The sequence below is a fragment of the Methanococcus voltae genome (assembly GCF_024807655.1).
Lineage (GTDB): Archaea > AGJL01 > Methanococci > Methanococcales > Methanococcaceae > Methanococcus > Methanococcus voltae_D.
This window is the reverse complement of sequence record NZ_JANUCR010000008.1, coordinates 1-47,704: the sequence shown is the minus strand read 5'-3', so window position 1 is coordinate 47,704 and position 47,704 is coordinate 1. Positions and strand designations below refer to the sequence as shown.

Sequence of the window (47,704 nt, the reverse complement as noted above, 5' to 3'; positions counted from 1 at the left end):
TCTACTATAGTCTTATTTCTAGCGTTTATCATAAAAAAAGGATACATCTCTTACTTTTCTAAGTTTCAAATCTACTATAGTCTTATTTCTAGCTAGCCTCTGCAAGTCTGTATATGCTGTCTTTCAATCTGTTTCAAATCTACTATAGTCTTATTTCTAGCTGTCTGAAACTAATGAAACTGGAGTATCTGCTTCATGTTTCAAATCTACTATAGTCTTATTTCTAGCGTTTATCATAAAAAAAGGATACATCTCTTACTTTTCTAAGTTTCAAATCTACTATAGTCTTATTTCTAGCTAAATTCAACGTTTGGGAGCTCTTTACTCCGCTCTACTTGTTTCAAATCTACTATAGTCTTATTTCTAGCTGTGGAGGTTGCAGGTCAGTGTGTGTTTAAAGGAGTTATGTTTCAAATCTACTATAGTCTTATTTCTAGCCCTTTTTTAAAATCTAATAACGTCATTGATTATAGTTTCAAATCTACTATAGTCTTATTTCTAGCTTCAACTTCCGTATTACTTGGAAGACCTACCATATTGTTTCAAATCTACTATAGTCTTATTTCTAGCTATCAATTGATACGAATTCAATCACGTATAACTCATGCTCGTTTCAAATCTACTATAGTCTTATTTCTAGCTGAAACAATGAACGAAAATGAAAAATGGGATTATGCTGGTTTCAAATCTACTATAGTCTTATTTCTAGCTAACCCTGGGGCGGTACGTTTTCGGAATTCCTGGCTATGTTTCAAATCTACTATAGTCTTATTTCTAGCTTGTACATTACGCTGATAGCATTAGTGCTTCGCTAATTGAGTTTCAAATCTACTATAGTCTTATTTCTAGCTTACCGCCAATCCACAGAAATAATAAAATACAAAATGTTTCAAATCTACTATAGTCTTATTTCTAGCTTTTTAACGAGTGATAAAAGTAATTTACTCGCATTACTGTTTCAAATCTACTATAGTCTTATTTCTAGCTTTTCTTGACTATTGGAACTTTTAGAATTTTTATTATTTTGTTTCAAATCTACTATAGTCTTATTTCTAGCCTTATTCGATACCTCCTCAAGAGACTAAAAATGTATGTTTCAAATCTACTATAGTCTTATTTCTAGCTAAAATCACTTAAAGGTATTAACTTTATGTGGTTTGGTTTCAAATCTACTATAGTCTTATTTCTAGCTGAATGTGTAATTGAATAATATAATCTATTAAACATAATGTTTCAAATCTACTATAGTCTTATTTCTAGCGTTGTTATTATCGTTTTTAATTTCTTCTACTGGTTCGTTTCAAATCTACTATAGTCTTATTTCTAGCTGACATATTCATATTTGTCGAAGAAAGACAAGAAAAAAATGTTTCAAATCTACTATAGTCTTATTTCTAGCAAATATTGTGCAGAACATTGTAAGAAATTTATTTCCCGTTTCAAATCTACTATAGTCTTATTTCTAGCAGAGAAAAGAGAAATAAATAATTTATCCTAAATAAGAGTTTCAAATCTACTATAGTCTTATTTCTAGCAGAAGTAATAAATACAAAAAATAGTATATTATGCATAATGTTTCAAATCTACTATAGTCTTATTTCTAGCCCCTTGTTTTAAGCTCATTACTGCAACACCATCTTCGTTTCAAATCTACTATAGTCTTATTTCTAGCCTTATTTTATCCCCTGCTTTCGCTTTATATTCAAATTCGTTTCAAATCTACTATAGTCTTATTTCTAGCACAGGAGTGCTATGGTTTGACAACGTAATTAAATCAGCAGTTTCAAATCTACTATAGTCTTATTTCTAGCATATCAATACTATGTCGTCTTTTTCTAATTTCAAGTTTCAAATCTACTATAGTCTTATTTCTAGCCCATATACCTTATGTAAATACCGATATTGTACCCGAGTTTCAAATCTACTATAGTCTTATTTCTAGCATGAATGAAGATTATTATCATCCACTTTTGAATTACACGTTTCAAATCTACTATAGTCTTATTTCTAGCTAGAGTACATCTGTCAACGACTAACGACGGACTTATGAAAAGTTTCAAATCTACTATAGTCTTATTTCTAGCCATTCGTAATTTCAAATTATCAATTATATTATAGGAATAGTTTCAAATCTACTATAGTCTTATTTCTAGCGAATTACCATATCGTGAGTATATTTGTTTATGATGAGTTTCAAATCTACTATAGTCTTATTTCTAGCAAGCTTCACAATCCTTAATTTTAAGGTCTGTAATTTGTTTCAAATCTACTATAGTCTTATTTCTAGCTAATAACATCATAATACTTTCTAAATCGATATCCAGTTTCAAATCTACTATAGTCTTATTTCTAGCACATCGTGTCCAAATACATCCCAAGCACAAGCGTTTCAAATCTACTATAGTCTTATTTCTAGCATATATATATTTTTATTATTCATTTTGCACCTCTTCGTTTCAAATCTACTATAGTCTTATTTCTAGCTTTGGTGTTAATGTTATATAATGCTCCGTATTTGTATGTTTCAAATCTACTATAGTCTTATTTCTAGCTTGATTTGATTATGCAATGCACGTGCTTTATAATATTCGTTTCAAATCTACTATAGTCTTATTTCTAGCTGAAAATAATAGCAATTGCTTGTGCCGACAAATTTGAGTTTCAAATCTACTATAGTCTTATTTCTAGCACGAATACGATAATGTAGAAACAGAATCCAACCCTGGTTTCAAATCTACTATAGTCTTATTTCTAGCAATTGAATTTTATATCGAAATTCTCAATGTAGTAAGTTTCAAATCTACTATAGTCTTATTTCTAGCAAAGCGTCAGGTGTATGTTCTACGCTAAATGTCGTGAAGTTTCAAATCTACTATAGTCTTATTTCTAGCTAAATATCGTCCTACATCGTTATGTTTGTCATCAAGGTTTCAAATCTACTATAGTCTTATTTCTAGCATAGTGCATACAAAATATATACAAGTATAGACTGATATTTCAAATCTACTATAGTCTTATTTCTAGCATTCTTTTATATGATACTATACTCCATCCTATGTAGTTTCAAATCTACTATAGTCTTATTTCTAGCCAGAATATGTTGGTAAGAAGTTACAAATTAGACAAGCCGTAGGTTTCAAATCTACTATAGTCTTATTTCTAGCAACAATATAATGAATACATTGAAGAAATTAAAAACGCGTTTCAAATCTACTATAGTCTTATTTCTAGCTTTGGAGAAATTGCAGAAAATCTAAACGTCTCAGAGTTTCAAATCTACTATAGTCTTATTTCTAGCATAGATAACAAAGAGGTGCTAATCCCTACTACCAATGTTTCAAATCTACTATAGTCTTATTTCTAGCTTATTGAACTAATTCAGCTCGGAGATATCGAGCACGTTGTTTCAAATCTACTATAGTCTTATTTCTAGCTGCAATAACATTATATTATAAAGATAATGTATTATGGTTTCAAATCTACTATAGTCTTATTTCTAGCCATATATGACCTATTAAGGCATAAATACGATGCAGTTTCAAATCTACTATAGTCTTATTTCTAGCAATTTGAACGAAGATTAATTCAACAAAGAGTTAATAGGTTTCAAATCTACTATAGTCTTATTTCTAGCTTTGACACTTCAAAAGCTGTTCAGTTAGTATCAGTGTTTCAAATCTACTATAGTCTTATTTCTAGCAGGGGTACCCTATGGATAATGACGAGGTGTAAACTGTTTCAAATCTACTATAGTCTTATTTCTAGCTTATAAAAGAGGGGTTATAATGTGTAACAATAACGTTTCAAATCTACTATAGTCTTATTTCTAGCGAAGTTCAGGAAGTTCTGGTTCAAGTGGCTCTTCAGGGTTTCAAATCTACTATAGTCTTATTTCTAGCAAAGCAGGAGATAAATTAAGATTATATGCTAAAGCGTTTCAAATCTACTATAGTCTTATTTCTAGCTAACATACATCCAATTAAATTCTATTATTCCATATAGTTTCAAATCTACTATAGTCTTATTTCTAGCAGTTATTTGATAATTTAACCGCCCCTTTGAATCAATTGTTTCAAATCTACTATAGTCTTATTTCTAGCAAGACCCTTTTATTATGGGGCTTATGAATGGGTAAGGGTTTCAAATCTACTATAGTCTTATTTCTAGCTTGATTTACTGCCTAATAATGATACAATAACGTCATTTAGTTTCAAATCTACTATAGTCTTATTTCTAGCAAATTACCAAAAGCATATTATAAACTAACGTCAAAGTTTCAAATCTACTATAGTCTTATTTCTAGCAATTTGCCCTAATTCTATACATTTTAATACGTTCATTATGTTTCAAATCTACTATAGTCTTATTTCTAGCACGTGTTATATTTGCTCCTTTTGGTATAAATATGTTGTTAAATCGCTCCGTTTGAAAACAAAAATCTCGAATCTATAATAATGTGGTTTATTTATAATAGTTCGAGACGTTTTCAAAATCTGCAGATTTGTTATAATGTAATAACATATGGATATTTTAACTATTGGTCGTTAAATAAACTTTAATTTTTAACAATATCCGTATTTTTTACAGGATATTTAATTATGTGTATAAATTAATATATTTATATTTATAAATTATTTGCAAAATATGGGCAATACGAGACTTTTAATTATTTAATTAATTAAAAAATAAAAGATTTTTAAATGATATTTGATTTTATGATTTACAAAATATCTGTTAATTCATTTTTATCCACGCCTAATATCTTTCTATTAATATATTTTGAAGTATTGGAACTAAAAATTATAACACTGTCGTAATCTTCGTCTATTATATTTTTTAATCCAATTTTAACCGTTTCAAATTCTGATTTGGTTAATTCACCCTCAAATACACTATTTTGTACCCAGGTCATATATGTTCTAAGAAATTTTTTCACTTTATTGACACGTTCAACTGAAACGTCATATACTATTATTGCATACATTTTACATTACACCCTCCCTATTACCACCAAATTACAAATGGTTCATACTGTTCTATCCCCATAATATGCTTTTCAAGCTTATAGCATTCTAATCTTAAAAGTCTCTGGTAAGAAACATTTCGATTTAACTTCCTATGTTTAATAGTTTTTTGTAGTCTTTCATTATATTTACTCAAAAATATTGCCCTACCTTCGTCATTTAATAGACAGGAATTTAGGTCCTTTTCAAAATGATTTTCGTTAATTATTTTTTTATTTACCAGGTTAAATATGAGTCTGTCTACAAATATGGGTTTAAAAACATCTGCAATATCCAATGCTAACGAGTATCGTCTTTCATAAGGCTCGTGAAGATAAGAAACTGAAGGATTTAAATGCGTATTGAATATTTCCGAAATAACGGTCGAATATAGGAGTGAGTTTCCAAAGCTTATTAAAGCATTTATTTCATTTTCGGGAGGTCTTCTCGACCTTTTTTCATATTTAAAATTCTTGAAAATATTGTCAAAATTGTTGTAATAGTCATTTCTCATAAGTGCTTCTACATTCATAATGTCAGTAATCCTATTAACTTTTTGAAGTGCTGTTATGTACTTTTCTTTGTCATAATCAAGCTTATATCTACTTAAATTTTTTGATATGTTTAAAATGCTTCCTTTTACGAATTCTTTTGCTATATAATGTCTTTTGTCAGAATTTAAATAATTTTCACTTTGTTGTACAATCACTTTCCCAGAATAATTTTCACCTTTTGGGTAGAAAGTACCAACATAATTTCCATATCTACCGAAATAGTGGATAGGTATGTTGTATTTTGCTAAAAGAATAACTACACTTGAAGTAAAAGAAACTTCCTTATAGCAATATAACGCATAAATTTTTTCAACGGGAATGGGCGTTTTTTTACCTTTTGTATCCATAAAATAAACCGTATTTTCTTTTCTGTATAATTTACCCTCTGAATTTAAGTATTTATTGTATTTCATAAGTCCCCTCTTTTAGTTTATTATCCTTAATTTTATCTTAATTTATTATTGTTTAGTATTGATTAATATTTTAGTTAATTTAATTAATTTAATTAATTCAATAATTCAATAATTCAATTAACTTAAAATTGCAAACTACCATTTATGAAAAACAAAATTCATAATATGCACATTTCTTACAATATTTTTTCTTTTTTGGAGGTATTATTAAATTAGAATTACGTATTTTTTCAATTTCTTGGATTACGGGAATTAAATTTTTAATATTTTCATCATTAAGGGTTATTTCTTTCTTTTTATTTTGATTTGGGTAGTTAATAACTCCTTTTGATTCAATACCTAATTTTTTTAAATAATATATATAGTACAAAATTTGATAATAATCTGCAAGTTCCATTTTATCAGATTTTTTTACTTCGTGAATTTCAATAAAATCCTCTTTCTTATTCTTTTTGATAAAATCGATTGCAATCTTATTTATGATAACTTCTTTGTCTTTATTAGACCTATAACTGGTTTCGTGCAATAATTTTCCCAATTCTACGTTTTCGTGGTTTTTTTCAAGCCCCATATTGTTCATAAATAAAAATAACTTAGTTTTACAGATAAAATAGTAGTTAATTTCAATTCCCCGTACATTTAATTTATTAAGTTCTTTTTCAAAATCTATATTTGTTTTTTTCATTTTTTTTACCCAAGTTAATTTAAATGCAAAATTACACTAATAAACTAATAATATGTTAAACAAAAAATAAATTAATAAATTAATAAATTAGTAAATTAGTAAATTAGTAAAAATATAAAAATATAAAAATATAAAATAATAGGTAATTAAATGTATTATAAAATACAATTATTTGAATTAGATTCTTTAGTTAAATTAATACCAATTTTAGAGTTATATTCACAATCTACCACATATGCATTAGATTTTTTTAATTTTTCAATAACCTTGGAATTTGAAATCATATTGTATTTCATATCGACAAGTAAATCACGAGCGTGGATATAATCGTTGTTTTCAATCAACCTATCGAACTCAGAACGGTCTTCAAGTGGAAGAACTTGACATCTGCTTTGACTATTATCTATTAATTCGTCGACCCAGTCTTTACCGACGCCTGCGACCATAGTTTCTTTAAAATTGACCAAATATTTATAATTTAATCCTTCTGTAAAACTACGCTCTTCTTCTTCATTATACCCATTTTTATATATTGTATTTACAATTTCCAAAAGATTCATTTCAGATAATACATTTTTAGAACTTTTTGCAATTTTTTCTAATTCGTAAACGGTGTTTTGGACTCTTTCGGAATTATAAATATCAATTTTGGAGTTTTGATTTGAAAATATGAATATGTTTGCAGGTTCTCTTTCACCCTTACGGTTAACCCGCCCAAATCTTTGAGCAAGTGCGTCCATAGGTGCAGGTTCGGTAAACATTACATCATAATCTATGTCTAATGAAACCTCTATAACTTGCGTAGAAACTACTATATCAGGTAATAGTGTTCTATCCTCTATTATTAACCGTTTTTCTTTATCTTTACGGTCTTTTTTATTAAATCGACTATGTAATAACATTAAAATATCATTACCTTCATCGTAATTTTTATTATTATTTTTATTATTTTTACTATACTTGTTAGACTTATTAGACTTATTAGCCTTATTAGCCTTATTAGTTAATTCGTAATATTTTTGAGAATTTTCATATAGATATTTATCTAACATCTCATAAATTTTTTGAGCAGTTCGAACGGTATTTGCAATTATCAATATTTTTTTATTATCGTTTAATAATTCCAAAATATAACTCATATCTAAATTATCCAAAATATTGCCTGAAACAACGTTTATTTTATGCCTTTTCTTATCTAAAATTTTTCTATCTGCCGGGTCATCTTCATTCAAATTTATTTCTTCAATATCGGGAATATTTTCTTTTATTTTTTCTTTTAAAAATTCTGGAAATGTTGCTGACATAAAAGCTACTTTTGCACCCATTTGAGTAAGTAATTTAGCGGTAGATATTGTTAAACCTGCCAATTTTGGTTGAAATGCGTGAATTTCGTCATAAATAATAATACTGTTCTGAAATTCAGATAAAAAGAACTCCCAGCCCCTACCTCGTAAACTAAACCTTAATAACTGATGAGGGGTACAAACTCTAAATTGATAGTACATTTCTCTTGATAAACTGGATAATTCACTTGCCATTTTTGATAACTTCGAAATATCTTTTTCACTATCTTTGGTATATTTCTTATTGTCATTTTTATTATCTTCATCCATATCTTCTAAAAGTCCATAGTAATAAGATAGTGAATTAGAGTGTAATACTCCAATATTATGTACGTTAGTGATTTTACCGTCTGACGTACCTAATAGAGATAATCGTTGATGCATTGCATTTATTGACGCAGTATATGGCAATACATAAAAAACTCTTGAATAAGGTTTGAAATTATTTTTTAACCACAATAATACAGCTTCTGTTTTTCCAGAACCCGTCGGTGCAACAAGCATTAAATTATTGGTGCAATTTTCACATTTATTTTGAAAAGGTCTTTTTTGATGCCCTTCTTTTAAAATATGGTAATTTTCCATATTTTTAAGCATTTCTGGTATTTCAATATGTCCTGAAGCCAGATGGTCAGCAGACATAAGTATTCCCCGATATAAAGCCGCTAAATATCTGCTATCGTATGACATATTTTTTAGTTGATTATTCCATTTATTAACATCATTATTTGCATAAAACCATTTTTTAGACAATATCTCTTTTGCACTTAATTTATAATCTAAATTGTTGCTATTTTTGGGATAATTAATATAATTTAATAAATTATTTGATAAAATTGTTATTTCTTCAATATTTTGATTAAATTCATCTATCATTTTTAAATATGTTTCGTGATACCCTTCATCTTCTTCTTCATCATCATCAAAATCATCATACGGTAATATTATATCATATTTAAAATATCTCGAAGATAAATCTATTAAATTATTTTCCGGAATATATTTGTGATGCATAAGCACAGAAAATATTTGTTCATCGGACAAATCAAATTTTTTTAAAAATAATGCAGATAAAATTTCATGACGTTTACCCCATTTTTTATTCTTTGTCAATAAATCTTGAAAACCAGTAGCAGATTTGCCAATATCGTGAAATAAAAGAGGTAAAGTAAGATTATTTTTTAATTCTCTTTTTATTTCATCGTCAAAGGGTAAATTATTTATTATTTTTATACCAGTATTGTAAGTATTTATAGAATGGTCATATAATGTTTCAAAAGGTTTACTTTTTGCAAAAAGCATTAATATCCACCTAATTTATGTAAATAAATTACTTCATTATCACTAACTATTTCGATATTGGTAGTATTTCCATCGTCATTGTATGTAGTATTTATTTGATACAAATTGTCCATTTCTATATCTATACCTTTTTTTGAGTGGGGCGTAGCGATATATATCTGTGGAGTTTCAAATGTTCTATTATGCCCATAACCATATTTTTTAGAGTTTTCACAGTCGTAATTATAATAGTAGTCTGTGGCTTGTATTAGCCTACCAGGAACTGTTTTACCTTTTAAACTATCGATAGGTACTAAAGTAGCTTTTATTTTACCATTGGTTATATTTTCTGCGTCAATTTCCTCTATTTTAGTTATCCACGCTACATCTTGAGACCTACCTAATGAAGGTGTCCATACAGGATTTAAAAAATACTCTTTTAAATTCAAATTTGATAAATAAATATCTAATATAGGCTTTATATGAAATTCTCGAGCCGTGACACTGTTTTCTGAATTTTGTTTTAATAAACCACCATCGTATTTAAGTCGGTGCGTAGTTTCTAAATCTTTACCTTTATTTTCATAGGAATATTTAAAACCGATTTTTGTTTCATCTCTTTGTAATTCCCTGCCCATACAGGAGCTTATAATTCCTACAATTGTTGAATAAAGGGGCACGGGGATACTGACCATTGTCCCAGAGTTTATATTTGGCATTTTGAATGTAGCGGTGTAAGCTTGAAACTGTACGTGTAATAATTTCATATTTTCACCAAATAGTTTATTTTTAGTTATTTTAACATACGTTATGTAAAAATTAGAGTTTAAAAATAATAAATAAAAGTTGATATTTAAAATTTTTAAAATTCATTTTCATTAAATTTATTAACTACTTCAATAGGTGATGCAATTTCAAACTCTAAGCCTAAATCATTCTCAATTTCTTTGAGTGCTTTTATTTCTTCCTCATTTGAAACATAACCTTTTCTTATACCAATATATACTTTTCCAGTTATTCTATCCTTATAATCTGATAAAATTTCCTTTAAAACATCTATTTTTAATTTTAAGTTGTTTTTTTCATCACATTCAAACAAATTGTTAAATATTGGATTTGCAGATTGCATAGGTGCCATAATAATCACTTTTGGAGCTACATCAGTACCAAAAGCAGCCTGTTTTGCACCCCCTCTTAATACAGATAAAGCTTTTAAAATTCCCGCAATCCTCTCTTTTCTCTGTTCTTCTAAGTTAGTTAATTGATATCTTTTCCAACCTTTAGATTCATTTTCAACGTCAACGTCTAAAACTTCGATTAAACCTTCATTTAAATAATCGTAGGCTTTAGCGTCATCTAACTCTACTCTATCGCCCCTATTATCAAATATACCAATTCTATTGCATTCTATACAAAATAAACCTTCAAGGCAGGTATTATAAAATTCTGTCGTATAAGGTACTGGAGACCCATTTTTAATATGCACAAATGCGTCATCTTTTGTTAAAACCCCTGTTTTTTTAACTGATTTCAAAATCGTTGCTACAAAAGGTGATTTTCTAATTACTGCCCTAACTTTTGGTATTCCAATTCTTTTAGCCTCTTCTTTTTCATTCTTTTGAGCTTCCTTACTTTTTGCAGACATATAACCAAATATATCGTCTTCAGGGCATAATATAGGGTTTAAATCACCTGCTACTTTATTTGTGTTTCCCTTATCATTTACGTCTATTCCTTTTATTTCACTTTTCTTCCACTCATTTTCTTCCACTGCCGTATTTCTTAACCACCTTTTCCAGGACTGAGTTGATACATAAGGTATTGTATGTTTACCATCTTTCATTTTTTTAATCACTACTGTGGTCTTATCCTCCCCTGCACCTAATCCTGCACCGTTTAAAAAGCTCGCATTCGCATCAATTACAAAAGTTCCCGCAATATTGTTAAATTTCATATTATCACCAAATTATCTTTTTTGATTAAATTTAATAGATTAATACTCGATAATTAATTAGTAGTTAATATTTTTAATTAGGTCTAATTTTTAACTATTTTTTGATACATATTGATTGTAAAGCTCTGCAAAAGCTAATCGCAACTGATAAAGAAGTTCATATTTCGCATATATGCTATTATTACCTTCATAATTTGAGATAAATTCCAACCAGCCATCATAATTTAATTTTAAATTATTTTTATTTTTATTTTTATTTTTTATTTTATTTTTTATTTTATTTTCATCAGTAATTTGATAATTTTCTGCGAGTCTAAAAAATGAATCTTCCAACCATTTTAATCCATTATTTTTAATATCGCCCTCTAAAACATTCTTTTTAAAGTTATTAAATCCATTTCCACCTTTTGTTGCATTTTTATCTTCAACGTAATAGTAAAAATAAAGCTCTGCAAAACTTTTTATTTTAGAGTCCATTTTTTTAGAAGAAATTTTATATATATCATATTTTGAATCTTGCAAATCAAACTCTTTAGAAATATCGTTTTTAATCACATATTGATTGTAAAGCTCTGCAAAAGCTAATCTTAACTGATAAAGGAGTTCATAAGTTTTTAAATCGCCATTTTCATCATATATAAATGAAATCCAATTATCACTTTCATCATAGATTTTTTTAGCATCTTCCTCAAATAGTTTCATAAATTCAAAATTATTTATGCTTTCTAACGTACCATAAACTTCCATTAGCCTATTTAGTGAATTTTCTAACCAATACATTTTTTTAGAATAATTATTGGTCATTTCTTCGTTTAATATGAATTTTTTAAATTTTTTAATACCTTTTCCCGCACCATTTTCCATATCTTCAACATAATAGTAAAAATAAAGCTCTGCAAAACTTTTTATTATGGAATTCGTCTTTTTAGAAGAAATTTTATATGTTAAATTTTCCGGATTAATTATAAAATTTTCGGTATTTTTTAAATTATCTACATTATTCACATTACCCTCATTACCCTCATTATTCACTTATTTCACCTCCATTTAATCCTTCTTTGAATTTATTGATGTAAAATGTAATTGGCAAATAATCGTCATATTTATTAGTTTTTAAATAAAATCCTTTGTTATTGAAAAATTCCATATATTCGTCATAGGTTAATATACCATTTAATATCATTTCGTAAACTAATTTTTTCAAATCAACTACATTCTGTCGCTCTTTAAAAGCATCGCCTTTTGAAATTTTATCAATGAATTTTTTATCTTTATTATTTATAAACTCTTTAGCAATTTTTTTAGCAATTTCTAAATATAAATCACTTCTTTTAACGACTTCCCTCTGATAAAATTCATATAATTCAATACTAACGCCATTAAATTTTTTATAGGGGTAAAGATATAAATAATCTTGATTATTGACGATATTTTCAAAAAGTTGTCTTGATTTGTCATTAATTATTACAGTATAAAATTCATCTATGAAATCTCTTCGAGAAATCTTTTTTAGAAATAATAACGTTTCATTTGGAATTTCGTAAACTTCACAGTCTGGACTGGTTCCCCCATTACTATACATCCAAATGTATAATTCTATGTTTTTCAAGTCCAAATTTTTCCGATATTCCTTTAGCTCTCCAAAATATTGCATTAAAGTTTTGTAGAATAAATTTCCTTCTTTTTTACCAGGTATTTCTCGCTTATCATCTTCAAAATTCACGCCTTTGGTATTCTCATTATATAATTTATTGACCAAATCTCTTGCTAATTCTGTAGAATTAGATTCCAGACATATTAATTTGCCTTTCATTAACATCGTAGATAGGGGTAAAAAGTTAACTGCAAATAAACACTTTGGGCATATATGCGGAGCTTTTGATGATGCAGGCAATATTTGAGCGTCATTTCCATAACTGCCAATTAGTGGAAATAATTCTCTTCCAATAAATTTCTCAAATTTATCGTTTTTTTGAGGTTCTAAGCCTGATTTAATCTGAGTATTTATCCAAATATCGGTAATATCTTCAGAATATTCTTCTCCGCATACCATACATACAGATTTTTTATTGGTGTTATAATTACTATTACTATTACTATTACCATTACAATTACTATTATTTTCTTTGCAGGTATTTTTGGTAATATCTTTGTTAATAGATTCTATTAAACTAATCAAATAATTCTTATAAAATTTTCGTTTATCTCCCTTAAAACTCGGCTGTTTTAATGGCCCATTCATTCCAAATACCATTGTATAGGCTTTTATTGAATCACAACGGTATATGAATTCATCGTTAGCAACGTTGTATAAATCATCTATTGATATTTCATTTATTTCTTTATCAAGAATGCCAGATATACAATATATGCCGTGATTTACAAACGGATTACCAGTCATTTTAAAAATTGACACAATAATGCCCCCTAAATTTATATAAGTACATATTATAATTTTTTTTAATTATTAATTTATTAATTTATTAATATTATTATTAATTTTATTATTTCCATATTTAATTAGCACTTATATGAATATTTATCAATCATTCCGAAACCCATTGAGTTTAATTCTCCCAATCCGCACTCATATGCGAATTTAATTAAATCTTCATCACCGCTTATTTCAAATTTTAAGTTAGAACATCTTTGAAAGCTGTCTTTAATTTTAACTCGCTTGGATTTAGCTTCCGATATATTTATATCAAAATCCAAATCGCAGTTTTCATAATCTTTATCATAAAATAAAGAATATTTTCTCTTTAAATTATTTTTCAAATTTTCGTGAAATTTTTCACTATTTTCCTGAGGTAATATGTCATATATTTTTAGCCCTTCTGTATTATCAATCCCATTTCTTTCTTTCTTAGTACGTAATAATACCGGAGAAATAGTTTTCATCTTTTTGATGTTTGAATTATATCCTTTTTCATTTAGTACGCCCACTACATCAAGTTTGGTATTGTTAATTTGCATATACCCCACTTTAAATAAACCTTGCAATAAATGAGTCATTAATTCATCATTGGGCGAGGATACTTTAAAGAATGCGTTTCCATCTTTGCATATTATTCCATTTTTACCAACTTTTGAATTTGGCATAAATAACCAGGAGTGTGTAAAAAATTTAAAATCTTTAGATTTGTGCAGATTTTCTGCAAATTCTTTATTATTGTCGTACATACAGTTATATAACGCAGTAGACAACTGGTACTGGTAATTAAAAGGTATTGTCGTATTTTTTTCACATTTTAAGTTAATACTTATCCTCATAGGATTACCTCTTTAAAATCATTTAATAAGCTAATTATTCAATAATACAGTATATTTAAGTAATTATTTAAATAATGGTATTATTTGATATCCTACCTGCTAAAACTATCACTAAAAATGGAATTAAAAAACAATAAAAGAAAAATCTATAATATAAAAGAACTAATCAAAATAATTATTTCATAACATTATACATCATCAACTGAGTAATCAGTCAACTATATATATTATAATATCCATATATTAAATTGACTAATCAGTCATACATAAATAATGCTGAGAAAATAAATATTGAAAAAAATGAATAAATTAAATCAAAAAAGGGGAGCTAATATGACATCAAATGATTTAAGCGATAGTGCAATATTCCCAAAAGGAATGGAAATTCCGGAAATATTCAGCGAGTATTTTTCGGGAAAAGTATGGCTCAGTATGTTAGTGGATAGGGACAATGAATTTAACTGTCCAATCGGAAATGTAACATTTGAACCGGGCTGTAGAAATAACTGGCATAAACATCCAGGAGGACAAATTTTGCTTATTACTGGTGGGCGTGGTTATTATCGGGAAGAAGGAAAGCCTGCAAGGGAGCTTAAAGCTGGAGATGTTGTCGAAATTCCTAAAAATGTGAAACACTGGCACGGGGCAGCGGCCGATAGCTGGTTTGTACATTTATCTGTGGAGACAAATTCGCAGTTAGGTTCTGTAGAATGGTTAGAACCAGTTTCTGATGAAGAATATAATAAATTAAAATAAATAGATAACTAAAAATTAGAATATATAAAAATTAGAATATATAAAAATTAGAATAAATAAAAATTAGAATAAATAAAAAAAATTAAAATAACGTATACTAAATTACTTGTACTTAAAAGAAATAACCATTTTAAATTATTTGGGTGAAACTATGGAATTAAAAAACAATAACTCTACTAATGTAGATGTTAACGGTCTTACATTTGAATTAAGTGAAAATGTAAGCATTCAAAAAATTATGTTTAAAAACAAATTCGGAGTGGAAGTTGCTGGACACTTGTATTTATCAAAAGACCTTGATACGTCGAAAAAATACCCTGCAATCGTTATAGGAACACCTTATGGCGGTGTAAAAGAACAGGGTGCTGGCATATATGCTCAAAATATGGCACAGCGAGGTTTTGTTGCTTTAGCATTTGACGAATCATACAATGGTGAAAGCAAGGGAGAACCACGACATATTTCATCACCGGACTTATTTGTTGAAGATTTTAGTGCTGCAGTTGATTTTATAGGCACCAGAGATTTTGTAGATAGGGAAAAAATTGGAGCAATTGGCATTTGTGGAAGTGGGGGATTTTCAATTACTGCTACACAAGTTGACCCACGTATCAAAGCAGTAGCAACTGCAAGTATGTATGACATAAGTGGTATGTTTAGGGAAGGGTTTGGAAAAACACTAACTGACGAACAACGTGCTGAAATGATGGTTCAAATGGCAAAACAGCGATGGGTTGACTTTGAAAATGGAAGTCCATTAGTACCGGAAGGGTTCCCAAGAACACCTGCAGATTCAATTCCTGAAGGATTAGACCCAGTTAGTAGCGAATTCTTTGAATATTATGCAATGAAAAGAGGATTTCACATAAATGCAGGAGCTTCATTCACTGCTACGAGCGGAATGTCTTTTATGAACTTCCCTTTAATGAACTACATCGAAACCATATCTCCGAGACCAATTTTATTTATCATCGGTGAGAATGCTCACTCGAGATACTACAGTGAAGATGCGTATGAACGAGCTGCTGAACCAAAAGAGCTTTACATAGTCCCTAATGCAAGACATATTGACTTGTATGACGGAGGAGATAATAATTACATTCCATTTGATAAATTGGAAGAATTTTTTAAAAAATATTTGAAATAAGGACAGGTATTTATTATGGGTCAAAATATTAACGATAACTTAAATAATATGGGCAATTTGAATAATTTGAATAATTTGAATAAATTAGATAAGTTAGATAAATTAGATAAAATACATTGCAAGGGGACAATTCCCCTTAAAACCAAATATTATGAATGTAATGGGCAAAATGAGAATATAAAAACATATGATAACTTAAAATTAGATGAAGAGCGTGCACTATACAATATACACAATGCAAAAATTATAAATTGCATATTTGATGGCCCTCTTGATGGAGAATCTGCTTTAAAAGAAAGTAGTAATATATATGTTTCAAATTGTGATTTCAGGCTTCGTTATCCTTTTTGGCACGTTGAAAACGCCCAAATAGATAATAGTCGTATGACAGATACGTGTCGTGCTGCACTTTGGTATATTAAAAATTTGAAAATAAATAACTGCCATTTAGGAGGCATTAAAGCATTAAGGGAATGTGAAAATGTCCTTATTGATAATAGCACCATTAATTCAGCGGAATTTGGTTGGTTATCTCATAATATGGAACTAAAAAATACAGAACTTGAGTCTGAATATCCATTCTTACATAGTAAAGACCTTTTATTTGATAACTTCGTATTAAATGGGAAATACTCCTTTCAATATGTGGAAAATGTTGAAATTAAAAACTCTCGTCTGAATACAAAGGATGCTTTTTGGCATAGTAAAAATGTCATAGTCTCAGATAGTATTGTAAAAGGTGAATATCTGGGCTGGTATTCTGAAAATCTTAAATTAATCCGCTGCAAGATAATTGGAACTCAACCACTTTGTTATGCAAAAGGTTTGGTTTTAGAAGATTGTGAGATGACTGATTGTGATTATTCCTTTGAATATAGCGATGTTAATGCCGTAATCAATGGTTCAATAACAAGCGTGAAAAATCCAAGAAGTGGGCACATTGTTGCAGACTATATTGACGATATAATAATAGATGAAAATCAAAAACAAGATAATTCTAATTCTAATTATAATCCTCATTGTAAGGGGGATAATTTAAATAGTTCTTGTATAATTGAAGTTCGAAAAAACAAGATAATTAATAATTTAAGAAAATATGATTAATAAACATTAAAACAAAACTACTCATATATTTTTATAGGTTAAATTTTGGGGTAAAATATATGAAAATTAATTCTAAAAATAATACTATAAAAGAGATAACAATTTTTTTTATAGTATTTTTGCTAACAATTTTCATAACAGGATGTATCGAACAAAATAATAATTATGGTAAAGATATTACCAATTCAACTAATGATAAAGTATTGTGCAATACTCAAATTTTAGAGGACTCAAAAATGAAAATTAGCATCGAATCAAACGGGAAAAAAACATTTTTTGAGCTTAATGACAGTCAAGCTGCCAAGGAATTTTATGAACAATTACCATTAACGAGTGAAGTTAAAGATTACAGTAATAACGAAAAGATATTTTACCCCCCTAAAAAACTTAATACGACCAATACACCTTTAGCAAATGCAAAATTTGGTACACTCGCGTATTATGCACCCTGGGGAGATGTGGTAATCTTTTATGATAGTTTTGGGTCAGCACGTGGACTATATGAATTAGGGAACGTCATTTCAGGTGGCGAAAATATAGAAAATATGTCTGGCACAATAAAAATTGAAAAAGTTTAAAAATAGTAATATTCTTAGATTCACTCATTAATATTATATCTATAATATTCATATCTAAATTAAACTATCTTTTAAAGGAAAAAAGGATTAATTAGTTCATTATCATATTTATATATAATTTCTATATTTTAGTTATGGTTAGTTTTTTATTTATTTTTAAGAATTATATATTATAAAATTATACCTAATTACGGTATGCTTATCACATAATATTAACACTATCTTGTGGCAAAAAATAAATTTTCAAGTTTTAAGATTGATAAATCATAAATACTAGCTCAATTAATTAAATTATTAAACATTATTACAATTAAGTGGCTAATCAATTAGGACGAGATAAGTATGAAAGGAAATATTGAAGACAAAAGAAAAGCTGTAATGGGTGCTGCATTGAAACTTTTTACAGAACGTGGATTTCACGGAACTTCCACAGCTCAAATTTCAAAAGAGGCAGGCGTAGCTACAGGTACACTCTTCCATTACTTCCCAACGAAAGAAGACTTAATAAACAACTTGTATTTTGAAGTAAAGGGTGATTTAAGTCGAACAATGGTAAAAGACCTTGAATCACAACATAATTTTAAAGATAAAATGAAAAAAATATGGTATAATTTAACTAAATGGGGATTAAATAACCATAACGAATTTATTTTCGTTGGACAATTTTGCAATTCCCCTTACATATCAAATTTTACCCGGGAAGAAGTGATGAAAGAATATGTATTTTTACATACACTAATTGAAAGTGGGATAAAAAACGGATACGTTAAAGAATTACCTTCCGAATTAGTCATTGCAATGTTTTATCAAAATAGCAGAACTGTAGTAGAGGTAATTAATAATGTAGGTTCTTCAAAAAATGAATCTAAACTTATCGAAGACGGTTTTGAAATAATATGGAATGGTTTTTCTAATAATTAAATTTATTCGTTATTTATTACTATTATTATTGGAGTTTATTATTATTTTTTTCTTTTAAATATATTTAATTTTTAATTTTACAGGTAATAATTGTATTAAAAACTAACAAATAACTAATACTGTTTTTAATTTTTTTCATAAAATATATAAACATTTAATTAAAGATTTTTAATATCAAATTTGCATATTTATTATATTGTATTACTAATTTAATTATATAATTATATACAGGTGAAATTATCGAAGAATTGGAAAAGATATTAAAAGATTATACTCGCATTATGGATGAAGAAATTCATACTCATTCAGAAATAATCCGTGTTATAAAGCCTTTAATGTATTATGGAGAATATGAAAAGGTTAAAGCCTTAATTAATAGAGAATTGGCTTACAATGGTTCAAGTGGCTCTATGAATATGTATTATGCGTATATAGAATATATAAACGGAAATCAGGAAACTTCTAAAAAATATATTGAAAATATTTTAAATAATAGTAATCGTCTTTATGATAGTGATGAATATATTCAGTATATGATAGACAATTCTAAGGATAAAAAAACAGAATTTAAAAATTTTTACAATGAAATACTGTATTCTAATAGGTATAAGCAAGATGTTAAGGAAATAGAGGACGAAATAGATAATTATTATACGAAAAAGCAAAATGATAAAGTCGTCGAACTTATTGATATTTTGTTGAATAATAAAAATTATGCGAAATATATCGATGTAAACTATTATCGAGATTTTAGGAATAACTTGAAAGGATATTCAATAACTAAAAGAGATAATATTGATAAAATTAAAAATAGAACTGATAGACAATATCAAAAAATTAGTGAAAATAAAATTAATAAAATTAATAAAATTAATAAAAATAATACTAAAAATAAAAATAGTGGAAGTAAAAATATATTTTCAATTAAAAATATGGGAATACTTGCAATAATAGTTTTAGTTGCTATAGTCGCTGTAAACCAAAATACAATAATTTCAATGTTCCAAAATCAGGATTCGACGAGTTATACACATCCAAAGGAAGAAATTTATGGATATTATGATGATTACGATAATAACAATATAATTAATATGTACGACTATTCAAAAGCTTTATTGCAACCTAAATATTTAAATGAGATACCAAAATTAAGTTATTTGCAATCTGACAACGTTTTGGAAACTACCATTAATTTAGCAAACTTCCAAGCTAAAAACTTTGAATACAATGAAACAAGGGCAAATCAGGACGATTATGGTAGGCCGTATACACCTTTTGAAATGTATATGTTAAAAAGTGGTATTTGTGCGGATTATACATTATATACTGCTGCATACTTGTTAAATTCGGGATATACTCCCTATATAATAGAACTTGAAGAATATGGTAAAGAAGAAAAGGAAGGGCACAGTTTTACAGCGATAGAATATAACAATAATTATTATGCAATAGACCAAGTAAACACCGTTTTTAACTTAGGTAATCACTTAAACAACTATGATATTGAAAATTTAACAATATACAAAGTAGAATTAGAAAATAATGAAACAATAGTTTCAATAGTTCAAGATACAAAAGATATGACTAAAAAAAGGTATATAACGCCGTATATGTTAAATTTAGCAACCTCAAATTTAAATAATGATTTAGAAAATAAGGGTGTAAAAATTGATAATAATTTGACTAATGAATATTTGCCTTTAAATTATAAATCTGGCGAGCAAATAAATTATTACTTGGAAGATTTAGCGCCTGAATTAAAATATAATTATTATTTAATCGTTGAAAATGAATTGGAAAAACATAAGGGTTATAAAGGAGTTTACACAACGTTTAAAAACAATATTGAAGATAATTCAAAAGAATATCCTTATATTTTAGAAATTAATATTGGATATTAATTTTTCTTTTATTTATTTTAATATACTATCTATTAATATTATAACAAACATAAATGTAAAGATAATAAAAGAAATACTCTTAAATTAATAAATATAATCAAAATATCTTTATATTGAAAAATAAAATAGTTAATTAACTACTAACACATAATAACTAAATAATTAATAACTAAATAATTAATAACTAAATAATTAATAATTAACGATTATTATTATTATTATTATTATTATATTGAGAGGTTGAAACATATGGAATGGTTATTATTACCCATTGTTGGGCTAATTATATTATTTATAATTATTAAATCAGTAGTAATTGTAAATCAGTATGAATTAGGATTAATTTTTAGATTGGGAAAAGTGGTTGGAAGTTTAAGACCTGGTGTGAACTTAATAATTCCATTTATCGATAATGCGATAAAAGTGGATGTGAGGACAAAAGTAATTGACGTACCGCCTCAAGAAATGATTACAAGGGATAACGCAGGAGTTACCACTGATGCAGTTATTTATTACCGAGTAATGGACGTTAACAGGGCAGTTCTTGAAGTTCAAAACTACCAGTATGCCATAGTAAATTTAGCTCAAACGACACTTAGGGCGATTATTGGAAGTCTTGAGTTAGATGAGGTATTGAATAAAAGGGAATTCATAAACAACAAGCTTTTAGAATCCCTTGACAAAGATACAGACAGTTGGGGGGTAAAAGTTGAAAAAGTAGAACTTAGGGAAATCGACCCACCTACGGATATTAAGAACGCAATGACTCAACAGATGAAGGCAGAAAGGCTTAAAAGGGCAGCTATTTTGGAAGCTGAAGGTGAAAGACAAAGTAAAATCCTTAGGGCACAAGGTAATGCAGAAAGTATTAAAATTGAAGCTGAAGGTCAGGCTAAAGCAATCCAAACAGTTGCAGAAGCTGCACAAATGTACTTTAAAGAGGAAGCACAACTTTATAAATCTCTTGACGTTGCAAATAGCGTTTTAAAAGAAAATTCGAAGTATATCATTTCTGAAAATATAATGGACGTTGCTAAAAACTTTTTAAATTCAAAAAAGAATTAATGCTGTAAAAATAAAGTAAATAATTAAATAATTAATAATTACTTAATAGATAATTAATACTAAATTAGTACAAATACAGGGGATAATATCAAAATAATAATTAAAGAATACGAAAATAAGGATTTAAAGGAAATGATGGATATTTGGAATAATATAGTAGATGAAGGTATTGCATTTCCAAATGATAAAAGCCTAAATCTTGAAAGTGCTTCAGAATTTTTTTCAAGCCAAACTTACACGGGCGTAGCAATTGACAATAGCGAGGTAGTGGGGTTATATATTCTTCACCCAAACAACGTTGGAAGATGCGGTCATATCGCAAATTCGTCTTACGCCGTTAAGCAAGGTCAACGTGGTAAAAGTATTGGCAAAAAATTAGTAAAACATTCTTTAGAAATAGCAAAGCAAAAAGGATTTAGATTACTTCAATTTAATGCAGTAGTTGCTTCTAATGAAGTGGCACTCCATCTTTATAAAAAATTAGGATTTAAACAGCTTGGGATTATTCCAGGCGGTTTTTTATCGAAAGATAACGAATATTTAGACATTATCCCTCATTATATTGAATTATAATTTAATATAATAATCTTTTTTAAATTTCCTTTTTAAATTTCCTTTTTTTATTTTTATATTTTTTTAAAAGTTTAATCAATAGCTTAGTTAATCGCTTTTAATATATTTTGCATATCCTTTTTCAATTCCACCGTGCAATTCTTTGGCCAATTCCTTTAATTTGATAATTGTATCCTCAGAATCTCCGTATTCTTTGATAATGTTTACAAAAGCACTACCTACGATAATACCGTCAGCTCCTTGTGAAATCAAATTTTCAGCGTGTTTTTCGTTTGAAATTCCAAAACCAACATATAATTTACTATTATCACTACAGAGACTTTTTGCACGTTTTATAAAGTCAAAAGTCATTTTTTCAAATGAATCTCTTGTCCCAGTAATCCCAAATGTTGAAATCAAGTATAAAAACATCGTACTTGATTCATCTGAGTATATTATACGTTCATCAGGCGTATTTGGGGCTACAAGGAATATTGTTCCAAATTCGTGCTTTTTACAAATTTTTTGGTACTCTTCTGCTTCGTCAAGTGGCAAATCAACGATTATAAGCCCATTAGCCCCAGCTTTTTTTGCATCTATTACAAAGTCTTCAATTCCTCTGTTATATACAAGGTTGTAATAAGTCATTAAAACGACTGGAGTATCTGAATCTTTTCTAAATTCCTTTAAAAGGTCAAAAGATTGATTTATTTTAAATCCATTTGAAAGAGAGCGTACATTTGCTTCCTGAATTGTTGAACCATCTGCTACGGGGTCGCTGAATGGGATTCCAAGTTCAATAACTCCACAATATTCGTCGAGTGCTTTCATATATTTTAATGTAGCTTCAATATTTGGGTCCCCTGAAACTAAAAAACTAACTAAAATCGGTTTTTCGTTCAAATTGTTTAAATTTTTCATTCAAATTCCTCTTATAATTTTTATATTTTTATATTTTTATATTTTAATTTATTTTAATTTAGTTTACTTTAATTTATTTTTTACTTTTTAATTAGTTTTCCATTTTATTTACGGCGTTTATTACTGTGTTTAAATCTTTATCTCCACGTCCTGAAAGGTTTATAACCATAATATCGTCTTTAGCCATATTTCCTGCGTTTTCAATGGCGTAAGATATTGCGTGAGACGATTCTAAAGCAGGTATTATTCCTTCAGTTCGTGTAAGTTCCATAAATGCGTTCAAAGCTTGTTTATCTGTTGCAGAGTCGTATTCTACACGTCCGAGATTGTGTAAATAAGCGTGTTCTGGACCTATTCCTGGGTAGTCCAAACCTGCAGAAATACTGTAAGCTTCTTCTATTTGCCCATCTTCATCTTGTAAGAAGTAGGAGAGCATACCGTGAAGAATTCCCTTCCTTCCCTTTGATATCGAAGCACCGTGCTCTTGTGTATCTAAACCTTTACCTGCTGCTTCAATTCCAACCATATTAATTTTTGAACAGTCCTTTTCACCTAAAAACGGATAGAATAATCCCATAGCATTACTACCGCCACCGATACAAGCCACTAAATGGTCAGGGAATCTTCCCTCCTGTTCCATAATCTGTTTTTTGACTTCTTTACCGATTACTGATTGAAAATCTCTGACCATTGTAGGAAATGGGTGCGGTCCCATCACAGTACCGAGTAAGTAGTGCGTATTCTCAAAGGTAGCTGTCCAGTTTCTCATAGCTTCGTTTACTGCGTCTTTTAAAACTTTTGAACCAGTGTTTACCGGGTTAACCTTTGCACCAAGTAATTTCATACGTTCTACATTCGGTTGTTGTCTTGCTATATCTATGCTACCCATAAATATTTCTGTTTCTAAACCGAACAATGCTCCAGCCATTGAAGTACCTACACCGTGCTGTCCTGCACCTGTCTCGGCAATTATTCTTGTTTTACCCATTTTTTTAGCAAGTAATGCCTGACCAATAGTATTGTTTGTTTTGTGCGCCCCACCGTGTAGTAAATCTTCTCTTTTTAGGTAGATTTTAGCACCGCCAAGTTTTTCACTCAAATTTTTAGCATAATAAAGCGGAGTTTCACGCCCTGCATAATGTTTTAAATAGTACGAGAGTTCGTTTTGGAAATCTTCGTCATTTTTTAATTCACTGTATGCTTCTTTAATCTCGTCAATCGCTGGTTTTAAAACTTCGGGTATGTATTGACCCCCAAATTCTCCAAAATATCCGTTTTTATCACATTTCATAATTTCACCAATAGATTAATTTTATAAATTTTCAAATGATTATATGTTTATATGTTTATGAGTATATGTTTATGATTTTAATTTTAAGTTATTACAGACTTTTTTTATTAAATATTCGTCTTTTCTATTATTTTTCTCAACGCCACTCGACATATCAATACCATATGGATTTACGGAATTTACAATGTTATTTACGTTTTCAAAGTTCAAACCGCCCGCAAGTACTACATCAATTTTTTTAGAAATAATTTGACTAATTCTATGGTCGTGAATTTTTCCACAACCTTTACCCGTATCTAAAAGGATTTTATCAACTTCATAACCTTCTATTTCAGATAATAAATTCTCTGCATCTTTTTCAGGGTCTAAACTGTGCTTTGAAACTTCAAAAGATTTCATAATAACACAATCATACTCTGTTTTAAGAAATTCTATATTTTTTACGTCCATATCTGTATGAATCTGAATATGGGGCTTAATTTTTGAATTAGACGAATTATAACTATTGGAATTACTAAGTGTATTTTCAATTGATTCAACAATTTTTTTCCAAAGTTCCAAATCTTTAGTGGTAGAAACTGCAAAAACTGGGATTTTAGAATTTTTTATAATATTTAATCCAGTTTCTAACTCTATTCTACGTTTAGATTCGCATTCTACAATAATACCAGTTGCATTAGCGTATTTTTCAACGATTTTCAATTCATCCAAGGTTTTTATTCCACAAATTTTTAAAAACATTTTTTCACAAATTTTTATAAATTTTTATAAACTTTTACAATTTAATTTTTATAAATTAATTTTTATACGATTTAGAAAGGTCTACAAAGTTTTTAATAATTTTTAAACCTTCTTTTTCCTTAAATTCGGTTAATATACTTTCAGGGTGGAACTGAACTCCGTATATCTCTTTTGAATTATGTTTTATTCCCATAATTGCCCCATCATCGCTTGTAGCGGTAATGTGGAAATTTTTAGGAATTTCCAATACTGATAATGAATGATAACGCCCTGCTTCAAATGGCATTTTTATACCCTTAAAAATTCCATCGCCATTATGAGTTATAAAGCTTGATTTTCCGTGTACGGGGGAAATTCTATCTACTTTGCCGCCAAAAACGTGTGCAATTGTTTGATGACCCAAACAAACCCCCAATATTGGGACATTTAGTTCTTTAATTATATTGGGGCAGTTTTGCACGTCTTTACTATTTTTTGGACTTCCAGGTCCTGGGGATATGATAATACCGTCAGGATTTAGGTTTTTTACTTCTTCAATACTCATAGTGTTAGGAACAACCTTTATTTCATCATATATTGAAGCATAGTCCGCTAAATTCCATACAAATGAATCTTTATTGTCTATTATAACTATCATACTCTTCACCCCTATTCAAAATCATTGTTTTTGACGCCCAAGGCTTTCATCATAGCCATCATTTTGCGTTCTGTTTCGTAATACTCTTTTTCAGGGACTGAATCTGCCACAATTCCCGCCCCTGCTCTTACACTGCAAATTCCGTTTTTCTCGATTTCTGCCATTCTAATTCCTATGGCCAAATCCGCATTTCCACTATTTGAGAAATAACCTACAGCTCCACCGTAGACTTTTCGTCTTGATTTCTCTAATTTATCGATTATTTCCATCGCCCTAAATTTAGGGGCTCCGGTAAGAGTACCTGCGGGGAATGTAGCTTCTATTGCATCAAACATATTGTAGTCATATTTTTCATCCAAATCGCCTATAACTTCGCTCTCAAGGTGTTGAACGTGGCTGTATTTGACTACATCGAAAAATCTTTCGAGAACAACGCTTCCAGGCTTACAAACCTTTCTTACATCGTTTCTTGCAAGGTCTACAAGCATCATATGTTCTGCTCGCTCTTTCTCATCGTTTAACAATTCTTTCGCAAATTTTTCGGTTTCCGAGTCATTTTTTCCAACAGGTGCAGTTCCTGCAATTGGGTTTACTTTTAAAACGTTATTTTGAACTGATGCCATTGTTTCAGGCGATGCACCAACTATTTTTTTGTCGAATTCAAGCAAAAACATATATGGGCTTGGGTTAATTTTTCTTAAATTTTTATACAATTCAAACGCAGAATATTCACTTTTTAAATAATACTCTCGAGAAGGTACTATTTGGAAACAATCTCCTGCGTAAATATGTTCTTTTGCTTTTTCAACCATATTTGTATATTCTTCGAAATCAGCATCACAACCTAAGATTTCAATTTCTTTAGTATTCATTTCGTTATTAATTTTATTAATTTTATTATTATTATTATTTTTATCGCTAATTTGAATTTTTTTAGCTTTTTCGACAATTTTTTCAGCGTTTTTTAATTCATCAATAGAATTATTATTCTCAGAATAATAATAAAATTTCCTTAATAAATGGTCGTAAACATACATATGGTCATAATAGCCAAAAACAGAGGGTTCTTCTATTTTTCCACCAATGTAGTTATGAATACAGTCGTAAGCCATATATCCAAGATATCCGCCCGTAAATCTGTCATCTTTGTTATTTTTATCAAAATTTAACTTGTTATTATTTTTATTATCATTTGAAATTTCTTTTAAAGCTTTAAATGGATTACTTTCTTTTGAAACGGTTTCATTATCGATTTTTGTCTTATTTTTTACTCTTAACATATATTCCGGATTTGAAGAGATATACGTATAACGTGCATTAGTTTGACCTTTGGAGCGTGATTCGAGCATTACAGGATATTTTCCTTCTTCCTTCAGTAAACTGTATAAAACTAATGGATTTACATAATTTAATCTAATTTTCATATTTTTTTCCGTACTATTTTTCATACTGCTCACCCCCATCATACTTTTTCACTTTTTCCAATTCATCAAGTTTTTTCAATACTGCACCGGAGTCGAGTGCTTCTTTTGCGATTTCTACACCATCTATAAAGTCAGATGCAATTTTACAAGCATATAATCCAGCCGCTGCATTCATTAATATAAAATTCCTGTCTTCGTTTATTTTTCCAGAAAATACGTTGATTAAACGTTCTGCGCTTTCTTTAGGGCTATTACAAGGAATTATTTTCGAATTTTTAAGACCAAAATCTTTAGGATTTACGATATATTCTTTAAATTCAAATTCAGCGCCATTTTTATTGTATTCTACGATTTTTGAATTTCCATTCGGATTTAATTCGTCAAGGGTGTAATTTTCCCCATAGCCGTTTACGACCAAAGCTCTTTCAATATTTTGTAATCTTGGCAACGCTCTTGCAATTTTATCACACAAATCAGAGGAATTTACACCGATTATTTGATATTTTGGACTTGCAGGATTTGCTAAAGGTCCTAATATATTAAATATTGTCTTGAATTTTAATTCATTCCTTACAGGCATTATTTTTTTAAGTGCGGGGTGGTATTTTTGAGCGTGCAAGAATGTAAAATTTGTTTTTTCAAGTGAAAGCTTCGCAACTTCAATATTTTCTGGAATTTTACAACCCATAGTTTCATATACATTTACAGAGCCACTTTTTGAGGTAATTGAAACATTACCGTGTTTTGCAACTTTTGTAAAGCAAGAAAGTATCAAAGAAACCGCTGTGCTAACGTTAATGGTTTTAGAACCATCCCCTCCAGTCCCGCAAGTGTCTATCACATCACCTAATTCAATTTTTACAGCATTATCTCGCATAGCTTTTGCAAAACCTGCAATTTCATCGGAACTAATGCCTTTCATCTGTAAGGCAGTTAAATAAGCACCGATTTTAATTTCACTTTCATTTAATAATTTTCCAAAAAGTTCATATGCTTCTTCAAAAGATAAATCATTTTTTTCAAGAATTTTGTCCATTAAATTATTCTGGTTTAAATTATTCGTATTTACTTTTGATTTTAATTTTGCAACTGTTTCACTCATATTTTCCCCTTACAAAGCTTTTAACAAATTCTTTCTGTGTTTCAAAGTTAGTTTTCATAAATGATGTTCCAATTAGTGCTGCATCAGTGTATTTTAATACTGTGTTTAAATCGTTTAAATTAGCGATTCCACTTTCACTGATAATTATTCTATCTTTCGGGATTAAATTAGCTAATTTTTCAGTTAAAGAAACTGTTCCATCGTCAAGTTCCAATTTGCGTATGTCCCTGTTGTTTATACCAATCATAGACGTTTTTGTATCTTTTGCGACTTCAATTTCTTCTTTGTTATGAACTTCTACAAGCGTATCAAGTCCACAACTCATTGCAAAATCTACGAATTCGGCAGTTTCCTCTTTTAGCAACCTTGAAATTATTAAAACTGTACTCGCACCAGCTTCGGCAGTTTTTTCAATTTCATCTTTTGTAGTTATAAAATCTTTTCTAAGCACGGGTAATTCCGTATTTTTACAAATTTCTTCGAAAACTTTGAAATTTCCGTTAAAATGCTGTTTATCCGTAATATACGAGATTCCAACAGCTCCGGCTTCTTCATATATCTTTAAAATGTCTAATTCTTTCCTATTTTTTAATAAATCTCCATATTTTGGGGAATGGACTTTAATTTCCGCTATTATTGCATTTTTATTTATTTTATTTACAGGGTCGTTTTTATCGTGTTTATTTTCCTTAAAATTCTTTATGGCATTCGCCTGTCTTTTGAAATTTATCATAATAATCATCCTTAAAATTTTTTGAGTTTTTGAGTTTTTAAATTTATATACTCAATAGATATCAACATAAAGTTATATAAATTTATAAATCTAAATATAATAATTTTACAAAACAATACTTAATCAACTACTTATAAATTTGAATGGTTAAATATATGGATATAACCTTATTAAAATTTATAAATTTTTAATTAACTACTGCAAAATATCATACAATTTAAATACATTCACGAACTATGGCGTTCGCTAACAAAATTACACAGTGATTAGTGCCACCACTGGAATAAAACAACACTTTCAAATGAATTTAATTTACTTATTTCGTTATTTAATTTATCAGTATTCATATTTCGGAAATTATCCTTACTCGAGATTTTCTTTATATGATTCATTTTAAACACCATTTGATTTTTAAACAATTTTTAAACAATTTTGTATTATATTTTTATTTTAGGTTATTTAACATATAGATATCTTATAATATATATACATTATTGTGAATATATTAATATAGGTGTAAAAATGGTTAATCAATTTCCACATTTTCCAGTTGAAGCATTGTGTCAGAAACATCTCGGAAGTGCACACGTTGAAAGCCATATGCTTTTAGGTTCTTTAAAACGTAGGCGACAAATAACAAAACACGTTGAGTTTGACCAAGTTGAAGTTGAAAGTATCAAAAAACGACACGATGAGTTAGCTAAGGAGATGAGTGAGAGGGGATACAATCATAAATCAGACTTGGAAAATGTTGACAAATATATTACACATTTGCCTGAGGATATTCTAAAGAAAAAAGCAAATCGTGGAAATGTTGTACATTATCTACTTTATGTAAAGCGTTGTCCTGAATGTAGAAAGAGGTATGCTATTTATCTCAGGAGATCGATAGAATTAGGATATTAAAATCATATTTTAAATTTATGCCCTTATAATTTAAAAATAAAAAACTAAAAAAATAAAATTTAAATTAAGTAATATTGTCATATTAGTTGTTATATTTTTACATAATCCTTATATTGCATATCTATCTATTACACCACTAATTAGATAGTTATTAAAAAATTAAAAAGTTAATAATATAATACTTTTTTAAATTAATAGGAAGAATATTCAATAAATAGTTAATAAATAGTTAATAAATATTTAACTATTTATTTAAATTGAGTCTTTAAATGCTCCTTCGATTTGGTGGTAAATTTGCCCAGTTTTAAAGTGTGATTGCTCTAAAGCACCACTTGGACAACCTGCTGCACAAGTACCGCAACCTTTACAGAGTGCTGAAATTACTTCTACTGATAATTTGCCGTCTTTTTCAACAAATCTTGGTGCACCGTATGGACATTGTTGTACACAAATACCGCAAGCTCCACAGATATCTGAATCAATGTTTACAACGATAGGTTCAATTTGTACCTCACCTTGAGATAATGGAATTGAAGCTCTCGAAGCAGCAGCAGAACCTTGCGCAACTGAAGCAGGGATATCTTTAGGACCTTGACAAGCACCTGCTAAGTAAACACCGTCTGTTGCCGTATCAACAGGTCTTAATTTAGGGTGTGCTTCTAAGAAGAATCTGTCAGCACTTCTTGATATTCCGAGTAATTTTTGAATTTCGTCAGCACTTGATGATGGTACCATACCAACTGAAAGAACTACTAAATCGTACTCTTTTTCAGATATTTCACCCAAAAGGGTGTCTTCTGCCCTAATTATTGGGTTATCGCTATCAATCTCTTGGAATACTTGAGCAGGTCTTCCTCTAATAAATTGGATACCATACTGTTTAGCACTTCTTTCGTAGAATTCTTCGTATGCTTTACCAAATGCCCGTATATCCATATAGTATATGTCGATATCGGTTTCTGGTGATTTTTCTTTTATTAACTGTGAGTTTTTCATTGCATACATACAGCAAACGTTTGAACAGTATCTATTCCCTGTTTTGGCATCTCTTGAACCAACGCACTGAATAAATGCAATTCTTTTTGGTTTTTGGCTGTCGCTTGGTCTGATTACCTTACCCATTGTAGGACCGGATGCGTTAATCATTCTTTCCAATTCCATGGCAGTAATTACGTTAGGGTAAGTTCCATAACCATATTCTTCTTTTTCCGTTGGGTCGTATGGGTCATATCCTGTAGCGTTGATAATTGAACCGACGTCAGCTTCAATGATTTCTGGTTTTTGGTTGTAATCTATCGCTTGAGGGCCACATACTCTCGAACAAAGACCACAATCGATACAATGTTCCATATCAATTGTATATTTAGCTGGAACAGCTTGAGGGAATGGTTTGTAAATTGCTTTTCTCATACCAAGTCCCATATCAAATTCGTTTGGAACGCTGATAGGACATACTTCAGCACAAGAACCGCAACCCGTACATTTTTCTTCACTTAAGTATCTTGGTTTTTTCTCGATTTTCACCGTGAAATTACCAATGTATCCTTTTACTTCTTTTACTTCAGAGTAAGAGTACAATTTAATGTTAGGGTGTTTTGCAACGTCAACCATTTTAGGGGCAAGAATACAAATTGAGCAGTCGTTTGTAGGGAATGTCTTATCGAGTTGAGCCATTCTACCACCAACTGATGGAGTTTTTTCTACAACGATGGTTTCAAATCCTGCATCACCTAAATCGAGAGCTGCCTGTATACCTGCAACCCCTGCACCAATTACGAGTGCTCTTTTTGTAACTGGTACGTTAAGGTAATCTAAAGGTTCTAAACCTCTTGATTTTGCTACTGCCATTCTTACAAGGTCGTTTGCTTTTTCAGTAGCTTTTTCTTTGTCTTTCATATGCACCCAAGAACAATGTTCTCTGATGTTAGCAAATTCGAATAAAAATGGGTTTAAACCTGCTTCTGCAACACATCTCCTAAATGTAGGTTCGTGAAGTCTTGGAGAGCAAGCTGCAACAATAACCCTATTTAATCCAAGCTCCTTAATATCTTTTTTAATCATTTCTTGCCCAGGGTCTGCACACATATACTTGTAGTCTCTTGCAATTACTACGTTTTCGAGTCCTTCGGCAGTTTTAGCTACGTTTTCGCAGTCTACAACTCCGCCTATGTTAACACCACAATGGCAAACATAAACTCCGATTCTTGGTTCTTCCATAATATCACCGATATTTTGGCTATATTAATTGATTAATCTATTTATTTAATTATTTATTTTATTCAATTTTTGTAATTTAAAGTTAGAATGGTAATATCTTACTTTAATTTGGATTTATTCTATTTCGTATATTTCATATTTTTATTATTTTATTATTTTATTATATGCACATTATAAAATTTTATACCTATTATTATAATTGATAAATACATTAATTTTTTTAATATCTATATCTATCAAAAAAATTATTCCAAGGATAAAGCGTTCTTTTTAGCTTTTTCGCAAGCATCAATACATTTAAGACACATTACGCAAAAACCTTTAAGTTTATATTCTTCATCTACTTTTAACGTATTTTGAGGACAAACTTCAACGCAAGTACCGCAACTATTGCATAAACTTGGTGTAAATTCAATCCTATCATATTCTTTTTCGTTATGTATGATTTTTCCCATTTTCAAAGCTTCTGTAGGGCATACAGATACACAAGTACCGCATAAATCACACATTTTAAATTCATTAGCTTTATCAGTCTTATTCCTTGAAGGTAATTCAAGACCTTTGGGATTTACAACTGTAATAGCATCATTTGGGCATTTTATCGCACAAGGACCACAATATTCACACTTCTTCTCATCCCATTTAATACCATTTGTACTATTTTCTGAATCCATATTATTCATAAACATCCCCTAAATGTTTCTGTTTATTACAATATTATACTATATCAATATTACAATATTACAATGTATTATACGTCATATTTTTTATAACGTTTTAATTAATTTTCCGCCTTGGTATACGTCCATAGATAACATTTTAGGTTCTTCGCCTATATTGTGCGTTGCACAGGATAAACAAGGGTCGTATGCTCTGATAACCATTTCCATATAGTTTAATATATGAGGTTTTGCGTCTTCTGGCGTTTTAATGTATTTTTGAGCAACTTTTTGAACACCGATGTCCATAGCAGGGTTGTTTTGAACGGTAGCAACTACTAAGTTAGCATCGTTAATAATTCCTCTGTCGTCCGTTTTGAAGTGGTGTATTAAAGTACCTCTTGGAGCTTCAACACAGCCCACACCTTCGCCTACAATGTCGTTAGCTTCAGCTCTAACATCTGTATCAACGATTTTATCATCTTCTAAGAATTTTCTAATTAATTCAGAACTTGATAATAATTCGATTAATCTTGCGTAGTGGAATAACATAGGTTGATGTGCAGGTTTTCCGTAGGTTTGTACAAATTTTTCATAGTACTTTTGAGCAAGTGGCGTAGGCATTTTGTCGCATACGTTTAATCTTGAAAGTGTATTAACCCTATAAGCACCTTTTCCTTCCCCATCTCCTTTTTCAGTTAAGTAAGGGAATTTTAAATATGAATAAGGTCTTACGCCTTCTGAAATATAGTTCATATATTCTGAAGGGTCGAATTCGTACTCAGTTTTACCTTCTGAGTTTACAACTCTAATATTACCTTCATAGATGTCTTGAGCACCTTTATTTACTAAACCCATATGGTATGATTCAAAATAGCCGAGGTCCATTAAATCTTTTTCTTTTAAGTTTTCCATCATCTGTTTTCCAACGTTTAACGTTCTTTCAGCTGTTTCAACGAGGTTGTCAGATAAGGTTAAAAGTTCGTCTCTTTCTTCTTCGCTCAATGCTTTTGATTGACCGCCTACTATCGCAGTTACTGGGTGAATTGCTCTACCACCGACTTTTTGGATAACAGTTTGACCAACTTTTCTCATTGCAATTGAGTCTTTTACCATATCCATATTTTCTGCAGCAATGCCTAAAAGATTTCTTTTTAAAGCATCATCTGTAGTAGGGAACATTAAATCTGGTGCTGCAAGCATACCAAAGTGTAAAGCGTGGCTGTGCACGTTTGAAGCTTGTTGCATTAAATTTCTGAGCATATCTGCTGTTTTAGGTATTTTTACACCGAAAATATTATCAACGGCTTTAGCACTTGCTAAATTGTGGGAAACTTGGCAAATTCCGCAGATTCTTGGTGTAAATACAGGTGCATCTTCGATATATCTACCTTCTAAGAATTTCTCGAAACCTCTAACTTCCACAACGTGAAAATTGACTTTATCGAGTTTTCCGCTATCATCGAATGATAGTGTAACCTTACCGTGTCCTTCAACCCGAGTAACAGGTTCTATTGACAATTTTGTCATTATATCACCATATATGATAATCCATAGTAATTATATAGTATATTTTATATTAATTTGATATTTTATAGTCATTTTATAGTCAAATTGTGTAATTGTCTAATATAATAAATTTATTTATAGGTAATCCCCATATTAATGTTTAAAATTTAATTTTACTCATTAAAACTACTTATTTTTAGTATTATTTTATTATTTTTTATTTTATTTTATTATTATTTTATTATTATTTTATTTTATTATTTTTTGTTCCTATCGTTTTTTACAGGAATTAACGCACTTGGCAAGGTAAATTTATAGAAACTGCCTACTTTATCAATTATTTTATTAGGAAGTTCGTGAGGGTCCATTTCTTTGTCTTCATCGACTTTATAGTCTGATGCTAACGCAGATATCATTTTAGCACCTTGGTCTACCACTTTGTCGGTTGGACCATAGCATCCCGTGCAAGGAACGCCAGCACTTGGACATATTGCACCACAAGCTGCCCTTGTAGCAACACCCATACACATGTAGCCTTGTTCAAGTAAACATTTTTTAGGGTCGATTTCACCTTCGTAGTTTCTCTTAAGACTGCCTACAACAACCCCTTCACTACTTTTTTCTCTTGGACATACTTCGCACATGTTTTTGTTTGATATTTCAGGTTCTTTGCCTTCTAAAAGTGCAGTTAATACGCTTGCAATTAACTCTGGTTTAGGAGGACATCCTGGAAGTATGTAATCAACGTCAATAACTTGTGAAAGTGGCACTACTCTCGAAGTTAATGGGGGTACTTCTTCGTTTGGAATAATTCCCTCATCATTTTTCGTTGTGAGTGTAGTTTTGTACGCTTTTTCGAGTATTTCCTCATTTGAGTAAAGATTGCCCATACCAGGAATACCGCCGTATACGGCACAAGTTCCAAAAGCAACTACAATTTTTGCTTTTTTTCTCATTTCTTTTGCAGTATGAAGGTTTTCTTCATTTCTAATTCCACCTTCAATTAATGCAACGTCTATATCGTTAGGTATTTCTTTAACATCCATTAAAACAGGGCAATGGACTAATTCAACTTGTCCTAATATATCCAATAAATCTTCGTGTAAATCTAAAAGACTTATGTGGCAACCAGAACAACATCCAAGCCACGTAGTAGCTATTTTAACCATGAAACCACCATTATATTATTTAATTAGTCTGTAATCGAATTTAATCGATTTACACCATATTAAAAATTATTTGAGTTATCTTACTCTTTTAATTCTTCTGTTAATTCATCTACAAATTTGTCGATATTGCCCGTATTTTCTTTTAAAGTACAAGGACCCATCGTTTTTATTTTATCATAGATATCATTCATTGCAATTTGGAATTTTTCACCTTCTGATGCTGAAATCCATTCGTGCATAACTCTTTCTCTTTCGATACCGAGTTCGTCGAGCATATCATAGAGCATCATCACTCTTCTTTGCCATTTGTAGTTTCCTGCATCGTAGTGGCAGTCTCCAAGGTGGCAACCGCCAATGAATACACCATCAGCACCTTCTTTAAATGCTTTTAATATGAATGACGGTTCGATTCTACCGGAGCACATCACTCTTATAATTCTGATGCTTGGAGGGTACTGCATTCTCCCAACACCTGCTGTATCTGCACCACCATAGGTACACCAATTACAACAAAAACCGATAATTTTCGGTTCCCAGTTTTCAGCCACATTTTCACCTCATTAGGTAATCTAATATAGTCAATAGTTATTATAATTTCGCATATGGGTATATCGATAACTAATATATATAATACAATTTTTAAATCGAAATCAAAAACTTTATATAGAAAACTTTAAAAACATTATATTGAATTATTAATATGGTTAATAATTTTTCTAATATCTATTAATTACAAAAATAGCATATTAGAATTTTTAATATACATTAAAATGTTTAATAACTACGAATTTTAAAATAAATTATTAAAACCGATTAAATAAAATAAACCGATTAAATGACAAAAATACATAAAATATTTAAATGTGGCTAAATCGACGAATCGATAATTACCAATTTATTAAATTTAGATTGGGAATTTTGATTTATTGACTAAAATAAAAATTTTTAATAAACTAATCTAATCTATTTAAATAATTGTGGCTTAACAAATAGGTGATTTAATGGGAAAAACTGTAGAAATTAACCCAACAACCAGACACGAAGGTCATACAAAACTTGTTTTAAAAGTAGACGACGACGGAATCGTAGAAAAAGGTAATTATCTGAGTGTAACACCTGTAAGAGGTTTCGAGAAATTTTTAGTTGGTAAACCAGCTGAATTTGCACCGATTGCAGTTTCAAGATTTTGTGGTATTTGCCCAATTGCACACGCTACTTCGGCAGTAGAAGCTATTGAAGACGCTTGTGGTATTATACCTCCAAAAGACGGATTATTATTAAGAGAATTAACTGGGCTCGGAAATAAAATGCACTCTCACCCATTACACGAGTTTTTAGTTGCTCCTGATTTCGTACCTGAAAATGACCGAGTAGAATATATCAAAAGAATTCAACAAATGAGAAAAACAGGTCAGTACATTGTTGACACCATAGGCGGTGAAGCAATTCACGCACCAAATATTAAAGTTGGCGGTATGGCAAAAAACATTACCCCTTCAGCAGCTTCAAAAATATTTTACAAATGTAAAGAATTTGAAAAATTAGCAAAAGAGCAAGTTGAATACTTAGTTCCTATTTTTGAAAACAGAATGCTCGTTGATGGAACAGAAATTCCTGAAAAATTAGGATATCACGACTTTGGATACCTTGCTACTGACGCCACCTATGGAAATAGGGAAAATATTGACCAGTCTAAAGTAATTGAGTACACGCCGTACGACGTATATGAAAAAGATGTGGCAGTACAAGCTTGTACGACAATCCCGAGATATAATGGTAGATTAATGGAAGTAGGACCACGTGCAAGATTTGCAAGATTCCACGACTTTAAAGAAAAAGGTGCAATGGCAATTCACATTGCGAGAGCATATGAAAACGTTGTTCACGTTAAAAGAGCTATGGAAATAATCGAAGAATTAAATGTCGATGGTATAACAAGAGCAAAAGACCCTATTTTAGGCGATGGTGAAAAATTAGGTCTCGGTGTTCACGAAGCAGCGAGAGGACACAATACACACCAAGCTTCAATCGACGAAAAAGGTAGAATCAAATATTACAACGCTATTGTAGCTACTACCTGGAATATACCTTTAATTGGTAAAGCAGTCGAAGGAACGCACTATAAATTTGCTGAACACGTTGTAAGAGCTTACGACCCTTGTGTTTCCTGTGCTACACACATGATATCATTAGATTATGATAACAATGTTGTAGATGAAAAATACTTCAAATAATTTGAAAGTATCTTAAACGTATCTTAAACGTATCTTAAAAATAGTTTAAAATACACGTATAATATTTTTTAAATTTCATATACTGGATTAACTGGATTAAAAGGATTGAAATTAAAAAATAAGGAATTATCGTTATTAAATTACTATACAATAATATTACTAATATACAATACTACCAACTTAAAAATGGTGAATTATGCCAGGATATTTAAATAAAGAAATATTGGTGCTTGGATGTGGCAACATCCTTTTTGGAGACGATGGATTTGGATATCACGTTATAAACCGATTGAATGAATTGAGAGAAGAATATCCCATCTTAAATTCTGAAAAAATACAATTAATTGACGCAGGTACGGGAGCTTCACACTTTATATTATCATTAATAGACAATGAAACTCCATTGAAAAAGATTGTAATTGCAGATATTATTGAATATGGTTTAAAACCCGGTGAATTAAAGAGATTAACCGTTAAAGATTTACCAAATCTTTCTAAATATCGTGTAGATGCTCACGATATGCCACTTGCAATTATGTTAAGGGAAATTAACGATGATTTTGGGATTGAAATTGTTGTGGTAGGCTGTCAGCAGAAGAATGTCACGGCACCGGATATATTACTTGAATTATCAGATGATGTAAGTAATTCGATTGAAGATGCAGTTAAAATGATAATTGAAGAATTAAACTAAATTAATTAACTTAAATTAAAATTAAAGTATATTAAATTAAATTGACTATCGAATGACTAAAATTATTAAAATTACTAAATGACTATAAATAATGAATTATATCGATAAATGGTGATAATGTGGTAAGAATTGCCCATATACACATGAGTGGCTGTACAGGATGTTTAATATCTCTCACAGATACCTACGAGAAATTACTTGATATTTTAGGTGCTGTTGAATTAGTTTATGCGTTAACATTAGCCGATGAAAAGACGGAAATCACAGAAACTGACGATAAGATATTAATCGAAAGAAAAATACCTGAAAACATAGATATCGCACTTGTGGAAGGTAGCGTATGTTTAGACGACCATCACGCAATGGATGATATATTAACAACCCGTAAGAACTCAAAAATTGTTGTAGCACTCGGAGCTTGTGCAGCTTCTGGAGGAGTTACAAGATTTGCGAGAGGCGGACAAATGTCCCAACCAAGTCATGCTTCATTTGCACCGATTGGTGATGTAATTAAAGTAGATTTGGCACTTCCAGGATGTCCTCCATCCCCTGAATCAATCGTAAATTTAATTACGGCAGCTTTAGAGGGGGATATGGAGTATTTAGAACCATTCGCAGAAATTGCAAAAATTGGTAAAGATGCTTGCGGTTGCGACGTAATTAAAGACGTAATCAACAAATCGCTTTGTATGGGTTGCGGTACTTGTGCAGCAGCTTGTCAGGTTAGAGCAATTGAAATGGTTGAAGGAAAACCAAACATTAACTCAGAATTTTGTATAAAATGTGGACTCTGTGGTGCACAATGCCCAAGAGTTAGATTCCCTGAATTACTTCAAAAAATTGAGTAAATGGACAAATATTGAAAATTAAAATAAATTAAATCTATTAAATCTATTAAATCTATTAAATTAAAATTTTAATACTAATCATAAATATATTGAATATATTGAATATATTAAATGTATTAAAAAATACTCTCATATTTCTTAGAGGTGGTATTTTGGACCCATTTGGAAATTATAAAACAGTAATATCTGCAAGAGCCACAGATAAAGAAATTTTAAAAAAGGCACAAGATGGCGGTATTGTCTCCGCTGCATATATCCACGGATTAGAAAGTAAACTCCTTGATGGTGTAATCGTTGCAAACACAGAAGACGGATTTAACGCAGCTCCTAAAATTGCTACAACACCCGAAGAAGTTTTAAATGCAGCAGGTACAAAATATACTGTATCTCCAAACATATCCGTTTTAAAAGACGCTGTTAGAGAATATGCGCTCGAAAAAGTTGGTATTGTAGGAACACCTTGCCAAGTGCAAGCTATTAGAAAATTAATGAAATACCCTATGGGATTTAGACATACTGATTCAAAAATCGCATTAGTAATGGGTATTTTCTGTATGGAAAACTTTTCATACGAAGGTATGAAAGCAATCGTTGAAGAATACGCAGGTATTAGAATGAACGATGTTTTAAAAACAGACATCGGAAAAGGTAAATTCTGGGTATATTCAAAATATGGCGATGTACAGTCAGTTAAATTGAAAGATACGCATATGTACGAGCAAAAATCTTGCCACATATGTACAGATTACACTGCAGAACTTGCAGATATCTCAACCGGTTCAGTAGGTAGCCCTGACGGTTGGAGTACTGTATTTGTAAGAACTGCAAAAGGTGAAGCGTACTTAAACAATATGGTAGAAGCTGGCGTACTTGAAGTTAAAAATATGGATGATGTAAAACCAGGATTAGACATACTCGAAAAACTTGCATTACAGAAAAAAGAGAAAAATCAGAAAGAAATAGAATATAGAAAAGAATTAGGTTTACCTGTTCCATACTAAAATTTTTATTTCTATTTTAATTTTTTAAGTTATTTTTTTATTTAAAATATAATTATTTATCCGAATATTCCTTTTATATAATTTTCAGTATACTTACTTTTTGGATTATTAAATAATTCATCAGTTTTTCCAAATTCTACGACATTACCATTCATAAAAAACCCGGTATAGTCAGATATCCGCTTTGCTTGTTGCATATTGTGCGTAACGATTACAATTGTATAATCTTTTTTAAGTTCCTTAATTAAATCCTCAATTTTAAGGGTAGAAATCGGGTCTAATGCTGAACAAGGTTCATCCATTAGTATAATTTCGGGAGAAACAGCAATACATCTTGCAATACATAAACGTTGCTGTTGACCGCCTGATAATTTAAGTGCTGATTTTTGTAATATTTTAATTTTATTTGGTTCGTTTGGTTCATCTAAATCATCATATAGTGCTGATTTTTTTAAGCAATCAATCACTAAATCATTTTTTTCCTTTTTAGATAACTTTGTGCCGTGAATTTTAGGTCCATAAGCAATATTTTCGTAAATACTCATAGGGAATGGATTAGGGCGCTGGAATACCATTCCTATCTTTTTTCTTAAGTCTTCAACGTCTAAATCGTTGATATTAACTCCTTCATAAATTATAGTTCCTTTAACTTCCGTATTTTGTATTTCATCGTTCATACGGTTTAAACATCTGATAAATGAAGATTTACCGCAACCACTTGGGCCAATCAACGCAATAACTTTATTTTTATAAATTGGCATATCTACATCAAATAAAACTTGTTTATCCCCATATTTTAAGTTTAATTTTTTTACATCGATTATTACATCTTTAACTTCTGAATTATCCAAATTCTCTAAATTTTCCGTATTTTTTATGGTTTCATTTGATATCATATTTACACCAAAATAAAATTTTTATTTTTACGTTTATTTTTACGTTTATTTTTATTTTTAATTTTATTCTTAAATTTAATTTTTTATTATACGTTAGAATTATATTTCGCAAATCTTCTTTTTACTAAATTAGAAATTATGAATAATCCAATCATTAACATCAGTAAAACGACCGCAATACCGTATGCGGAAGCTAATTCTTGCTGTGTCGAGTATTCTGTAGCAGTGATGTATAAATTAAATGAAAGTGTTTCTACCCTGTTTAATAGACCAAAGCCAGATGCATAGATTGTAGCAGCTGTAAACATAACCGCAGCGGTTTCTTCGGCACTTCTACCCATTGCAAGAATAACGCCCGTTATAATCTGTGGCATAGCTGACGGGACTACAATTTGGCGTATAGTTTGCCATTTGGAAGCGCCTAAAGCAAGACTTCCGTCTCTTATATCGCTTGGTACGGACTTTAAACCTTCTTCTGTAGCTTTAATGATTATTGGCAATATCATAAATGACAGTATTATTCCCCCCACTAATAAGGAGGGTCCAATGGTTTTAATTGCGATAGCGTACCCAAATATACCAAATACGATGGAAGGCAAACCCGCTAAGCAATCAGACGAAAATATAACAATTTGGGAAAGTTTACTGTCTTTTGCATATTCATAAAGATATATGGCAGATAAAACACCGAAAGGAACTGCAAATACTATAGATAAAGCTACTAAAGATAAAGTACCTATTATTGCATTGTAAATACTTGCAATAAAGCTTAATGAGATTACGCTGATTCCATTAGAGACGATATGCCAAATCATAAAGAATAAAATCCCCAATACTGAAAATCCGCATAAATAAAATATTGAAAATGCTATTTTTTGCTCTAATTTTCTTTTTTGTGCGTGCGATAAATATTTTAAATTTTTAAATTTTTTAAACTTTTTAAAATTTTTCTTTAGTTTTTCGTCCGGTAAATAATCAATATTTTCGTCATTATCCATAGTCATATCACTTGTTAATAAATTAATTAAAGATTTATTGATAATTGTATTTTTAAACCTATTTTTAAATCCACTCTTACCAATTTTGATTTTCATAAAAATACCTTCTTTTAATTGTTCAAATTATATTTTGAATTAACGTATTTCGCAATTAAATTCAACGCCATAACTACAATAAGTAATACAAGACCTGTAGCAAACATTACGTGGTATATAACCCCACCGGTTGCAGTTTCTTTAATATTGAGTACGATATGGCTTGTTAAAGTCCTTACAGGTTCTAATGGCGAAGTCGGTATTAAAGCCCAATTACCTACGACCATAATTACAGCCATAGTTTCACCCACTGCCCTACCAAGCCCTAAAATGATGCTTGATATTATACCACTGAGTGCAGATGGTAGTGTAATGTTTTTTAAGGTCTGAAATCTTGTAGCTCCTAAGGCAAGACTCCCATCTTTTAAAGCGCTCGGAACAGTCCTAAGTGCATCTTCTGAAAGTGAAACAATCGTCGGTAATATCATTATTGATAAAATTATGCCTCCAGATAAAGCACTGAATCCCGTACCTCCAAAAATATCCCTAATTAGTGGTATAAGTAATATCATACCTATGAAACCATAAACTACGGAGGGTATTGTGGCCAATATTTCAATACTACTTCTGAATACCTTAGAAATACTATTTGGGATTATTTCGGAAAGAAATATCGCACAACCTACACCTAAAGGTACCGCTATTGCGAGAGCTATAAAACTCGTTATTATGGTGCCTATTATCATCGGTAAAATCCCGTAGAGTTCTTTTGAGGGATACCAACGATTTCCAAGCAAAAAATCCAGCAGATTTATTTCGGTTATCAGCGGGGCTGTGTTGTATACTAAAAAAATTACTATTGCAAAAATTATTGAACTTGAAAACATTGCAAAGAATTTTAACGTATATTCGGGGATTTTTTTATTAAATTTTCTATTTTTTTGCGTTAATTTTGTAAATTTTGTAAATTTTGTAAAATTCGTAAGTACCATAAGCTTCACCATAATTCAACTGAAAATGTAATAACATTAAAAATATTGGAAATATTGGAAATTATTAAAAATTATTAAAAAATTAATAGATATGAATTATTATTTTGGGTTATATAATGTGTTTTCGGCAATATATGATTTGTATGCACTTTTATACTAATTCTGGGTATAATTAGTATACTAATTATTATTTCTAAGTATTATTTCTAATAGTACTTTTTAAAGATTTTATAATTTTAATGAAATGTATCCTTTATTTGATACGATTTCTTGACCTTTGGAACTTTTTACGAAGTCTATGAAATTACGTTCTACTTCCGTAGGGTTTCCGTTGGTTATTAAGTACAATGACCTTGAAATTTCGTATTTTTCAGTAATCACATTTTCTTTTGTAGGTTCTACGCCTTCAAAGTCCAATGTTTTTACTGTATCGTCCACATAACCTATTGAAATGTATCCAATACCGTATTTATCGTTTTTAACTGAGGATTTCATTGCAGCGTTTGAAGCAACTACTATAGATTTAGGGAATATTTCCTGACCGTCAAGTCCTTTTTTGTCAAATACTTCTCTTGTACCGCTTTCTTCGTCTCTCGTATAAACGTTAATTGTAGCATCGTCTCCCCCTAATTCATTCCAGTTGGTTATTTTTCCAGCGTATATGTCTTTTAATTGCTGTTTGGTAATTGAATTAGCCACGGTGTTTTCAGGGTTTACTACAATAGCTACACCATCTTTTGCGATAGTATGTGCTTTTAAATCAGGGTAGTCTGTGAATTCACTACTTTTAATGTCTCTTGAACTCATACCTATATTTACTATTTTACTTCCTACTTCTGAAATACCGAAGCCAGAACCTCCGCCTGATACGTCAATTACAACGTTTTTATCGTCGTATTCGATTACACATTCTTTAATAATTGGCAATACAGTTGTAGAGCCTGATATCTTTAAACTTTGTTTTTGATTTACAGGATTACTGCTTGCATCGCCCCCTATACATCCTGAGAATATCAAGACGGAGGATACAACCAATACTGCAATTACTGTTGAGATTATTTTCTTCACTAAATCACCTATTGATTTATTGATTTTTGTGGTCTTATTTTTAATATTTTATTGATAGGAATTTTAGGAATTTTAATATATGTCTAAAGAACTTTAGTGTACAATATTGTATATAAATGTTTCTATATATGAATTATATTTCCTATTTTATGAATTAAATTATATAATTATAAAAAGATAAAATTAAAAATATAAAATTAAAAATACAAAAAAGAAAAATAAAATGTATATTATTATATAATTAACAAAAAGTTCTATTTGATACAGGTATGCAAAGCGTTTTATCGCAGTGTGGACATTTAATTACTACTTTATTATTCTCGTAATTTTCAGGAAATGGCTTTTTACAGTACGGGCAGTACCATATTTTTTTACCTGTTTTTTCGCAAGCACCAATTTCTCCGACAGTCGGGTATTTTTTAAAAGTTATATCGCTTTCAGGGTCTTGATATTTAAAAAACAACTCCATAAGACTTTCATATAATTCAATTGCGGACATTTTAATACATTTTTCACTTTTACAAATAGGACATTCCATTATTTCACCAGTAGTTCAATATTTCTATATTAATTATATATTAATTATATATCAATTATACATTAATTATATATCAATTATACATTAGTTAGTTGATAGGTCAATAGGTACTATATATTATTAGTATATATTATATGGGGCATATACCATAAAGTATATGGTATATTATATCTATTCGTCATCATATTTTGCCAGAGATTGAATATACCCGTCCATAATAGGTTGAAGCATCTTATTTTTCAATATAATATTTTTTTCAAATTTTAAATTAATATACAATACAAAATATTCTGCTATAAATTCATTAAATTCTGTTAACCCATTTTTTATATAATTACCAACATAATTATCATAATATTCAATTTCTTCATTGTTTGTAAAAGATAAGTTATTTAATTCATCAACATTGTTATATTTTTTCAAAATATTTATTATTGCCAAACTAAGGTTTAAATTTGGGTCTTTTGGAAAATATTCCAATTTTTTTGAAAGTATATCTGAAAGTTTTTGCAATTTTGGTTTATTTAAACTATTTATAAGATTTATACACAGTGCAGAATCTTTTCGAAGCTGTTCGATATAATACTCCCTCCAATCGTATTTGACAGAATTTAAATCATTTCTTGGGATTACATTTAATTCTTGTAGTATTACTTCTTTTGTAAGTTGCTCCAATAAATCTTTTGGACTGCCTAAAAGCTTAAAGAATGATATGAAAATTACATTTTTTGCACCATTTCTTTTTAAGTTATTTTTTAAATTTTTAAGGTACTCAGTTTCAATATCTAACAAATTAAACAAAATTACATTTTTTCTAAAAATGTGGTTTTTTAAATTGTTATTTTCGATATTTATATCGTACAAGTTATTAAATCGGACATATTTAAAAATTTCATCACAAAAATTATCATTAAGTGCATCTGCTTTTATTTCATCAGCTCCGATACTCATATTTTTGTTTATTATATTGTAAAAGGTCGGAATTTTTATTAAAACCGATTCTTTTAAAAATTTTTCATCAAATTCGTAATTAATGGAATTTACAACAATATCAACATAATTATTAAAATTTTCTTCACTATTCAAATCGCCCATAATTTGAACAAATTCGTCATCAAATATTAAATCATAATCATAATTTTTTAAATGTTTTTTATCATTCTTTTTATTTTTATTTTTATTATTATTACTTTTTTTATTATTAATTATATCAAGTTCTTGCTCTTTTTCATAGCAATATGATATATGGTAGCTTACCATTCCCTTCGAATTGTCTTTTATTTTAAATCTGTACATATTATACCCCTATCAAATATGACTACTGGATATTAAATGCTCTTGTAATATAGATAATATATATTATTTTTTTTGTACAATATATAATTTATTAAATTAATATAGATTATTTTCATACCTAAAAATCAAAAATATGTTTTATGACTTAATTTTAATACTTCTAACACGTCTAAAACGTCTAACACTTTCACTTACTAATATCGTAATAATTTATTATAATCTAGTATAATATAGTATAATTTATTATACTTTAATTATTCTTTTTATTTTTGAAATAATCCATTATTTACCCCACATTGCCCAATAAACCCGATAATATTTTTTAATACCTCAATTAAATAATTAAATCAATAATTATATATCTAATAAAAAAAATAATTTTATATATAATATTGGAGGTACAATATGAAATCAAATTCTAAGTTTATATTTTTCACTCTGTTGATATTAACACTTGTATCGGTTAATACGGCATTTGCAGATACTGCAATAACTGGTACTACTACAATCAACACGCCTGGAAAATATTTTATAGCCAATGATATTTCCCACAATATGGGGGACATAATTAAAATAACTTGCGATAATGTTTCTATTGATGGTAGGAATCATTTAATAAATGGGGCAAGCAATGCAGATAGGGGTATTTGGGCGTATGTTTCGTCATCAGTAGTACTCAAAAACATTACAATAACAAACTGTAGAGTATGCAATTGTATGGCAGAAGGTATATATTTAGAATATTGTAATGACAGTAGCGTACATAATAGCATTGTAAACGATAGTGCAATTGGTATCCGTATACAAGGGACTAATAACACTGTTTATAATAACACTGCAAATAACAACTGGAATGGTATGGTTTTATGGTATGCCAATAAAACACTCGTTGAAAACAATAATATCACTAACCATACTAGTATAGGATTTTATACATTGCGAAGCACCGATTTAATATTTCGATATAACAATATCAAATCAAATAATCAATATGGGGCGTATCTTGAAACTTCAAGTGGTAATCTAATCTATGGAAATTTATTTAATAATACCAATAATATAGATTTTTATCAATCGTCAAATAACTTAAATATAACAAAAGCAAACGGTGGGGGAAACTTCTGGCTTAAACCTGATGGTACCGGTTGGTCTGAAACTCATAACGATACAAACGGCGATGGTTTTTGTGATGAAATATATAACATCTCATTAGGAAATGTAGATTACTTACCATTAGTATTTGATACTCAAGGTCCTATATTAA

41 protein-coding genes, 1 pseudogene and 1 CRISPR repeat array are annotated in these 47,704 nt (G+C 29.6%); of the genes and pseudogenes, 14 read left to right on the top strand and 28 right to left on the bottom strand.

The annotated features are described in order from the left end of the window. Positions 1–62: 62 nt before the first annotated feature. A CRISPR array of direct repeats spans positions 63–4,374; the repeat unit is 31 nt; unit sequence GTTTCAAATCTACTATAGTCTTATTTCTAGC. A 346-nt stretch (positions 4,375–4,720) separates the two neighbouring features. From cas2 to cas6, 9 genes are all read right to left on the bottom strand, one after another. Then, positions 4,721–4,984 carry a CRISPR-associated endonuclease Cas2 gene (cas2, locus tag J3E06_RS07915; RefSeq protein ID WP_013179944.1) on the bottom strand — a complete coding sequence of 88 codons (264 nt, stop codon included), beginning with the start codon at positions 4,982–4,984 and terminating at the stop codon, positions 4,721–4,723. Between the two features lie 20 nt (positions 4,985–5,004). Next, positions 5,005–5,970 (bottom strand): type I-B CRISPR-associated endonuclease Cas1b, encoded by a 966-nt coding sequence (gene cas1b, locus J3E06_RS07910; protein WP_013179945.1) that lies wholly within the window; start codon positions 5,968–5,970, stop codon positions 5,005–5,007. A gap of 142 nt (positions 5,971–6,112) precedes the next feature. After that, positions 6,113–6,655: a CRISPR-associated protein Cas4 gene (gene cas4 / locus J3E06_RS07905; protein ID WP_013179946.1), complete on the bottom strand. Its 543-nt coding sequence runs from the start codon at positions 6,653–6,655 to the stop codon at positions 6,113–6,115. Between the two features lie 155 nt (positions 6,656–6,810). After that, positions 6,811–9,300, bottom strand: coding sequence for a CRISPR-associated helicase/endonuclease Cas3 (locus J3E06_RS07900; protein ID WP_013179947.1), 2,490 nt, complete (start codon positions 9,298–9,300; stop codon positions 6,811–6,813). Next, a complete protein-coding gene (gene cas5, locus J3E06_RS07895; protein WP_013179948.1) occupies positions 9,300–10,046 on the bottom strand; it encodes a CRISPR-associated protein Cas5 in 747 nt (248 codons plus the stop codon). Before cas5 ends, J3E06_RS07900 begins: the two co-directional genes overlap by 1 nt. A gap of 95 nt (positions 10,047–10,141) precedes the next feature. Further along, positions 10,142–11,233 carry a type I-B CRISPR-associated protein Cas7/Cst2/DevR gene (gene cas7i, locus J3E06_RS07890; RefSeq protein WP_013179949.1) on the bottom strand — a complete coding sequence of 364 codons (1,092 nt, stop codon included), beginning with the start codon at positions 11,231–11,233 and terminating at the stop codon, positions 10,142–10,144. Positions 11,234–11,323: 90 nt separating this feature from the next. Beyond that, positions 11,324–12,265, bottom strand: coding sequence for a hypothetical protein (locus J3E06_RS07885; protein WP_013179950.1), 942 nt, complete (start codon positions 12,263–12,265; stop codon positions 11,324–11,326). Next, the gene (locus J3E06_RS07880; RefSeq protein ID WP_013179951.1) at positions 12,258–13,649 is read right to left on the bottom strand and encodes a Cas8a1 family CRISPR/Cas system-associated protein; all 1,392 of its coding nucleotides are present in this window, start codon (positions 13,647–13,649) and stop codon (positions 12,258–12,260) included. Before J3E06_RS07880 ends, J3E06_RS07885 begins: the two co-directional genes overlap by 8 nt. A gap of 104 nt (positions 13,650–13,753) precedes the next feature. After that, complete coding sequence (gene cas6, locus J3E06_RS07875; protein WP_013179952.1) at positions 13,754–14,506, bottom strand: CRISPR-associated endoribonuclease Cas6; 753 nt, start codon at positions 14,504–14,506, stop codon at positions 13,754–13,756. A gap of 333 nt (positions 14,507–14,839) precedes the next feature. On the opposite strand from cas6, the gene J3E06_RS07870 reads away from it, so the two are divergent. The 8 genes from J3E06_RS07870 to J3E06_RS07835 all read left to right on the top strand — a co-directional run bounded on the left by J3E06_RS07870 (position 14,840) and on the right by J3E06_RS07835 (position 22,551). Continuing rightward, complete coding sequence (locus tag J3E06_RS07870) at positions 14,840–15,262, top strand: cupin domain-containing protein (protein ID WP_013179953.1); 423 nt, start codon at positions 14,840–14,842, stop codon at positions 15,260–15,262. A gap of 151 nt (positions 15,263–15,413) precedes the next feature. Next, positions 15,414–16,409: an alpha/beta hydrolase gene (locus tag J3E06_RS07865; protein WP_048187089.1), complete on the top strand. Its 996-nt coding sequence runs from the start codon at positions 15,414–15,416 to the stop codon at positions 16,407–16,409. 15 nt (positions 16,410–16,424) lie between these two features. Further along, a complete protein-coding gene (locus tag J3E06_RS07860) occupies positions 16,425–17,513 on the top strand; it encodes a DUF3737 family protein (protein ID WP_013179955.1) in 1,089 nt (362 codons plus the stop codon). A 59-nt stretch (positions 17,514–17,572) separates the two neighbouring features. Then, positions 17,573–18,091 carry a cyclophilin-like fold protein gene (locus tag J3E06_RS07855; protein ID WP_013179956.1) on the top strand — a complete coding sequence of 173 codons (519 nt, stop codon included), beginning with the start codon at positions 17,573–17,575 and terminating at the stop codon, positions 18,089–18,091. A 342-nt stretch (positions 18,092–18,433) separates the two neighbouring features. Beyond that, on the top strand, positions 18,434–19,012 hold the full coding sequence (locus J3E06_RS07850) for a TetR/AcrR family transcriptional regulator (RefSeq protein WP_013179957.1): 579 nt from the start codon (positions 18,434–18,436) through the stop codon (positions 19,010–19,012). Between the two features lie 248 nt (positions 19,013–19,260). After that, positions 19,261–20,913, top strand: coding sequence for a transglutaminase-like domain-containing protein (locus J3E06_RS07845; RefSeq protein ID WP_048187096.1), 1,653 nt, complete (start codon positions 19,261–19,263; stop codon positions 20,911–20,913). A 249-nt stretch (positions 20,914–21,162) separates the two neighbouring features. After that, on the top strand, positions 21,163–21,978 hold the full coding sequence (locus tag J3E06_RS07840) for an SPFH domain-containing protein (RefSeq protein WP_013179959.1): 816 nt from the start codon (positions 21,163–21,165) through the stop codon (positions 21,976–21,978). 87 nt (positions 21,979–22,065) lie between these two features. Further along, entirely contained in the window at positions 22,066–22,551 is a 486-nt protein-coding gene (locus tag J3E06_RS07835) for a GNAT family N-acetyltransferase (RefSeq protein ID WP_013179960.1), read from the top strand. A gap of 87 nt (positions 22,552–22,638) precedes the next feature. On the opposite strand, the gene trpA is transcribed toward J3E06_RS07835, so the two are convergent. The 8 genes from trpA to J3E06_RS07795 form a co-directional block, all read right to left on the bottom strand. Then, a complete protein-coding gene (gene trpA, locus J3E06_RS07830) occupies positions 22,639–23,451 on the bottom strand; it encodes a tryptophan synthase subunit alpha (protein WP_013179961.1) in 813 nt (270 codons plus the stop codon). Positions 23,452–23,542: 91 nt separating this feature from the next. Further along, on the bottom strand, positions 23,543–24,742 hold the full coding sequence (gene trpB, locus J3E06_RS07825; protein ID WP_013179962.1) for a tryptophan synthase subunit beta: 1,200 nt from the start codon (positions 24,740–24,742) through the stop codon (positions 23,543–23,545). A 69-nt stretch (positions 24,743–24,811) separates the two neighbouring features. Further along, positions 24,812–25,483 (bottom strand): phosphoribosylanthranilate isomerase, encoded by a 672-nt coding sequence (locus J3E06_RS07820; RefSeq protein ID WP_013179963.1) that lies wholly within the window; start codon positions 25,481–25,483, stop codon positions 24,812–24,814. Between the two features lie 55 nt (positions 25,484–25,538). Continuing rightward, positions 25,539–26,120 (bottom strand): aminodeoxychorismate/anthranilate synthase component II, encoded by a 582-nt coding sequence (locus tag J3E06_RS07815; protein WP_013179964.1) that lies wholly within the window; start codon positions 26,118–26,120, stop codon positions 25,539–25,541. Positions 26,121–26,131: 11 nt separating this feature from the next. Then, a complete protein-coding gene (locus J3E06_RS07810; RefSeq protein ID WP_013179965.1) occupies positions 26,132–27,568 on the bottom strand; it encodes an anthranilate synthase component I in 1,437 nt (478 codons plus the stop codon). Then, complete coding sequence (trpD, locus tag J3E06_RS07805; protein WP_048187390.1) at positions 27,558–28,580, bottom strand: anthranilate phosphoribosyltransferase; 1,023 nt, start codon at positions 28,578–28,580, stop codon at positions 27,558–27,560. The genes J3E06_RS07810 and trpD overlap by 11 nt, the downstream gene beginning before the upstream one ends. Before the next feature lie 58 nt (positions 28,581–28,638). Further along, the gene (trpC, locus tag J3E06_RS07800; RefSeq protein WP_048187391.1) at positions 28,639–29,382 is read right to left on the bottom strand and encodes an indole-3-glycerol phosphate synthase TrpC; all 744 of its coding nucleotides are present in this window, start codon (positions 29,380–29,382) and stop codon (positions 28,639–28,641) included. A gap of 263 nt (positions 29,383–29,645) precedes the next feature. Beyond that, positions 29,646–29,771: a hypothetical protein gene (locus tag J3E06_RS07795; protein WP_259164989.1), complete on the bottom strand. Its 126-nt coding sequence runs from the start codon at positions 29,769–29,771 to the stop codon at positions 29,646–29,648. A gap of 130 nt (positions 29,772–29,901) precedes the next feature. Between J3E06_RS07795 and J3E06_RS07790 the strand changes: the two genes are divergently transcribed. Further along, positions 29,902–30,285 (top strand): pyrimidine dimer DNA glycosylase/endonuclease V, encoded by a 384-nt coding sequence (locus J3E06_RS07790; RefSeq protein ID WP_013179968.1) that lies wholly within the window; start codon positions 29,902–29,904, stop codon positions 30,283–30,285. Positions 30,286–30,537: 252 nt separating this feature from the next. Here the strand turns inward: J3E06_RS07790 and J3E06_RS07785 are convergent, their stop codons facing one another. From J3E06_RS07785 to J3E06_RS07765, 5 genes and pseudogenes are all read right to left on the bottom strand, one after another. Then, positions 30,538–32,502 carry a 4Fe-4S binding protein gene (locus J3E06_RS07785; RefSeq protein ID WP_013179969.1) on the bottom strand — a complete coding sequence of 655 codons (1,965 nt, stop codon included), beginning with the start codon at positions 32,500–32,502 and terminating at the stop codon, positions 30,538–30,540. A 245-nt stretch (positions 32,503–32,747) separates the two neighbouring features. Continuing rightward, positions 32,748–33,152: pseudogene (locus tag J3E06_RS07780) on the bottom strand (4Fe-4S binding protein); the annotation flags it as partial. Positions 33,153–33,269: 117 nt separating this feature from the next. Then, on the bottom strand, positions 33,270–34,691 hold the full coding sequence (locus J3E06_RS07775; protein ID WP_013179971.1) for a Ni/Fe hydrogenase subunit alpha: 1,422 nt from the start codon (positions 34,689–34,691) through the stop codon (positions 33,270–33,272). A 236-nt stretch (positions 34,692–34,927) separates the two neighbouring features. Then, entirely contained in the window at positions 34,928–35,839 is a 912-nt protein-coding gene (locus tag J3E06_RS07770; protein WP_013179972.1) for an NADH ubiquinone dehydrogenase, read from the bottom strand. Between the two features lie 80 nt (positions 35,840–35,919). Further along, positions 35,920–36,387 carry a hydrogenase iron-sulfur subunit gene (locus tag J3E06_RS07765; protein WP_013179973.1) on the bottom strand — a complete coding sequence of 156 codons (468 nt, stop codon included), beginning with the start codon at positions 36,385–36,387 and terminating at the stop codon, positions 35,920–35,922. A gap of 453 nt (positions 36,388–36,840) precedes the next feature. Between J3E06_RS07765 and frhA the strand changes: the two genes are divergently transcribed. The 4 genes from frhA to frhB all read left to right on the top strand — a co-directional run bounded on the left by frhA (position 36,841) and on the right by frhB (position 40,616). Then, on the top strand, positions 36,841–38,073 hold the full coding sequence (frhA, locus tag J3E06_RS07760; protein WP_013179974.1) for a coenzyme F420 hydrogenase subunit alpha: 1,233 nt from the start codon (positions 36,841–36,843) through the stop codon (positions 38,071–38,073). 196 nt (positions 38,074–38,269) lie between these two features. Next, the gene (gene frhD, locus J3E06_RS07755) at positions 38,270–38,767 is read left to right on the top strand and encodes a coenzyme F420-reducing hydrogenase, FrhD protein (protein WP_013179975.1); all 498 of its coding nucleotides are present in this window, start codon (positions 38,270–38,272) and stop codon (positions 38,765–38,767) included. Between the two features lie 119 nt (positions 38,768–38,886). Further along, positions 38,887–39,615: a coenzyme F420 hydrogenase subunit gamma gene (frhG, locus tag J3E06_RS07750; protein ID WP_013179976.1), complete on the top strand. Its 729-nt coding sequence runs from the start codon at positions 38,887–38,889 to the stop codon at positions 39,613–39,615. A gap of 152 nt (positions 39,616–39,767) precedes the next feature. Then, entirely contained in the window at positions 39,768–40,616 is an 849-nt protein-coding gene (frhB, locus tag J3E06_RS07745) for a coenzyme F420 hydrogenase subunit beta (RefSeq protein WP_013179977.1), read from the top strand. Positions 40,617–40,672: 56 nt separating this feature from the next. Here frhB and pstB read toward each other — a convergent pair whose 3' ends face one another. From pstB to J3E06_RS07715, 6 genes are all read right to left on the bottom strand, one after another. Continuing rightward, entirely contained in the window at positions 40,673–41,512 is an 840-nt protein-coding gene (gene pstB / locus J3E06_RS07740) for a phosphate ABC transporter ATP-binding protein PstB (RefSeq protein WP_013179978.1), read from the bottom strand. 86 nt (positions 41,513–41,598) lie between these two features. Continuing rightward, a complete protein-coding gene (gene pstA, locus J3E06_RS07735) occupies positions 41,599–42,606 on the bottom strand; it encodes a phosphate ABC transporter permease PstA (protein ID WP_013179979.1) in 1,008 nt (335 codons plus the stop codon). A 14-nt stretch (positions 42,607–42,620) separates the two neighbouring features. Then, on the bottom strand, positions 42,621–43,538 hold the full coding sequence (gene pstC / locus J3E06_RS07730) for a phosphate ABC transporter permease subunit PstC (RefSeq protein ID WP_013179980.1): 918 nt from the start codon (positions 43,536–43,538) through the stop codon (positions 42,621–42,623). A 228-nt stretch (positions 43,539–43,766) separates the two neighbouring features. After that, the gene (locus tag J3E06_RS07725) at positions 43,767–44,606 is read right to left on the bottom strand and encodes a phosphate ABC transporter substrate-binding protein (protein ID WP_013179981.1); all 840 of its coding nucleotides are present in this window, start codon (positions 44,604–44,606) and stop codon (positions 43,767–43,769) included. 241 nt (positions 44,607–44,847) lie between these two features. Continuing rightward, positions 44,848–45,144: a hypothetical protein gene (locus J3E06_RS07720; RefSeq protein WP_013179982.1), complete on the bottom strand. Its 297-nt coding sequence runs from the start codon at positions 45,142–45,144 to the stop codon at positions 44,848–44,850. 171 nt (positions 45,145–45,315) lie between these two features. After that, on the bottom strand, positions 45,316–46,440 hold the full coding sequence (locus tag J3E06_RS07715) for a hypothetical protein (RefSeq protein ID WP_013179983.1): 1,125 nt from the start codon (positions 46,438–46,440) through the stop codon (positions 45,316–45,318). Positions 46,441–46,845: 405 nt separating this feature from the next. Between J3E06_RS07715 and J3E06_RS07710 the strand changes: the two genes are divergently transcribed. Further along, positions 46,846–47,704: NosD domain-containing protein (locus J3E06_RS07710; protein ID WP_259164972.1), on the top strand; the 859-nt coding region annotated here is incomplete at its 3' end.

Coding starts and splice junctions, on each gene's coding strand:
- trpA (WP_013179961.1), bottom strand. CDS start 23,451: ATGAAAAATTTAAACAATTTGAACGAAAAACCGATTTTAGTTAGTTTT.
- J3E06_RS07820 (WP_013179963.1), bottom strand. CDS start 25,483: ATGTTTTTAAAAATTTGTGGAATAAAAACCTTGGATGAATTGAAAATC.
- J3E06_RS07720 (WP_013179982.1), bottom strand. CDS start 45,144: ATGGAATGTCCTATTTGTAAAAGTGAAAAATGTATTAAAATGTCCGCA.
- J3E06_RS07810 (WP_013179965.1), bottom strand. CDS start 27,568: ATGAAAAATAGTACGGAAAAAAATATGAAAATTAGATTAAATTATGTA.
- cas7i (WP_013179949.1), bottom strand. CDS start 11,233: ATGAAATTTAACAATATTGCGGGAACTTTTGTAATTGATGCGAATGCG.
- J3E06_RS07795 (WP_259164989.1), bottom strand. CDS start 29,771: ATGAATCATATAAAGAAAATCTCGAGTAAGGATAATTTCCGAAATATG.
- frhA (WP_013179974.1), top strand. CDS start 36,841: ATGGGAAAAACTGTAGAAATTAACCCAACAACCAGACACGAAGGTCAT.
- frhD (WP_013179975.1), top strand. CDS start 38,270: ATGCCAGGATATTTAAATAAAGAAATATTGGTGCTTGGATGTGGCAAC.
- pstC (WP_013179980.1), bottom strand. CDS start 43,538: ATGGTACTTACGAATTTTACAAAATTTACAAAATTTACAAAATTAACG.
- J3E06_RS07770 (WP_013179972.1), bottom strand. CDS start 35,839: ATGGTTAAAATAGCTACTACGTGGCTTGGATGTTGTTCTGGTTGCCAC.
- J3E06_RS07775 (WP_013179971.1), bottom strand. CDS start 34,691: ATGACAAAATTGTCAATAGAACCTGTTACTCGGGTTGAAGGACACGGT.
- trpB (WP_013179962.1), bottom strand. CDS start 24,742: ATGAAATGTGATAAAAACGGATATTTTGGAGAATTTGGGGGTCAATAC.
- pstB (WP_013179978.1), bottom strand. CDS start 41,512: ATGATATCAAATGAAACCATAAAAAATACGGAAAATTTAGAGAATTTG.
- J3E06_RS07815 (WP_013179964.1), bottom strand. CDS start 26,120: ATGATAGTTATAATAGACAATAAAGATTCATTTGTATGGAATTTAGCG.
- cas2 (WP_013179944.1), bottom strand. CDS start 4,984: ATGTATGCAATAATAGTATATGACGTTTCAGTTGAACGTGTCAATAAA.
- J3E06_RS07840 (WP_013179959.1), top strand. CDS start 21,163: ATGGAATGGTTATTATTACCCATTGTTGGGCTAATTATATTATTTATA.
- J3E06_RS07900 (WP_013179947.1), bottom strand. CDS start 9,300: ATGCTTTTTGCAAAAAGTAAACCTTTTGAAACATTATATGACCATTCT.
- J3E06_RS07860 (WP_013179955.1), top strand. CDS start 16,425: ATGGGTCAAAATATTAACGATAACTTAAATAATATGGGCAATTTGAAT.
- J3E06_RS07870 (WP_013179953.1), top strand. CDS start 14,840: ATGACATCAAATGATTTAAGCGATAGTGCAATATTCCCAAAAGGAATG.
- J3E06_RS07785 (WP_013179969.1), bottom strand. CDS start 32,502: ATGGAAGAACCAAGAATCGGAGTTTATGTTTGCCATTGTGGTGTTAAC.
- cas1b (WP_013179945.1), bottom strand. CDS start 5,970: ATGAAATACAATAAATACTTAAATTCAGAGGGTAAATTATACAGAAAA.
- J3E06_RS07865 (WP_048187089.1), top strand. CDS start 15,414: ATGGAATTAAAAAACAATAACTCTACTAATGTAGATGTTAACGGTCTT.
- cas5 (WP_013179948.1), bottom strand. CDS start 10,046: ATGAAATTATTACACGTACAGTTTCAAGCTTACACCGCTACATTCAAA.
- pstA (WP_013179979.1), bottom strand. CDS start 42,606: ATGAAAATCAAAATTGGTAAGAGTGGATTTAAAAATAGGTTTAAAAAT.
- trpD (WP_048187390.1), bottom strand. CDS start 28,580: ATGGACAAAATTCTTGAAAAAAATGATTTATCTTTTGAAGAAGCATAT.
- J3E06_RS07790 (WP_013179968.1), top strand. CDS start 29,902: ATGGTTAATCAATTTCCACATTTTCCAGTTGAAGCATTGTGTCAGAAA.
- J3E06_RS07850 (WP_013179957.1), top strand. CDS start 18,434: ATGAAAGGAAATATTGAAGACAAAAGAAAAGCTGTAATGGGTGCTGCA.
- cas4 (WP_013179946.1), bottom strand. CDS start 6,655: ATGAAAAAAACAAATATAGATTTTGAAAAAGAACTTAATAAATTAAAT.
- cas6 (WP_013179952.1), bottom strand. CDS start 14,506: ATGAGGATAAGTATTAACTTAAAATGTGAAAAAAATACGACAATACCT.
- J3E06_RS07855 (WP_013179956.1), top strand. CDS start 17,573: ATGAAAATTAATTCTAAAAATAATACTATAAAAGAGATAACAATTTTT.
- J3E06_RS07715 (WP_013179983.1), bottom strand. CDS start 46,440: ATGTACAGATTTAAAATAAAAGACAATTCGAAGGGAATGGTAAGCTAC.